We start from the raw sequence: 51,806 nt of genomic DNA, 5'->3' as shown, positions 1-51,806 counted from the left end.
ACCTGCTGCCGACAACCTACCGTCCTCTTGGTTCGCCGTCCCTGATATGCAGTAAAGCGGATCGCCTGCAACGCGAACCGGCCGCGGATTGGTGTCAGTCGTTCGGCAACCACGCCTCTGTGCGAACCCAATAGACGCGCGAGAGCGGCGATTTATGGCGTCTCCTCAGATGGAAAAGACACACCCGTCGCCGGCGCCCTTGCCGCCGGAAGTCTTCCGCCCCTCTTTGCGCGTCTCGATGGCACGAGGCGAAATCTCGTCACAGCGCATTGCGGTTCCCACCGCTAAGCAGATGATCGTTGGCAGCATCTCAGATCCGCTGGCCGATATGACGCGCTGTAACTTGCCATCTGCTGCTCGTCTATCGTAGCGTGGTTCGACCTCAACTTCGATGATCGCCGCGTACAAGCATTGCTTGCTTGTGGTTTGCGTACAAAGCTCGACAGGATTGGAAAGATTCTCTATTCCCCATTCCTTGCGAGCAATGCTGAAAACGTGGGAAAGGACGACCAGTCGCCGCAGTACCGTCGCCAGCTTCAAGAAGGGATTTGCCTGCTTCAGCCAATCATCGCGCAGCTTGGCCACGTCCGCGCTGCGCACCGACGCCATCGATCATTGTGCGATCGGCGTTGCTCTCCCTGCCCTCAGCGGAGAAATTTCTTGTGCTTTCCCCTTCTTCGACGAGGCTATTTGGCGCTCGTACCGATCGGGTGCCTCATAGCGGGTCGTCGACTCCGCTTCTGTTCGACTGACGAAGACCCCGCGATCGATCTCGGATTCGATTTGTCGAGCCCACGCTTGCGCTTCGGCTCGCGTATTGAACGTCTTGATTTGTACAGGGTAGCCCTTACGCCGAACACGCGCCTGCTACTAAAAATCGCCTCGACGGGTGATAGAGGCCATTCACTGCTTCAAGAGTTGCGTCTCAAGCTTCGACAACCCGAGTGGCGCAAAATTGGCGCAATAAATCAAATCGACTAAAGAAAAAGGGCCTAGCCATCGGCTAAACCCTTGATTCTGTTGGTGGAGCGGAGGAGGATCGAACTCCCGACCTTCGCATTGCGAACGCGACGCTCTCCCAGCTGAGCTACCGCCCCACGCGAAGCGATAAGTATAGCAGAAATGTGGGCCTCGAAAGCAAGACGTTCCCCCCTACTTCCTCGGCGCACCCACCAGCACCCAATCCACCAGCACCTTCGCATCAGCCTCACTCAGCCGAGGATGCGACGGCATTGGAATCGGTCCCCACACGCCTGCTCCGCCTTGCACGACCTTCTTGACCAGCCGCGTGGACGCCGTCGCATCTGCCTTGTACCGTTGAGCAATCTGGGCAAAGCTGGGTCCGACGAGTTTGCGCTCGATGGCATGGCAACCAAAGCACGCATTCTGCTTTGCAAGGGCCTGCGCACGCTCGGCATCATACGCCTGCGCGCCGGTGGCCGCCCCCGCCAGCACAACGGCTACGCCCCAACGCAATCCCCCCCACCGAGTCAACCCGAATCCGCCCTGCACCCCCACTCCGTGCCAACGCACCTGACTGACTCCGCTCATCAATTCGGTGCCTTCGGGTTACCCGGCTTGATCGCCGAGTTGGACACAGGCGCGGGCGGCTGTTGATCAAGCGGTTGCTCAGTCACCCCTGCCGGCGGCACTTCGCCCACCGTTGCCCCCGTCGGCTGCTCCGCCGCGGGCGCAAACGCCGCGCTGGCATCGGATGCCGGCGCCACTACCAGTGATTTCGCATCCTCGGGCTTCACGTACTGAAACAGCTTGACGACCTGCTTCACACCGGTCACGCGACTGACAACGTCCGCCCCTCGATTGCCTTCGTCAACCGTCACCAGGCCCATCAAGTAAACAATGCCGCGCTCCGTAGTCCATTTGTAATAGTTCGACGAAATATCCTTGCTGCCGACCAACGCGGCCTGCACCTTGCTACTGATATACGTATCGCTGGTGCGAGAAGAAAACGAACTTGCGGACTGTACGGCCAGTTCATTGGCGATACTGCTCACGTTGGTGATGTCACGCACGATCGACTCGGCCTTTTGCTTCGCAACCTCATCCGGCACCTCACCGGTCAACAGCACGCGACGGTTATAAATCGTCAGATTGACGTGAGCAGTGTCCGGCAATGCACCGCCGATCCGTTTCAATGCCTTGATTTGGATCTCGCGGTCCTCCGTCTGTGCCCCGAGCGTGCGCCGGTCCACGGCCATCAGCGTGCCACCGGCCGCGCCGCCCAGCAGCAGTAAGCCGCAGCCCTGGAGCGATGACGCAAGGCCCACGGCCAACACGGCATGCATAAGCGTTTTACGGACGCGAGTGGCAATCATCGATAAGCTCTCCCTGATTTGGTCAGTCTTCTTCCCCGAGCAACATTGCGTCGATCCCGTCGCATAAGCAATGGATCGTCAGCAGCTGCAGCTCATGAACCCGCGCTTGACGCTGCGCGGGCACGAAAATATGGATGTCGGTATCGAGCAGCGCTTGGGACAGCGACCCGCCGCCAGCCCCGGTCAACGCGACGACGATCATCTCCCGCTCATGCGCAGCATCGACGGCCGCAACCAACGCCGGTGCATCATCGTGCCCGGCGATCGCCAGCAGTATGTCGTCGCTGTGCCCCAGCGACCGCAGCTGACGCGCGAAAACCTCGTCGTACGCCTGCGTGCCGCCGGACGCTCTCATCAAGTCATCATTGGCCAGGGCAAGCGCCGGCAGCCCCGGACGGTCGCGCTCGAAACGACCAACGAGCGCTGCTGCGAAACGCTGCGCATCCAACATGCACGCGCCATCCCCGCACGCCAGGATCTTGCCACCGTTCGCCAGTGTCGCGAACATAGCATCGATCGCCGCGGCAATCGGCACTCCCAGCGCGTCCAATGCAGTCAATTGCAACTCCGCGCTCTCGCGGAACTGCCGCTGAATTCTCTCGATCGACATCAATTGCTCATGCTCGTTTCTCGCCCGCGAGTTTACCGCAGTCGCGGATCTTCGCTGAAGGCATCGACGATCCACGTCAGTTGGCCACCATCGAACGCGACGATGTCAAACCGGCAAGGTGGCACCGTCCGCAGGTGCCCACCTGCCAAACGCGTAGCCAGAAAAGCCCGGGCGGCAGCCATCAGGCGATATTGCTTACGCACATCGACACTGGCGAGTGCTCCACCATAATCGGGGCGATTGCGAGCACGGACCTCGACAAATACGATCGTCCCATCGGTGGTCCGCATAACCAGGTCAATCTCCCCGCGTCGATAACGTACGTTGCGCGCTACCAGTGCCAACCCGTGGCGGTTCAAATGGCGCAGCGCATGCGACTCAAAAACACGACCGACCCGCTTCGACACCGGCCGTTGCAAAAAGTTGTTCAGCGCCCCTTCGGCCTGCGTCGGCCGCGTCGGTTGTGTCGGCTGTGTCGGCTGTGTCGGCTGTGTCGGCTGTGTCGGCTGCATCGCCGGCCGGGCGGTACCAGTCGCTATGCCACGTCGTGGCACAATGGCGGGCGCTTCGTTGCTCATCGCTTCTCCTGAGGTATGCCTTGATCGATCCCCTCGCGCTCGCCGAGAACCAGCACTATCCGGCACCAGCGCTTTATGTGATGGCGACGCCGATCGGCAATGTCGCCGACATCACGCTCCGCGCGTTGCACGTGCTTGCGCTGGTGGACCGCATTGCGGCGGAAGATACGCGCAACACGGCACAACTGCTCGCGCGTTACCAAATTACGCGCCCATTGCTAGCGGTTCACGAACACAACGAACGCGAAGCCGCACAGCGCGTCGTTGATTTCCTACGCGCGGGCGAGCGTATCGCATACGTGTCGGACGCAGGCACGCCTGGCATCTCAGATCCCGGTGCACGGCTAGTTGACGCAGTACGTGACGCAGGACTGGACGTGGTGCCAATACCGGGCGCCAGCGCGGTGACCGCTGCGCTGAGTGTGACCGGCGATTGGGCGGGCACGTTTACCTTCGCCGGCTTCTTGCCGAGCAAGCCGAAGCAGCGGACCACCCGGCTCCAGGCACTGGCGTCGCGTGAAGAAGCGCTTGTTTTCTATGAGGCGCCGCACCGTGCGCTCGAGACCGTACGCGCGTTGGCCGAAACGCTTGGCCCATCGCGTCGAATGTTGATCGCGCGAGAAATCACCAAGCTACACGAGAGTCTGCATCAGTGCAGGCTGGCCGAAGGGCCAGCATGGCTTGCCGCGGATCCGAACCGGCTGCGTGGCGAGTTCGTCCTTGTGGTCGAAGGTGCTGGCGCACCCACGCAAAGTGACGCGCACCAGCACGACACAATACTGACGACATTGCTGGACGAAGTGCCGGTCAGCACCGCGGTCAAACTGGCAGTCGCGCTGACGGGCGCATCACGTAGCGTGCTCTATGCACGTGCGCTGGAACTGAAAAAGGACGGATCGGGAAGATAAAAAAGCCGCGGTTGAACCGCGGCCCGGGACAGAGCATACTGCACAAACCCGCAGTTTCGGTCATCTGACCGACGCGAGTTGCTCGGCCATCGCCACGCGAGCCTCGTCGCGCGACAAGCCTTGCAGCCGGACTCTTGCAGTCCCGGCATGCTGCAGCCCAAGCGCACTCGCCGCCGCCTGCGACAGGTCAATGATCCGTCCACTGTGATACGGCCCCCGATCGTTAATCCGCACCACCACCGTTCTCTTGTTTGCGACGTTGGTCACGCGCACGAATGACGACAGCGGCAAGCGCCGATGCGCAGCGGTCAACGCATTCTTGTCGAAACGCTCGCCGTTCGCAGTACGATGGCCATGGAAACGAGGGCCATACCAAGATGCGCGGCCCTCCTGCTTAAAGTCCGACACGTCAGGCGTATCCGCGACCAGCGGCTCGGCATCGGCAAGCGATGCGACATGACGTGCGACCGTGTCGGCCGACGCATCACCCGGCTTCCCGCGCGCAAGTGCATCCAGAGCTGACTTTGCACGGCTCGACACCGACTGGACGAGCGCCGTACCGCTTGCCCCTGCGCTTGCCATCGTCGGGCTCACCGCCGTTGGCGCTTTGCGACCGCCATCCGTTGCGCAACCGGCCAGCAGAAGGAGGGCACAAACGGTCCCATAACGTCGAGGCCATCGAGCTTTCATAGGTGCATCTTCACTATCATGAGCCGCCACCAATGGCTACGGCTCTGGGCGAACGAGCGGATGCGCCACGACACCACACAGGCAAGCTGCGCACGGTGGGCAACGATCGCGAAACGGCAAGCGCCGTGGTCCGCCAGGTTTAAGGCACGTCTGGCCACCCCTGTAAAGGGCGTCATCCAGACCCGAATCACCGCTGACGACGCTACAACAACTGGCATGGCGCTTGCCAATTAAACGCCATGCCGACCAGCGGTGAAGGCTCCGTACCGGTGCCGGGCTACGCCGGGAATCAGGCGCCCCGCGCCCAACCGGATGGGACGTGTCGCATCGACTTGCGATGCTGGATGCCGCCGCGTTTCGTATGCGGCGTGATTACTGAACGGCGCCCCTTTCTACCCCGCCGTGCGGTGCGAAGGCGTCCGACTTGATTGCACAATTAAGGTGCATGCCGACCATTATATCCGATGGCGCAAAGCGTCATTTTTACGTAATACGCCGCCGTGCCCATGTAAACGCACGGATGCGCGGATCGGGACAGGGCGACTACAATGTTGCCTTCACTTAGCCAGCCGCTCAGTGCGCTTCCAAACCCAATGCAAGTCAAGCTGATTCCCGTTACTGCCTTCATGCAGAACTGCTCGCTGCTCGTGTGCGAGCAGACCCAACGCGCCGCCATTGTCGATCCGGGAGGCGATCTGGAGTTGATTCAAGCGCAGGTGCAAAAGCGCGGCGCGAGCGTGGAAAAAGTGTTGTTGACACACGGACACGTCGACCATTGCGCAGGTGCCCGTGCATTGGCAAGCCACTACGGCGTGCCGATCGAGGGACCGCATCCGGATGAGCAATTCTGGCTGGCATTGCTGCCGCAGCAGAGCACGCGTTTCGGCCTGCCGGCAGCGCAAGCATTCGAGCCGGACCGTTGGCTGCACGATGGCGATACCGTGCAGTTCGGCAATGAGATACTGGAGGCCCTTCACTGCCCAGGACACACGCCGGGACACGTGGTTTTTTTCAGCCGCGAACATCGACTTGCGCTGGTCGGCGACGTATTATTCGCGGGATCGATCGGACGGACAGATTTCCCGCGCGGCAATCATGCGGACCTCATTTCGTCGATCTGTAAGAAACTGTGGCCGCTCGGTGACGACGTACGCTTCGTCCCCGGACACGGTCCGATGTCGAGCTTCGGCGAGGAGCGGCGCACGAATCCATACGTGGCGGACCACGTTACTGCCAGTTGACCGGACACTCAATGGACGAAATCTATGTCAGCACCGATATCGAGGCGGACGGCCCGATTCCCGGCCCGCATTCGATGTTGAGCTTCGCATCCGCGGCCTATACCGCGGACAAACAGTTGATCGCAACGTTCTCCGCCAACTTGGACACGTTGCCTGGCGCGTCCCCGCATCCGATTCAAGACGCGTGGTGGAAAACACAACCCGACGCTTGGGCGGCATGCCGTACGGATACGCGCGCGCCCGAAGAAGCGCTACCCGCCTATGTCGACTGGGTCGAGGCTTTACCCGGCAAGCCCGTCTTCGTGGCCTATCCGGCCGGTTTCGACTTTACGTTCATGTTCTGGTACATGATGCGCTTTGCCGGCCGCTGCCCGTTCTCCTGGTCGGCGCTGGACATCAAGACGCTAGCGTTTGCGATGACCGGGCTGCCTTACCGGAAGGCAATCAAGCCGAAGCTGCCGAAGCACTGGTTCGACGCCCATCCGCACACGCATGTCGCGCTCGACGATGCGATTGAACAGGGCGCGTTGTTTTGTAACATGCTTTCGGAGTTGCGCGTCCGCCAGGCAGCACATGTGGAATGGCTGGCGGCGGCAACGAACGACGGACCCGCGGAAACGACGCCTCTCGACCCGACAGCGGGACCCGCGGAGTCCGAAACGGAACCCGGACAACAGGGCGGCCGTTGAGCCGTTGAGCCGTTGGCCGTTGCGCCACTAAACCGCTCAGTCGTCAAGCTGCCGGCATGTCGGCGATCCTCAATCCAATCCGCCGCATCGCTTCTAAGTAACGCTCAATGACGATCCGTTCGTCGTAGCGCTGCTCGACCATTCGACGCCCGCGCGCGCCCATGGTCGCGCGCGCCTCGGGCCCCATCTCAATGATATGCTGGAGCTTGCGCGCCAGGTCGGCGGCATCCCTGGGCGCGCACAGCAGTCCGGTTTCGCCATCGACCACAACTTCCCGGCACCCGATCACTTTCGTCGCCACTAGCGGCTTAGCCATTGCCGCCCCCTCCAGCAGTGTACGAGGCACGCCTTCGCGATAGGACGGCAGCACGAGGCAGTCAACGCGCGCGATGATATCGCGCACATCTTGTGTCGTGCCGAGGTACTCGATTACGCCTTCGGCGGCCCACGTGCGCATCTGCTCGGCACTGATCGCACTGGGATTGGCAACGTCGGTCGCGCCGAGCAATTGGAACACCGCCTGCGGATACACCGCGCGGACAAGGCGGGCGGCCTCGACGTATTCGCCAACCCCCTTATCCCACAGCATGCGGGCGATCAACAAAAAGCGCACGTTGCCGTCGGACCCGCCCGCTGCACGCGGCGCAAAATAGGCGAGGTCGATACCTTCGCCGGGCAACACCTGCGTCTTGGCCGGATCGACCAGTCGCTGCGCGACGAAGTCCTGCCGGTCGTCACCATTGAGGAACCACACCTCACGCGGGAAACGAAAAGCGAAGCGGTACAGTGCCTTGGCCACGCGCGCGACGAGATGGGTATTCATGAACGCGTAGCCCAGTCCGGTGGTCACAGCGATACACGGCACACCAGCCAACTTGGCCGCGATCGAGCCATAGATATTCGGCTTGATGGTGTAATGGAACACCAAATCAGGTTTCAGCGCACGGTAGCGTGTCATGAGCGTGCGCACCAACCCGAGATCGCGCAGCGGGTTCGTGCCTTTCGCGGACAGCTCCAGCGGGATGACCCGTACGTTCAACTCGCGTGCGCGCGGCAACGTATCGTCAACGGGCGCCATCACGACGACATCAACTCCCATTTTGACCAGCGTGCGCAGCAGGCCTGGACGAAAGATGACAATAGACCACAGCGTATTAGCCACCAGCACGACGCGCATGATGAAAGAGTTTTTGGTTGAAGCCGCGCGCAGTCTAATGGAGCAGCCCGGCTCACACAATTGCCAATCGCAAAAACACCGGCCCGCACGCCGACGCGGTGGATATGAACGTTATGAGTGAAAGTACCGCGCAAGCCTGCCGGACAGAGACCAAGTCACTCACCATAACCGATACGAATTGCGTTTTATTCGCGATTTATCTACCATCCAAGAAATAGAAACGCGCTAAAGGGAGGCACTTTTGGCACTCGATGCGTTTTCGCAAAAGATATTGCGCCTGCTGCAGCTCGATGCGCGCCGCTCGGTACAAGAGATTTCCGATCAAGTCGGTTTATCGAGTACGCCGTGCTGGCGAAGGATCAAAGAAATGGAGCAGTCGGGGGTGATCCAGCGCTACACTGCGTTGCTTGACCGGGAAAAGCTTGGATTACATGTGTGCGCGCTCGCCCATATCCATTTGACGCGCCATACCGAGGGCGGCGTGGAGCAATTCGAGCGGGAAATCGCGACCTGCCCGGAAATTACCGAATGCTATAGCACAACGGGCGAGGCCGATTACATCCTAAAGATCGTTGCAGCCGATATCAAGGCTTACGACACGTTTTTGCACGAGCGCATTTTGACGATTCCAGCCGTCGCGCAAGTCCACACCAGCGTCGTACTGCGGGAAATCAAGTTCGACACGCAATTGCCGCTTTGATACAGTATGCGCTGCGTAGTATGCGTCAGGTCGTCGCATGCACCGCTGCCGAACCGACCATCTGCCGCAGCCGGATTTGGCACACGCCAAGACGTCGGGCGACGGCATCAAGATCGAGCGCCTGAGTGAAGTCACGATCGCCACCGGCTTGCGCGCCGCTACCCGGTGCGAGCAGCAAGTCGAGCTCGACGCCGTGCCGCAGATAATGGATATCGAACGACACGATCTGCACGCCGCGAGGAGAGAGTTCACGCTCCAGATTCTTGCGCAGCCGATCGCGCGGCGGCAACGCTTCCCACGCGGTACGCTCGTCGTCGCTCTCCGGATCGACGTGGATCAACGCATCAAGCACGTGCGGCTCCTTCAGTACACGCAGACGGGCCGTCTCTGCGATATAGTGCCCCTCGGAAACGGTGATACGAGGTTCCACGAGAATATGGGCATCGACTAATGCCGCATCGCCCATCTTGCGCGTTCTGAGTTCATGCACCCCTTGTACGCCAGGCGTCGATAGCAGCATTTCGCGGATCCGACGTGTCGTCTGCTCGTCCAACGCCCGGTCCGACAGGTCCTGGAGCGCATCCCAGCCAAAAATCCAGCCCATCCGGACAATCATGAAGCCGACGACGGCGACCGCAATCGGGTCCAGCCACCGCCAGCCCGCCAGACTGCCGACGATACCGACCGCAACCACGAGCGAGGACGCGGCATCGGATCGGGCATGCCATGCATTGGCCACCAGCATCGCCGAACGCACCCGCTGCGCCTCGCGCAACATGTAACGGAACAGTAATTCTTTGGAAAGCAACACCGCCACGGCGACGACGAGCGCAGACACATGCACGGGCGGAATTCCATCGAGATCGGCGATGCGCTGCGCGCCGCGCCACATCATGCCGATGCCCACGACGATCAGCAGGCTGCCCAGAAAAAGCGAAGCAACGGTTTCGTAGCGGCTATGACCGTAGTTGTGATCGGCGTCCGGGTGGGCCCCGCTGTGCCGATTGACAAACAGCACGACGAAGTCGGACACGAGGTCGGCCAGTGAATGCACCCCGTCGGCAATCAACGCTTGCGAATGGGCCAGCACGCCGACCACAATCTGCGTCACCATCAGCACCGTATTGAGTACGACGCTCACCAATGTGGATTTCTGCGCGACGACTTGGCGCTCGGGCAACGGGGCGGTCATGAAAAACAAATAAGGGCGGTGAAGACCATCGACTGGATGGCTATTTTATCAGTCCAACCCAGGTTGCGCCGCTTTCACGGATTTTTCACAATAAAATCATCACTTTACAATGATGTGACGCATTCTCATTCCACGTCTGCAGCACGCTGCAGTGCTATCGCGCACAATTGTGCAGTTAACCATTAAGGTACAGAGCCGGCATGGTGTTGGGTCCGGCATGGTTTGAGGCCCAGTATAGTTTGCGGCCCCGTATGGTTTGGAGCCAATATGGTTTGCACCCGGCTTGGTTTAGGGTTCAAGCAATAAAAAAAGGCCAGTGGCCCCTGTCGGGCACACGGCCTTCTCTTTTTGGGCAAACCGTGGTTCAGCATGCCCCGCTACAACCGCTTGTGGGACTTCCTTACTTATTGCTGAATCAAATACTGATCCCGATTCTTTCCAGCAATCCACTTCGGCGGCTTGCCACGACCCGACCACGTGTTGCCACTGGCAGGATCGCGGTATTTCGGCGCCACACCTGCACGAGGCCGTCCCGCCTTCGCCAGCTTGCCCCGGCCAAAACCGAGATCAGCCAGAGTAATGCCATAATCGGCCATCTTTTGTTTGATGTCGTTAACAACTTCAGCAAACTCTTTGGCCTTTGCCTCTTCGATTTGCTTTTCCAGCTTTTCACGCTGTGCAAGAAGCTCTTTGTACGATGACATAGGGGTCCTTGGATAGTAGACACGACTCGGTTCTACGCCCGTTAAGTCGCTCCAATAGAAATCACCTCGGATAGTACTGGGTTAATTTAACACAGAATGCGACTGAGACAAATAGCTGATATACAAATTCAGCATTGAAATTCAGCATTGGATTGACGTCATGTTACAAAAGCAAGCTCACGTGACTGCCTATTACAGCAGCGAACGCAGTGCAGAACCACTGGCCAACTATCACCCGTAGGCCGTGGCAATGCGTGCCCAAATGCAATTTTATTCGACAAACCGCTAAGGCGCGAGCCCTTGCATATTGATTACGCCCGTTTTTTCCCGACTACTGGGAAGCGAGGCACTATTCTAACTGTCGACGAATGGTCAGGTTAGTTAATATGCTGGGGTTTAACCTATTCAGCAGAAGAATGCGCACGCGTTCGTGTTGCGAATCATTTCTCGTAGCGAACGCGCCACCGTCCGGGAAGTCAGCCGAGACGACGCAACTCGGCGGCGAGCGCCGCGTGCAACGCCTCCAGATCGTTTCGCGGCTCGTTCAGCGCCACGCGTGCACGGCGGCCGTGCTGCACCCAATCCGCGCCGAAGCGATCGACCCCAAGCAGGCGGAAACCACGTGCTGCCGCGTCGCCCGGCGTCAACGCGTCGATCAACACCTGCTCTTCGTGCTCCGCAAGCGCAGGAAAGACATCCCATTGCGCGGCGTCCAGCCATCCCATTGCGCCCAATCCGCCGATGTAGCGGATGCGCTGCGGCCTGAGCAGGTAAAACACAAAGTCGCCCAGCGCCAGATATCGCTCAGCCTCCGGGTGATAGCGCAAATATCGACGCGCCAGCGTCCCCTCTGCCTCATCGGTCGGCTCAAACCGTCCGACTATCGTCACCCGTTCAGTGTTCGACACGTTGACCGCGGGATCGTAGACGAGAAAGCCCGCGCGCGAATCCGCGACAAGATTGCGCGTATGCTCGGCCAGACGACTGACTAAGACAACCGGACGATGCTGCGCATCCGGCGCGTAGGGCAAGACCGTCGGAAAGGGAAATCCTGCTGGTTGACGGGCATGCGTCGCCAACATTCCCACCGGTTGGGCGTGCAGCAGATGAATCGGAGCGGTTACAGGGATGTTCAAGAATCACCTCGATTAGTCACGCTGCCGTCGCTCACGGGCGACGGGTCCTATTCCTTTCCCACGCGGTTACCTGCGACGGGCGTCTTGCTGTGCCGCGCGTCCCCTGGCATTGTGCCGCTCGGCTCGGCTCGGCTCGGCTCGGCTCGGCACAGCACAGCACAGCACAGCACAGCACAGCACAGCACAGCACAGCACAGCACAGCACAGCACAGCACGTAATGATCTTAACGGCTCACTGGCGACGCGGGTATCAAGCGTTCGCTAAAATGCGTAATCTTGCCGCGTGTTGGACGCGGCCCCGTTCACTTCAGCTTGGCGCAGCTCCATTTGGCAGGCTCGCCGCGGGGTTTATTTGTGCCCAATCCATACTCTTCAAATGTGCCTGACTCAGCCGCCCCGTCACCCGCCTCCTTCACCGCGCGGCGACTGCCGCGCTCAGCGCTATGGCGCGCGCGCGTCGCGACGATGGCAGTCTTCTTCGTGAGCGGCATGCTGTACGGGTCGTGGGGCGTGAACATACCAACGTTACGCGACAAATTTGCACTAGACGCCGCACAGTTGTCCGTCGCGCTGTTCGCAGTGGCCAGCGGTTCGATTGCGGCAATGCTGCGCGTCGGGCCATGGCTTGCCAAGGTAGGTACGCGCCGCGCATACCTGATTGCCGGCCCCGCGATGGGGGTCAGTGCGTCGCTCGTGCTCACCATGCCTTCCTATATCGCGCTGCTGGCCATGCTTGCGCTGTTCGGGGTCACGATGGCCACCGTCGATGTCGCGATGAATGCCGAAGCCAGCGCGATCGAAAACGCCGCCGCCAAGCCGATGATGTCATCGTTGCACGGCATGTGGAGCGTCGGCGGCATGGGCGGGGCTGCTGCCGGTGCGGCGTTGCTTAGCCTAGGTATCGCCCCTGAGCTGCACATGGCTGTGGTGTCATGGATAGCCGTCGCCGTCCTACTCACGGCCCGCGGCCTCATGTTGCCGCATGTCGCCGAGAAACGGCATCCGCCGCAGCCGGGCACGCCACGCAGCGGCTCGCGCGATTTGGTGCTGCTCGGCAGTGTCGCGCTGATCGCGCTGATCGCCGAGGGTGCCATGTACGACTGGACGAGTGTTTATATGCACGACATCGTGCTGACCAGCCCCGCTTTTGCCGGTATTGCGTACGCGTCGTTTTCAGCCGGCATGGCTATCGCACGATTCGCGGGCGACTGGGTTCGCGCCCGTCTCGGCGCACCCCAGCTCGTCCGCCTGAGCGCGTTGCTCGCCTGTGCCGGCATAGTGATCGCGTTGCTGCTGCCTTTCCCGTATATCGTGCTGACCGGCTTCACGTTGATGGGACTCGGAATGGCGAACATGATGCCGGTATTGTTTGCCGCGGCGGCCAACGTCAAAGGCGTGCGCGCCGCGGAGGGTCTAGCGCGCGTTGCGGGAACGGCATATGTGGGACTGCTGGTTGGCCCTGTGCTGATCGGTGGCGTGGCCCAAACCACGACGCTACCGATTGGACTATCGGTTGTCGCGCTGTGCGCAGCGCTGGTCGCCGTCGTCGGGCCGCGGGTCCTGAAACGCGTCGGACTGTGAACCTCTCTCCATATCGCTTGGAATGTCCGACGCGCTCTGATTCGCGTTAAAAATGCAATGAACCCCATTATCCAGCGTCCGATACTCGGCAACTCATCGGCGCCATTGGTCGTCGATGATACGGCGCATCGTGCCCTCTCACTCTGAAGTTGTCGTTGTCCGAGATACCGCCTGAACGTTTGCAGAATCGAGGACGATATAAGTGAAAAAGGCACACGCGCCGCATCGGCGCGTGTTTTTGACAGGCGACGTCACAAGCTGCGTGCCAGGGTAGGCCATTGAATTAATTGAGGGGAATACTTTGAGATCGTGGAAGCAACCCTAATGGCAGACCATTGCTGAATATCAAAAAATACACGCCACGGGTATACGCCACGGGAAAACCCGCTATTTTTACAAGACGTAAGCCAGTCATTCGTGCACGCGTCACCGCCGATCGCGTATTCAATTCCGGTCACAGCTGCAACGTGCCGCACCGGCGAGGCGCGCGCAGGAATTGAAATGGTGGCACACTGGTCAGCCCTTCCCATTCGGTTCTTTTTAGCGACTCGGAGGTCAATGTGACTACGCATTCGACATGGCGCGACATTGCCACCCACGACGGAACGTTCCAAGCGTATCTCGCGCTCCCGCATACCAGCAAAGGTCCCGGGATCGTACTGATCCAAGAAATCTTTGGGGTCAACCAGCATATCCGCGAAGTGGCCAACCAGTACGCGGCGGACGGCTACGTGGTATTGGCGCCAGACATTTTCTGGCGCAGCGAGCCGCGAGTCGAACTCGGGTACGACGATGCGGACCGCAGCCGGGGCATCGCGCTGATGCAGCAGGTCGACTTTGGCAAGACGTTGAAGGACCTCGCCGCGACTGCGCAGGCGCTGCGCGCGCTACCGGAGCAAGATGGCAGGATCGCCGCGATCGGCTACTGCTTCGGCGGGCTGCTCGCCTACCATCTGGCCGCGTACGGCTCGGTGGATGCCGCAGTCGCCTATTATGGCGGCGGCATCCAGAATCAATTGGACCGCGCGGCACAGGTGCATGTGCCGATACTGTTTCACTATGCCGAGCAGGACGCGAATATCCCGCTATCCGCGGTGGATCAGGTCAAGGAGCGCTTTACGGGCCGAGATAATGCCCAATTTCATCTGTACCCAGGCGCACATCACGGTTTCAACTGCCCACATCGCGCAACTTACCACCAACGGGCAGCCGCGTTGGCTCATGGGCGCACGCTGGCTTTCCTGGTCGAACACCTGTAGCCGTCCGGAACATAGGATGGGGTGGTAGGTAGATAGGCACGCACGCGGCAAGGCTTAGGAGGGCGGGCCATGCGGCTCGCCAGACTATCGGGCAGGGGGCGAACGCGTCGGTTGGCTTGCCTTGGTAGAACGTGCAATTCGAGCAATCCTGGCCTGCCGCGTATCTCGCATACTTGGCCTTGTCCACCTTGGCCGCATCGGTCTTATAGCCGAACGCCTGGGCGGTGGAGTCCGTTTCCTGGAGCTTCGGCGCGTCTGCGAGTGCACGGCGTGACAGCGCTGCTGTGCGGTGGCGCTGCACAGCATAGCAAGCTTGGGCGTGGCGGTGACCCGTGAACTCCCCGAGATAGCCACCGGCACGCTACCGTGTACCCTCTCGTATCGCACACTCGACGGCCTGCACGCGCGCCGCATGCACGGCCTCCTTGATGCGGGCCGGCTCGCCGGCCGTGCGTTGCGCAATGGCACCGGCGTCGACGCTGCGAGCGGCCATCAGCGCGACGCGCAGTCGTTCAGCCTGCGGATAAGGATGGGACGCGAAATTCAGGCGCCCGCGCAAGTCCGCCTCGCAGGCCTGCAGCGCTTGCGCAAACCGAGCAGGCTTACGTAGCGCATCGCTGCGCTCGAGCAGGCGTACCAGCGCGGCCGCCCCCATCTCCATCACGCGATGGACATTGCCGTGTTCGCGCGCCACCAACACCGCCAGGTCGCGGCAATCGTTGGGCACCCTGAGACGCTCGCACAGTGGAAGGATGCGCTCAACGCTACGCGCCTCATGTCCAATGTGGCGCGGCAGCACATGGGGTGGCGTGTCGGCCTTGCCCAGATCGTGCGTAAGCGCGGCAAAGCGTACCGGCAGCGCATAGTGCCGCGCCGCCGTGTAGTCGATCACCATCATCACATGCACGCCGGTATCGACCTCCGGATGATAGTCAGCACGCTGCGGCACGCCGAATAGCCTCGCTACTTCGGGCAGCACGCGCTCCAGCGCGCCGCATTGGCGCAACACATCGAACATCCGCGATGGCTCGGGTTCCATCAAGCCGCGCGCGAGTTCCTGCCATACCCGCTCGGGCACCAGCGCATCGGCTTCACCCGCTTCGACCATCTGCCGCATCAACGCTAGCGTCTGCGGCGCAACAGTGAAATCGGTGAAGCGCGCGGCAAAGCGCGCCACCCGCAGCATGCGCACCGGGTCCTCGGCGAACGCGTCACTGACATGGCGAAACACACGCGCCTGCAGATCCGCCTGACCGTTGAACGGATCGATCACGGGCCCGTGCAGCATGCCATCGGGCGACACTGCCCGTGCCATCGCATTAATGGTCAGATCGCGCCGGGCCAGGTCCTGCTCCAGCGTCACGTCCGGCGCATAAAAAAACTGGAAACCGTGATAGCCGGCTGCCGTCTTGCGCTCCGTGCGCGCCAACGCATATTCCTCCTGCGTGCGCGGGTGCAGGAATACCGGAAAATCCTTGCCGACGGGGCGAAAGCCCTGCGCCATCATCTGCTCGGGCGTCGCCCCAACCACCACGTAATCACGATCCTGCACTGGTTTGCCCAGCAACGCGTCGCGGATGGCGCCACCCACTGCGTATATATTCATCAGCCGTTCACCTTTTTCCGGTCATGCGCTTCACGCTGTCGCGCGCCTCGCGCGTCGCACCGGTCAGATATAGCAGCGCCACGCTCTGCACGCTCGCAGGCTCGGGTATGCCCAGTTCCGGTGCGATGCCCGCATGCGCGGCGCAGGCGGCCACGATAAGGCGTGGCAATTCGACATGGGCGCGCGCGAACTCGAACACGACGCTCGTCTGTCGCATGATTCGCCGCTCGGAGTGAACACGACGCGCGATGCCCACGCTCGCGCACCATGATTCGTCACGGCGCGGGCAGGATCACGCCCAGGCGCGCCTTCAGCGACTGCGGCTGGCCCTCGAACAGCGCGCCATAGTAAGTCGTGTTCGACAGCACGTTCTTCACATAATCCCGCGTCTCTGAAAACGGGATGGTTTCCGCGAAGATTGCGCCCTCCACTGGCCGGTTGAGACCCTTTTGCCACTGGCGCGGCCGGCCGGGGCCGGCGTTGTAGCCAGCCGTCGCGAGCACGGCCGAGCCGTCGAACTGATTGTAGATCATCGACAGATAGTTCGTGCCGAGCAGGATGTTCGTGTCGATGTTGTTCATCTGCGCACGCGACAGCCTGCCCAGGCCGATTTTCTTGGCGACCATCTGCGCGGTGGCCGGCATCAGCTGCATCAAGCCGCTCGCGCCGACGCCAGAGCGTGCGTTGATGATGAAGCGCGATTCCTGTCGCATCAACCCATATGCCCATTCGATGTCCAGCCCGGTCTGCTGCGCATCGCGCTCGACCGTCTGGCGAAACGGCGACAAGTAGCGCAGCGTGAAGTCGTGTTGCTGTTGCGTGCGATCCGCGGTATTCACCGCGCGGTCGTACAGTTGGATGCGACGCGCGTACTCGGCGGCGGCGAGCAATTGCTGATCGCTCATCGAGCGCAGCGACCAATTCCATTCGCGGTTGCCTTCCAGACGCAGGTTCAGCGTATAAAAGCGCTGCGCAAGCGCGAAGCCGGGCACCTTGCTCATCGCATCCACTTGCGCATCGGTGACCTCGGTGCGCGGTGGAACCGTCGTCTTGCGACCGAGCTCCTCCGCGGCCAATTGGCCATAGAAGTGGAACTGCGCTGCGATCGATTCATATTCCTGCGCCGCAGCCTCCTTGTCGCCGGCCTGCGCCAGCGCACGGGCATGCCAGTAGACCCACGCGGGCTGCGCGCGCAACGTCGGCGGCATCTGCTCAATGCTCCAGCGCACCATGGCCCAGTCGCCGGCCATCAATGCACTGCGCACCCGCCATTCATAAGACAGCGGGCTCAACAGCGCACCGATCGTCAGGCGGTACCAGTGCGCGGCTGCCGGCAGCCGCTTGATGGCGCCCTGATATGCGATCGTTCCCCAGCCAAGCGCACGCTCTTGGGGCGTGAGCGCTTCGCTGACCGACGCGAAGGTCGTCGCGGCCAGCGCTGGGTCATTGCGCGCCATCGCCGTGATTGCGACCAACGCCAATTGGTGTGCCGCTGTATTCGGCGCAATCCCGCGCGCCAAATACAGCGGCGGAGACGACGTCGCCTGCTCGTACAGCACCGAATCAGGCCGGTCGCTGCCGAGCGCGTCGACAAGCTTGGACGCCAAGCTCGGATAGCCTTGCTCGAGCGCCAGCCGGATCTGCGCCCATACGTCATCGGCGCTGAACTGGTCGCGCTGCGCCAAATCGGTGATCAGGTCGATGCAGCCGTCGCCATACCATTTGGGCTCGACGAGCAGCGCACGCGCCGCGTCGGCGACATCCTGGCGCCGCGCCGCCTTGGACGCGAGCGCGTAGCATTTGACCTGCGTATCGTCGTCGAGCACGAACCGCACATATTGTGCGTCGAAATTGCGCCAATCATGGCGCGCGCCGAGCACTGCAAGGTAATCGTTGCGCATCCGGTCCGCAATCGCCTGGCCATCGTAGCGCGACAGGAAATCGAGCACCGGTGCGTCATTCGCATCGACACGCGCGTGGCCCTGGTCATCGAACAGTGTGGGCTTGATCTGGAAGTACGTTAGATACGACGCAGCGGGATAATCGGGAATTAATGCCGCCAGCCGCGCGGCGCCGGCCGCGTCGTTCCTGCGTGCCGCCTCGCGAAGCTGCACGAATATCTGGTCCGGATCGGACGGCACGACGCCGGGTAGCAGCGGTACCGCGCAAGCGCTGCCGCACACGATAAAAAGCGCCGCCGTCAACGCGACCGCGACCGCGCGATATACTCGGTGAACACGCACGGATATCTTCTTTTTCACGTTCAAACAAGGACTCTGCCAGTGGTCAAAAGCATAGCACGCGAGCCGGGGCTGCCGAGTGCAGAAAACGCAACGCGATCGTCGCTGAAGACGGCTTTGCGCGCCAGGCTGCTAGCCGAACGCGAGCGCTTCGCCGACACGCCGCAGCGTACGCAGGCCGATGTTGAATTGGCGGCGCGTCTGGCCGATGTGTTGCGGCAGTATTCGCCGCGGTGCGTAGGCCTATTCTGGCCGGTTGCCGCAGAGTTCGACGCGCGACGCGTGGTCGCGTACTGGCTGAGTGGCGACGCCGTGCGGCGGGCGGCATTACCGGCTATCGTCGCGCCGCACGCGCCGATGGCCTACCACATGTGGACACCCGGCTCGCCGATGAAGGAAGGGCGCTATCGGATTCCCGTGCCGGCGCACGAAGACAGCATCGTGCCGGACTTGCTGCTCGCGCCATGTGTCGGCTTCGACGCATCACGGTACCGGCTCGGCTACGGCGGCGGCTATTTCGACCGGACGCTGGCCGCCTGGCCAGCACACGCGGGCTCGCCGGTCACGGTGGGAGTTGCATATGAATGCTCGCGGGCGAACTCGCTGCCGCACGAAGCACACGACTTACCGCTAGATATCGTCGTCACGGAAGCGACCTGCTATTGATCGCCGCCCAATACGCTCAGAGCGACGTCGCAGCGCGCGCGGCTGTATCGTAGAGGCCTGACGCGGTGCGCAGCAACTGCGCGGCGTCGCCAATCTGCCCGTTGTCCAAGCCGGCCTCGGCCAGCGTCGCCATCAAGCAACCCTCGCGCACCTCGCGATACTTCAGACAAAGCTTGCGGCCGGTCTCGGTCGCCGAAAAAAACACCTCCTTGCCGGATTTCTCGCTGGCTACGTAGCCGCGCGCGACCAGCTTTTTCAGCGCGTACGTCGCCACGTGCGTATCCTCGATGTTCAGCACGAAGCAGATATCCGCCAGTTTCTTCTTGCGCTCGCGGTGTGTCACATGATGCAGCAGCGACACCTCGATTGCCGTCATGTCCTTGGCGCCCGCCGCGGACATGCAGCGCACCATCCAGCGATCGAACGCGTGGCTAGCCAAGATCAACCCATACTCGAACTCAGACAGCTCTGCACTGGTTTCAGATATGAGGTGTTCTGACGAGACAATCTTCGTTGGCGTGCGGATCATGCCAGATGACCGTGATTCGTTGCAGGGCCTTCAGTATAACGGCGGACAAGCGCTCAGCGATGTCTCGTGAAAACACTTATTGATAATTTCTCTATATTTTATTGACAATACGATATAAAAGTATGCCTGAGGCACGCGCGGATCCGCGTCCCCTTCACCAGAACACATGGCTATGGAGGCGAATCAATGATGACTGCACCAAGAATTTTTCCGCTGGGCGATCAGGCACTCGTGTGCGAACTGCCACCGCCGGCCACGCTCGCGTACCAGCAGCGCGTGTGGCATGTGGCCCGGATGGCACGCGACTGGCCGCATGTGCTGGACGTGGTGCCGGGCATGAACAACGTCACCCTGGTGTTTGACCCGATACATGCCGATCCAGACGGATTGGCGATACAGTTGCGCGGCGCTTGGGCGCGGGCCCCGGTCGAGGAGACAGCATGCCGCGTCGTCGAGATCCCGGTGCGCTACGGCGGTGAAGCCGGACCAGATCTGGAAAGCGTGGCGCGGCACACCGGCTACTCGCCTCGCGAAGTGGTTGAGCGGCACGCCGCCGGTGAATACGTTGTGTTCTTTCTTGGTTTCCAGCCCGGGTTCGCCTACATGGGCGGACTCGACGCAAGCCTGGCCACGCCGCGGCGGCACGAGCCGCGATTCGCGGTGCCGGCCGGATCAGTGGGCATCGGCGGCGAGCAGACCGGCATCTACCCGGCCACGTCGCCGGGCGGCTGGCAATTGATTGGGCGCTCGGACATGGTGCTATTCGATCCGGCCAGGACCCCGAGCACGGCACTGCTGCCAGGCGATAAAGTCCGCTTCATCATCGCAGAGGTGCTGGCATGAAAGACGCATGGGCTTGCACTGCGGCGCTGCAGGCGTACCATGATTGGGCAGGGAGGCGCGCATGATCGAGGTCATCCGCGCGGGGACGCTGACGACCATCCAAGACCTGGGACGCACCGGCCATCGCCAGTATGGCGTCTGCACCGCCGGCGCGCTCGACACCGTGGCGCTGCAGGTGGCCAACCGGCTAGTGGGCAACGTCCCGGGGGCGGCAGGGCTCGAATTGACCCTGGGGCCGGTGGTGTTGCGGTTCCCGCGTGCCGCACGCATCGCGCTGACCGGCGCCGACTTTCACGCCATGCTGGATGACCAGCCTGTCTACGCATGGCGCAGCCTGCCGGTGCAAGCAGGACAAACCTTGACGCTGCGCGCGCCGTCGATCGGCATGCGCGGCTACTTGGCGATTGCCGGTGGCATCGATGTGATGCCGATGCTCGGCTCGCGCTCGACGGATCTGGGCTCGCATTTCGGTGGTCTCGCGGGGCGGACATTAAAAGACGGCGATCGCTTGCCGGTCGCGCCACTGCCCGCGAGCGCGCGCGACCGAGTATTTAGCCCGGAAGCGCCGGCGTTTGGAGTCAAGCCACCATCGTGGTGTCCCCTGGCGCATCTTGGAGAGCGCACCGGTCAACGGCTCGGCGCCATCGCGACGCGCGTGCGGGTCATACCCGGCCCCGAATATGCCAGCTTTTCAACGCAGGCCCACGCCGCGTTCTGGAACGAGGACTGGTCGATCACGCCGAACAGCAACCGGATGGGCTTCCGGCTGGCCGGCCCAATGCTGGAACGGCAAAGCCCGATCGATCTGCTGTCGCACGGCGTACTGCCGGGCACCATCCAGGTGCCACCGAATGGACAGCCGATCGTGCTGATGAGCGACGCTCAGACCACCGGCGGCTACCCGCGGTTCGGCAGCGTGATCGCCGCGGACCTGTGGCTGCTCGCACAGGCCCGCTTGAACCAGCGGGTTCGTTTTATCCAATGTTCGTTGGAACAGGCGCGCAACGCACTGGTAGAACTCAACAAATATCTGCGCCATATCGAGCTGGCCATTGCACTACAGCAGGAGCGCTGTAAGGCTGCGGCATGAATTGAAGGCAGGGACATGGAAGTCGATCTGAACGCCGATCTCGGCGAGGGGTGTGGCAACGATGAAGCGCTGCTCGAACTAGTCAGTTCGGCGAACATCGCGTGCGGCTGGCATGCGGGCGGCCCCGGCATCATGCGTCAGAGTGTTCGCTGGGCCATCGAGAAAGGCGTGGCGATCGGCGCGCACCCCAGCTTCAACGATCCGGATAATTTCGGACGTGCCGAGATGGCGCTACCGCCTTCCGATGTCTATTCCGGCATGCTGTACCAGCTCGGCGCCCTTGCCGCGATCGCGCATGCCGAAGGCGGCAAGGTGGCTCACGTGAAGCCTCATGGCGCCCTGTACAACATGGCCGCACGCGATATCACGCTGGCCAATGCGATCGTTGCCGCGGTGCGCGACTTTGACCCGTCGTTGGCCGTGTTCGGTCTGGCGAACAGCCGTCTGATCGAAGCGGCCCGGCGTGCCGGGCTGCTCGCGATCGAAGAAGTGTTCGCCGATCGCGGCTACCTGTCCGATGGCTCGCTGGTGCCGCGCAAGCTGCCCGGCGCGCTGCTCGAGGACGAGGACACGGTGTTGGAGCGCACGCTGGCGATGATCCGGGACAAGCGCGTGAGGTCCGTGGACGGGCAGTGGGTGATGCTGAACACCCAGACGATCTGCTTGCACGGAGACGGGCCGCACGCACTCGAATTTGCCCGCCGCATCCGCGCGCGGCTGGCAAATGAAGGCATCCGGGTGCACGCAGCCCGCCACGTCGCGATGACGGCGGGCTGTGCACCCGATGCTTAACAACACAGCCCGGTCCATGAAGCCGGGTTTTTCATGCTTGTTCACCACCGCTGGACTTGCCAATCGGAGATCTTATGCAAACCACCATCAATCTTTGGCCACTGCTCGGAGTGGCCGTCATCATTGCCGGCTTCGTGCTGCGCTTCAATCCGATGCTCGTGGTCGCGGCCGCCGCGATCGTGACAGCCACCGCCGCTCATTATCCGCCGGCCAAAATCCTCGCGGAAATCGGTATCGGCTTTGTTAAGACGCGTAACCTTCCGCTGATTATCCTGCTACCGCTCGCAGTCATCGGCTTGCTGGAGCGTCACGGGCTACGCGAGCGGGCTCACCAGTGGATCGCCGGCATCAAGTCCGCCACCGTGGGACGCTTGCTGATCGTCTATCTGTTCGTGCGGGAAGTAACCGCCGCGGTGGGCCTGACCGGCCTGGGTGGTCATCCGCAGATGGTCCGTCCGTTGATCGCGCCGATGGCCGAAGGCGCCGCGCAAACGCGCTATGGTGCGCTTGCCGATGCGGTGCGGTATAAGCTGCGGGCGTTCTGCGCGGCCACCGACAACGTCGGCTTGTTCTTTGGTGAGGACGTGTTCGTGGCATTCGGCGCGATCGTGCTGATGACCACGTTCCTGCATGAAGCAGGCATCGACGTCATGCCGTTGCACGTCGCGCTGTGGGGTATCCCGACCGCAATCTGCGCCTTTCTGATCCATGGCACGCGGCTGTACCTGCTCGACCGGTCGCTGGATCGAGAACTGCTGAGCCAACCGCGCGGCGCCGGCGCCCCCTCCAACCAATCAAGCGGAGAGCAAGCGTAATGCTGTCAATCAACTACCTTTACTGGCTGGTGGGCATCCTGCTGGCAATCGTCGCGGGCATGATCATCACTGACACCACGCATCCGAAGCGCTGGCTGTCTGGCACATTCTGGGCCCTGGCGGCCATCATCTTCCTAATCGGCGAGCGTCTGCCGGCTGAACTGGTCGGCGCCTTCGTCATCGTGATGGCGCTGATCGCCGGATTCGGCGGCGTGACCGGCGGCAAGGCGAAAATGCTAACGGCGGAGTTGCGCACGGCGAGCGCGAAGCGACTCGGCAACAAGCTGTTCCTTCCAGCGCTGACGATCCCGGCCATCACCGTCGTGCTCACGCTGGCCGCGCCGCACCTGAAGGTCGGTGGCACGCCGTTGCTGGACCCGAAGAACGTCACGCTCGTGGCATTCGGCATCGGCTGCCTTGTCGCCGTGGCGTTCGCGTGCCGGCTCACGCGTGACACACTTGCGCAGTCGACCCGGGAAACACGGCGCCTGGTCGATGCGCTGTCGTGGGCGGTGCTGCTGCCGCAGATGTTGGGCATGCTGGGACTCGTGTTTTCGGACGCAGGCGTAGGCAAAGCGGTGGCCCACTTGACCACGGCCTACATCAACATGGACCTGCGGGTGATCGCGGTCGCGGTGTACTGCATCGGCATGGCGCTCTTTACGGTGATCATGGGCAACGGCTTTGCCGCGTTCCCGGTGATGACCGGCGGCGTCGGCGTGCCGGTGCTAGTCGGGATGTTCCACGCTGACCCGGCCGTGATGGCCGCGATCGGCATGTTCTCCGGCTATTGTGGCACGCTGCTTACGCCGATGGCCGCGAACTTCAACATCGTGCCGGCGGCGCTGCTGGAGTTACCCGACAAGAACGCGGTGATCAAGGCGCAAGTGCCGACTGCGCTGGCCATCCTCGTGGCCAATATCGTGCTGATGAACGTGCTGGCGTTTCGCGCGTAGCATTGGGCTGGGAGAAGCCAGCCTGCGTGGCAAAGCTGGCTCTCGTGTCAGCACTGGCGCTGACAGCGGCGGGCGTGGCAGCGGCAACTGTGGCACTAGCAGCGGCGGCCTTGGCACTAGCAGCGGCTGCCGCGGCAGCAGCAGCCTTGGCACCGACAGCGGTGGCCGTGGCGTTGCCAGCTTCGCTCAGTGCCGCCCGCTGCATGGCGGTGCGCTTTGCTGGATGCAGCTCGCCTTGGCTGGCCATCCGTTGCTCCCATGCGTGCCCAATGCGCGTCGATTGGAGTTCCGTCTCGACCAGCTTACCGCGCAGGTCCTTGTAGCGTACCGGCGCTTCCTTCATCAGGTACGTCGCCAAGCGCTCGTGGCTGGCTTCCAGGTCCGGCAGCGGCCTATCCGCATCCGGCAGCCTGCCCTGTTGCGTGCTAATGAACTGTTCGATTACGCAAGCAAGCAACTGCCGGCTGCCCGGGGACCCCGCGTGCCGGCTCGCCAGCGCGCTCAGTGCATCACGCACGAGCACAGCCTGGCGATATAGGCATTCGTCATTTTCAAGGTCGCGGCTTAATCCCAGCACAAGCCGCTGTACCTCGGATGCGGCCACGTCCGGCGTCGACGCGGCGGCAGGGGTTGGCACGCCCGCCACACCGCGACGATGCGCTGGCATCGCGCGTATATCGGCATTGAGCCCGCGCTCGATATGGCAATACGCGCGGTGCTTGGTTTCAAGCTTGCGCTCCAGATAAATCAGTTGTATCTCGATCATTTGCTTGAGCACGCGCGCCTGCTCGGCATGATTCGCTGGATCGGCAAGCCACGCTTTCAGGCTCGTGCGTGTCAAATGGCGCCGCGACTCATTCCATGCATTGCGTGCCGCACCGGACGCATTGCGCCACGCGCTGCGCGCGGCCTGCGAGACCCGTGTCTGCGCATCCGGACGGACCGTACGAGCAAACGCCGAGGCAGCCTTGGCCCGGCCCACTACCGCCTCCCCGGTACGCCGCGCGAGTTGCGTCAATTGCTGCTTACCATTAGGTTTGGGGCCCCGCCGGCGAATCACCTCGTCGTCGTCGGCTGTGTAGGTATATTGATCGTCAAACCGCTTCGCACATTGTGCGGCCACATCGGCAAGGAAGGCCTGGCGCTGGTCCTCGCGTGCCGCCGCTTGGTAATAGAAGAGCTTACGCAGATCAAAACCTGCCCCTGGTCGATCGTCCGCGCATAGCAGATCGACACTCGCCAAGAAATGCCGATCGAGTTCGGGGTCATCATCGTGATAATAGCGCTGGTAACGCTGAAGCTTGCCGTGACCCTTCAAGTACTGCATTGAGAAAAAGATCATCGCGGCACTGGCTAGACCTGTCCCGGCCATCAGCACGACCGGCGCGGCTGGCGTCGCGAGCGCGGTGCCGCCCGCCGCGACAATGCCAGCCAGCGCCAGCTTGGAGACCGTGCAAGCGGTATAGAGACCGCTACCGGCAACAAACCCTTTATTCCAGTCTGTATAGTGTGTGAAGAACGCATCGTGCTGCTGGGTCTTTTCGCGAAGAAAGCGCGCATAGCGCTCGCTAAGCGTATGCTCGTCATACGGCGGATCCATTGACGCACCGCCCCGGCAATCCGCTTCAGCTCGTTTCAGCCAGGCAGCTATTCTCGAATCCGTGCCTTGCTTTTCTGCACGGAACGCGTCGCGCTTTTTACGTGACTTGTGCAGCATGTAGCCGCCGAGCGCCAGCGAACCAGCCGCAGCCATCGGACCCAGTGCGGCCGCACCGACTATGCCTGCAGCGCCGGCGGCGGTTGTTGCAGCGGCGCTACCCTGCTGTCCAATATAGACGCCCTTTAACGTGGTATCGACAATGCATTTGGTCGCAATGGCGCTACCAGAGACGAATGAGCTGGCACCAATTACCTTGTCCGCATCGTTCTGCTTGCGCAGAAAGCGCAACGCGGCACGCCGCTCCTGCTTGATGGTCGTGAGCTTGGGCAGCGGCTGATCGCTTACAGGCGTCGCATGCGTGCCCGTACCCTCATTGCACTGCTCTGCCGTGCCAACCACGTTGTGACGTCGCGCCTCAAGCAAGGCAGAGAGCGCCTGCAGCACGACTATTTCCTCGTTCACTTGATCGAGCGCCTGCGCTAGCCCCTTGTCCATCTTGCGCGCGCGGCGCCATTCAGCAAGACCCTCCTTGATCGCCAGCCCCGCCAGCGCCAGCAGCGGCCCAGTCATGCCGGCGGTCACCGCCACATCCGCGATGCCATGCGGAATGCCCGCATCCTTGAGCCATCCCACCGGGTCATGCGCAAGCAATTCTGATGCTTGCCTGAATGCTGCTTCAACGCCAGCGCCGTCACCCTTTGACACTTGGATCAGCGTCACGACCATCACGTACAGGCAATGCACGAACTCGTCTGCATCGATCGCCAGCGCGCCGCAGCGGTCTGAGTGCTCGCCGAGCCGCTGCTCCACCAGTCGCTTCACTTGGGCATAAAGCTCGCTAGGACACGCTAGTTCCAGCATCGTGGCCGGAGCCGTGCCGCGACGCCATGCTTTCAATTTTTCGAGGGTTGCAGCATGCTGATTGATGAAAGAGCGGGACGTTGTACCCAATCGAAGACTTTTTGGCGACGCCTTCCGGCATGAGCGCGTGCCGTCGCTGATGGCGTTTAATTCCTCCAGCAGTCCTGAACAGTCGGCAACGGACGCGATCTCCGCCTCGATCCTCGGCGGACCGGAATGGACATCGGCTTTGTCTTGGTGAACACGCTTTTTCGTCCGCGAGGCGCCTGCCAGGGGCAAGTCGATTGAGAAGGTAGGAAAGCTTAGCATGGGCTGCAGTCAAACAATGGACGCAATCCATATTAACGATAATAATTATCATTTACGATTTTAATCCGAAGCGAGACGCTTTCGCGCGCACGACGCCGTTATGCGAATTGAATGGCTTTTGCCCATGCCGCCGGGCATCCTATCATTTCGGTCGTGCGCCGCCTTGCTACGTCGCCATCGAGAGTCACTTCATTCAGGAAAATCGAACGATGCACACCGTACTGCTAACCGGTTTTGAGCCATTCGACAATGAACCGATCAATCCATCATGGGAGGCCGTGCACGCACTCGACGGCGCGCGGATCGCGACCCCGTCTGGCGACGCCATCGTACACGCGCGGATGATGCCAGTGCGCTTTCGTACGCTCGACCAGGCGCTGCTAGACGCGCTCGATGCAACGCGTCCGTCGCTGGCAATCTGTGTCGGCCAAGCCGGCGGGCGTCCCGACTTGTCCGTCGAGCGCGTCGCCATCAACGTGGACGATGCCCGCATCCCGGACAATGACGGTTACCAGCCAATCGACGCTCCGATCGTCACCGACGGGCCGGCGGCTTACTTCTCCACGCTGCCGATCAAGGCGCTCGTCCATGCGCTGCGCGAAGCCGGCATCCCTGCGTCGGTGTCGCAAACGGCCGGCACTTTCACGTGCAACCACCTCTTCTACATCCTGTCGCACTACATCGCGACACGCGCACCGCAATTACGCGGTGGCTTCGTGCATATACCCTATACGCCGCGACAGGCCGCGCGCCACCCAGGCCAGCCCAGCCTGTCGAGCGTGTCCGTCATTGAAGGGTTGAAGGTCATCGTGCGGACTGCCTTGTCAGTGCGCATGGATTTGCCAGAAACGGGCGGCGCGTTGCACTAAACGGTCCACGCTGGCCTGCCGCCTCAGCACGGCCCGGCCGCATCCGCACTAGCCTGTCACCCCGGCACGGCACGACCGCATCCGCACGATCCGCCGCCTCGGCATAGCCCGGCCGCATCCGTGCTAGCCTGCCACCCCGGCACGGCACGACCACATCCGCACGATCCTATCGCCTCGCCGCCAGCGCCGTGATGGCGACGCGAGCAGCCCAGCCCACGTCAGCGCGGCACGACGTCAAAACCACGATCTCGCAATAGCGCGAGCACGCCCTTCGGCCCACCAAGATGCAGTGCGCCGATCGCGACGAAGATCGGCCTATTGGGCTCGGCAAGCAGCAGCATACGCGCAACGAAACGCTCACTGCGCTGGTACACGATCCGATCGTCAATGCGCCGCGACAACGTCGGCGAGCACGCCAGTTTCGCCGATTGCCGCGCCTGCCAGTTTGCCATCGCATCCGCATCACCGGCCCGCCATAGCGCATGCAGGATGCGCACGTCGGACACGTTGTCGGCCGGCGTCTGCCGCAAGTCCTGTGCGAGCATCTCGCGTTGCTCGGCGAGCGTCAGTCCGGTAAAGGCGGCGATTTGCTCATCGCGCGTCTCAAGACCGTCGATACGCCCCACGTACAGGTTTTCGAGCTGGGGCTCGGAGCCGTATTCGGCCTGCAACCCGGCCGACAACGAGTCGTAGGTCTCGATCAGCATCGCCGCCAACCATGGGCGTGTCTTGCGGATCGCCGCAAGCCCGGCTGGATTGCCGCGCATGCGACGCACGATCTTCGCCCACATATCGGCCGGCAACAACCGTGGCAGACACGCATACGAGCACATGCCATAACGCGTCACATCGCCCTGCGACACCACCAGGTCGTCGGGGGAAAGCTCAAACGCCACGCGCGACGCTGTGCGCAACGCGTCAATAATCGGTTGCCGGAACGGCTGTTCGGCGGGATAGTCAGCCGAGTCGCCAACGTGCAGCGTGCCGAACAGGTACAGGGTTAGGGCGCCTTTGGTCGCGACATAGAACGGCATGTGTGCAGGCCGCGGCACCCTCGCCTGGGCGGTGCCGGGCTCGCTAGGCGCCGATCCGTCGTCAGCTTGCGGCGCCGGCTGACCGTGCTGGCGCAGCGGCGTGGCCGCCTCGGTCTGGCTGGCAGAGCGCGGCACGGTTGACGGCCCCAGTGAGGCCTGCATCATGGACGCGCCGGACAACGCGTGCGCGGAGGATGCGATACCGGCCCACAATGCCAAAGCGAGCCGCCACGCGAGCAGCTTGGCCAGACCGGTATTGTGTCGCGCGCGGCGGCCGCGCCGCCACTCAAGCATTCATCTCCTCCGCACGATGGCAAGCCACTTGGCGGCCATCGACGTCGCGCAACCTCGGCTCCTCGGTCACGCACCGCTCGATCCGATACGGACAGCGCTGATGGAATGTGCAGCCGCGAGGGGGATTCAACGGCGACGGCAGCTCCCCCTCCAGCTTGATCTTGATGCGACGCTCGGATTCAAAAATAGCCGGGGTGGCCGACATCAACGCGCGCGTGTACGGATGCCGCGGCCGCGCGAAGATCGTTGCTTTGCTCCCCCGTTCCGCGATGCCGCCGAAGTACATCACCATCACATCGTCGGCGACGTGCTCGACCACCGCGAGGTTGTGTGAAATGAACACGTAGCTGGTGCCGAACTTATCCTGCAGATCCATGAATAAGTTCAAAATCTGCGCCTGGATCGACACGTCCAGCGCCGACACCGGCTCGTCGGCCACGACGATGCGCGGCGTCAGGATCATCGCGCGCGCAATTGCCACACGCTGCCGCTGCCCGCCGGAGAACATGTGCGGATATCGCTTCGCGTGCTCGGGTCGCAGGCCGACCGTGCGCATCATCTCGGCGATGCGCGATGCTCGCTCGCCGGCGCTCATCTCGGTATTAATCGCAAGCGGCTCGGCCAGCGTCTGCTCGACTGTCTTGCGCGGGTTCAACGACGCAAACGGATTCTGGAACACCATCTGGGTGCGTTTGCGCAACACGGCTAGCTGTTCATGCGTGGCGGTCGCCACATCGGCACCATCGATCAACAGGCGGCCGGACGTCGGGCTCTCGACCATCGTCAATTGCCGCGCGAGCGTTGACTTACCACATCCCGACTCGCCGACGACCGCCAGCGTGCGGCCACGGGCGAGCGCAAACGACACACCGTTGAGCGCCTTCACGGTGGCCGTGCCGAACATGCCGCGGCGCACCTCGTAGTGCTTGGTCAGTCGGTCCGCAACTAGCACGGCATCCTCGGCCGCCGCCGTGTCGGGGGCATGCGCCACCGCGCTCATCGTTCACCTCCGTTCTCGTGCGCGCCGCGCCCATGCGGATCATGCCGGTCGGCCACGCCGCCGGCGGGCGGCACGATCGGCGCCACGACGCCCTCGCCTGCGTCGTCCCCCGGCGTCGCGCCGGCCAGCGCGATGCGCCCCGCATCGAATATCGGCACCGCGACCTTGTCCACATTCAGCACCCGGATGCATCGGGCGCGCATCGCGTCGTCCTGCGCATCAAGTTGCGCGAGCGCGGGCCGCCCCTTCCCACAATCGTCGACCACATACTTGCAGCGCGGCGCGAACAGGCAGCCACTGGGGCGGTCGCCGCGGCCTGGTACCATGCCGGAGAGCGCCGTGAGTCGCCGCGCGCCTCGGTTATGCTCCGGGATGGCCGCCAGCAGCGCCTCCGTGTACGGATGGTGCGGCGCCGAGAAAATGTCCGGCACGCGGTTCATTTCGATGATCTCACCCGCATACATCACCGCGACCCGCTGCGCGACCTCGGATACTACGGCCAAGTCGTGCGAGATCAGCACGAGCGCCATACCTCGCTCCTTCTGCAACCGTACCAACAGATCCATGATCTGCGCCTGGATCGTCACGTCCAGCGCGGTAGTCGGCTCGTCGGCGATCAGCAGCTTCGGGTTGCACGCCACGGCCATCGCAATCATCACGCGCTGGTTCATCCCACCCGACATCTGGTGGGGAAATGCGTTGATGCGGCTGCGCGCGTCCGGGATGCCAACCTGCTCGAGCAAGTCCAGCGCGCGGCGCTCCAGGGCCGCGCCGCGCAACCCTTCGTGCAACCGCAATACTTCCTTGATCTGGTAGCCGACCGTATAGCTGGGATTTAGACTCGTGAGCGCGTCCTGGAACACCATCGCGATGTCCTTGCCGATGATGCGCCGGCGCTTGGCCGGCGACGCGCGCAACAGGTCAACGCCGTCAAAGCACAACTCATCGGCGCGGACACGCCCCGGCGGGTCGATCAGCCCCATCAAGGCCATCGACGTGACGCTCTTACCCGAACCGGATTCGCCGACAATGCCAAGCACCTCACCGGCGGCCACCGACAGATTCACGCGATCGACCGCGACTAGTCCGTCGAAGTCGACATGCAGGTTGCGGATCGTCAGCAACGGCGTGCCTGCATCGCACGGTGCATTCGAATTCGATCTCATGACAGCCTCTTCAATTTTGGATCGAGTGCATCGCGCAACCCGTCACCGAGCAGGTTGATGGCCAGCACGGTGACCAAAATCGACAAGCCCGGCATCGTGACGATCCACCACGCATTGTCGATGTAGTCACGTGCGGAAGCCAGCATCGCACCCCATTCGGCTGACGGCGGCTGCACGCCCAGCCCAAGAAAGCCAAGCGCGGCGGCATCGAGGATCGCGGTCGAGAAGCCCAGCGTGGCCTGCACGATCAACGGCGCGGTACAGTTGGGCAGCACCTGAGAGAACATCAGGCGCAGCGTGCTAGCGCCCGCCACGCGCGAGGCGGTCACATACTCCCTGTGCAGCTCACCGAGCGCAGACGCGCGCGTGAGCCGCACATAGGCGGGCAGCGAGACGATTGCAATGGCCAGCATCGTGTTGGTCAGTCCGGGACCGATCACGGCCACGACCGCCACCGCAAGCAACAACGACGGCAGCGCGAGCAGCATATCCATCAGCCGCATGATCGGCGCGTCGCCCCAGCGCGGGAAGAAGGCGGCGGCCAGGCCCAGTACGATGCCCGGTAACAGCGCCAAGACGACCGACACCAGGCCGATGAAGAACGACAGCCGCGCGCCGTACATCAGCCGTGACAGGATGTCGCGCCCAGCTTCGTCAGTGCCCAGCACGAACTGCCAGTCGCCGCCGGCGAGCCACGCCGGCGGCAACTTGACGAACTCCCGGTACTGCTCGATCGGGCTATGCGGCGCCAGCAGCGGCGCGAACAGCGCGACCACAACCAATATCGCGACCACCCCGAGCGCGCCGACAGCGCCACGGTTGCGCGAGAACTGGGTCCAGAATTCGCGCGCCGCCAGCACGCGTCCGGACGGCGGCGGCGTCACCGCCTGCTGCGATGACAGGGGTTGGGTTGGCAAGTCTGCCATCGTTACCTCGTGTGGCGAATGCGCGGATTAAGCACGCCGTACAGCAAATCGACGAGCAGGTTGACCAGGATGACCAGCGTCGCGATCATCAGGATGCCGCCTTGCACGACCGGATAGTCGCGGCGCGAGATTGCGTCGATCAGCCACTTACCGATTCCAGGCCACGAAAACAGGGTTTCGGTTAACACCGCGCCTGCAAGCAACGTGCCGACCTGTAGCCCGATCACCGTGACAACGGGAATCAGCGCATTGCGCAGCGCGTGCACGAGGACGACCCGCGCCGGCGATAAGCCCTTGGCACGTGCAGTGCGGATATAGTCCTCGCGCAGCACCTCGAGCATCGACGAGCGCGTCATCCGCGCCACCACTGCCAGCGGAATCGTGCCCAGCACCACCGCCGGCAGGATCAGATGCGTTACGGCGGACTGGAACGCGCCCTCATCAGTGGACAACAGCGAATCAATCAGCATGAAGCCGGTCGTATAGGGGATGTCGTATTCCACCGCGATGCGCCCGGACACCGGCGTCCAACCGAGCGTGACCGAGAACAGCATGATCAGCAGCAGCCCCCACCAAAAAATCGGCATCGAATAGCCGGTCAGCGCGGTCCCCATCACCGTGTGATCCAGCCACGAACCGCGCTTGAGCGCCGCGGCGACGCCCGCCGGCAGGCCGAGCAGCAGCGCGAACGCCATCGCGCAGACCGACAGCTCCAGCGTCGCCGGAAAGCGCGCGAGGAACTCGTCCATCACGCTGGTATTGGTGATCAACGATGTGCCAAGATCGCCATGCAGCGCGCGGCCCACATAGTGCAGATACTGCCACGGCAGCGGCTCATCGAGCCCCAGGCGATGCAGCGCCTCAGCATGCATCTGCGGATCGACGCCACGCTCGCCCATCATCACTTCGATGGGATCGCCGGGTATCAAATGAATCAGCGCGAACGCGAGAATGGTGATGCCGATGAACGTCGGTATGACCATGCCCAGGCGGCGCAAGACAAAACGGATCATGAACACTCCCGTTTGTGGGTGCCAGTGCGTGAGCGGCGGCGCGGGCTCACGCCCGGGCCGCCGCAGTCCGTGCTCAACGCTTAAGCGGCGTAGGGCCGCCAGCGTAACGCAGGACGATGTCGAAACGCTTACTTCAGGCTCACACCGTCAAAGCGGGTGTAACCCAGCGGGTCGATCTTGAAATCGACGACGCTCTTCGCAATCGGCTGGTACGTCGTCGAATGCGCGAGTGGCGAGAACGGCAGCTCTTTGGCGAAGATCTTCTGCGCCTCGATGTACAGCTTCGTGCGCTGCGCCTGCTCGGTGGTCTCGCGGCCCTTGACGACCCGATCATCGAAGGGCTTGTAGCACCATCTGTCAAAGTTGTTGCCATTGACCGCGTCACAGCCGAGCAGCGTGCCGAGCCAGTTGTCGGGATCGCCATTGTCGCCGGTCCAGCCAATCAGCATCGCGTCGTGCTCGCCCGCATGGGCGCGCTTGATGTACTCGCCCCATTCATACGTGACAATCTTCGCCTTCACGCCCACCTTGGCCCAGTCGGCCTGAATCATCTCGGCCATCAGCTTGCCATTCGGGTTGTACGAGCGTTGCACCGGCATGGCCCACAACGTAACCTCAGTGCCTTCCCTGACGCCCGCCTTGCGCAACAACGCCTTGGCTTGCTGCGGATCATACGGCAACGCCTGGATCGATGCGTCGTACGACCATTGCGTCGGCGGCATCGGGTTGGTCGCGAGCTGGCCCGCGCCCTGGTACACCGACTCGATGATGGCTTGCTTGTTGATCGCCATGTCCAGCGCGCGGCGCACTTGCGCGTTGTCAAACGGCTTGTGCTCGACGTTGTACGCCAGATAGCCGAGGTTGAAGCCCGGCTTGGACGGCAATTGCACGTTCGGGTCACGCTTGAGCGAGTCGATGTCGGCCGGCCGCGGATAGACCGTGATCTGGCATTCGCCGCGCTTAAGCTTCTGAATCCGCACACCCGGATCGACGGTGATCGAAAAGATCAGCTTGCCGACCTTCACCGCGCCCGGCTTCCAATAATCGGGATTGCCGTCGAAGCGGATCGTCGCATCCTTCGTGTAGCGCTTGAAAATAAACGGTCCGGTGCCAATCGGCTTCTGGTTCAAGTCCGGCGCGCGATTGGCCTTGAGCAACGCATCCGCGTATTCAGCCGACTGGATTGATGCAAACTCCATCGCCAGATTCTGCAGAAACGGCGCGTTGACCTCCTTCAGCGTGAACCGCACGGTGTACGGATCGATCTTTTCGAGCTTTGCGATTAGCTTGTCCAGCCCCAGGTCAGTGAAGTATGGGAACTGGACCCTGTACGCTTTGTTGAACGGCAGAGTCGGGTCGAGCATCCGATGGAACGTGAACAGCACGTCATCGGCATTGAAATCACGCGTCGGCTTGAAGATGTCATTCGAGTGAAACTTTACGCCACGACGCAAATGGAAGGTGTATCGCAGACCATCCGGCGACACCTCCCACTTTTCGGCCAGGCCAGGCTCGATTCTCGTGCCACCCCGCTCGAACTCGACCAGACGATTGAAGACGGTAAACGTGTTGGCGGTGAAGTCGGTGCCGGTGGTGTACTGCGCCGGATCGAAGCCCGCGGGGCTGCCCTCGGAGCAATAGACTAATGTCTTGTTGGGCAGCGACGCGGCTTGCGCGAGTCCGGCGCCGCCCAGTGCCAGCGCGGTCACCACGGCGAGCACGGCATTGTAGGCCGCGCGGCAGGTTTCGGATAACGGACGGTTATGTGGCATGCTTGCTCCGAATTGTCGTCCCGGGATCTCCGGTGTAGGCGCGAGTGTACTGGATTTCGCCAAACCGGCAAGATGGAAAAAAAACGTACGTTCGACACATTCCCAACGGCCGACGCGCGCCACGCCGTCATTGCGATGACGCTCAGGCGCGTAGACGCTCGCAAATTGCCTTGCTGGCCGCCGCGCCGTTCAGCGTGTAGAAATGCAATCCCGGCGCGCCGTTCACGACCAGCCGCTCGCACATCGCGGTCACGACATCCAGCCCAAATGCCCGAATGGCCTCACGGTCGTCACCAAAGCTCTCCAGTCGCCACGCAATCCACTTCGGGACCTCTGCGCCGCACATTTCGGAAAACCGCATCAGTTGCGCATAGTTTGTGATCGGCATGATGCCGGGCACGATCGGCACGTCGACACCGAGCTTGCGCACGTCGTCGACGAAGCGGAAATAGGCGTCCGCATTATAGAAGTACTGGGTAATCGCCGAGTTTGCGCCCGCCTTCACCTTGCGTGCAAAATTTTCCAGATCCGCGCGCGGCGACCTTGCCTGCGGATGGTATTCGGGATACGCGGCCACTTCGATATGAAACCAGTCGCCGTGCTCAGCGCGCACGAACGCAACCAGGTCGCACGCATAGCGCAACTCGCCGACCTCTCCCATGCCGGAGGGTAGGTCGCCACGCAACGCGACGATGTGCCGGATGCCGTGCGCGCGGTACAGTGCCAGAATGCCGCGTAAGCTCTCCTTCGACGCACCGATGCACGACAGGTGCGGCGCGGCCTCGAAGCCCTCACCCGCCATTTCGAGCACGGTATCGAGCGTGCCCTGCTGCGTCGAGCCGCCGGCGCCAAACGTCACCGACATGAACTTTGGCTTGAATGGCGCCAGCTGCGCACGCGTTGCGCGCAATTTGTCGATCCCTTCCGCCGTCTTCGGCGGAAAAAACTCAAACGAGATTTCGGGCAGGGACATAGAAGTATTGGAAAGAGAGACGTGCCGCCACCGGCGTGCGTCAGTACCAGCGCTCGACGGTAAAGCGATGGCCAAGGATCAGCGCGCTCAGCAGATACGACACGATGCTGTACAGGATCGAGCCAAAAAACGCCGACCAAAAGCCGGAGACCTCGAACCCCTTGAGCAGCGTCGCACCCAACCAGAAGCACAGCGCATTGACCACCAGGATGAACAATCCCAGCGTGAGCACCGTCAGCGGCAGCGTGAATAGGATCAGGACCGGCCGGATAATCGCGTTGATTAACCCGAGCACGAGCGCGACGATCAACGCGGTGCCGAAGCTCTTGATTTGAATCGACGGCACAATATACGTGATGATCAGCAGCGCAAGCGCATTGATCAACCAGGTCAGCAATACAGTCATCGCGGGCTCCCTGTGATGCGGCCGGTGCGCGCCGGGGCACGTTGTCGATCGTGCCCCGGCGCGCGTGCAGCCGCGGTTAGTAACGGTAATGGTCCGGCTTGAACGGACCGTACTTGTCCACGCCAATATACCGTGCCTGCGCGTCGCTTAGCTCGGTCAGTGTTGCGCCGATGCGCGCCAGATGCAGCCGCGCGACCTTTTCATCTAGGTGCTTAGGCAGCACGTAGACCTTGTTCTGATACTGGTCGCCACGCGAAAACAACTCGATCTGCGCGAGCGTCTGGTTCGTAAACGAATTGGACATCACAAACGATGGGTGGCCGGTCGCGCACCCCAGGTTCACGAGCCGCCCCTCGGCCAGCAGAATCACCCGCTTACCATCCGGGAAGATGATGTGGTCCACTTGCGGCTTGATGTTCTCCCACTGGTACTGGCGCGTGGACGCCACGTCAATTTCGGAATCGAAGTGGCCGATATTGCAGACGATCGCGTTGTGGCGCATTGCCTTCATGTGGTCGTGGTTGATCACATGATAGTTGCCGGTAGCCGTCACGAAGATGTCGGCCTTGTCCGCCGCGTACTCCATTGTGACGACGCGATAGCCTTCCATGGCCGCCTGCAACGCGCAGATTGGATCGATCTCGGTCACCCACACGGTCGCGCCGAGCCCGCGCAGCGATTGTGCGCAACCCTTGCCGACATCACCGTAGCCGGCCACCACGGCAATCTTGCCGGCGATCATCACGTCCGTGGCGCGCTTGATGCCGTCCACCAGCGATTCGCGGCAACCGTACAGGTTGTCGAACTTGGACTTGGTCACCGAATCGTTCACGTTGATGGCCGGAAACGGCAGTCGGCCCTCACGCTCCATCTGGTACAACCGATGCACGCCGGTCGTAGTTTCCTCGGTCACACCGCGAATGTGCGCGAGGCGCGTCGAGTACCAGCTCGGGTCCACATCAAGGCGGCGGGCAATCGCGTTGTACAACGCAACCTCTTCCTCGTTGAGCGGCTTGGAGATCACCGAGCGGTCCTGCTCGGCCTTCGCGCCGAGGATCAGCAGCAGCGTAGCGTCGCCGCCGTCATCGAGGATCATGTTGGCGAACTGGCCGTTCGGCCATTCGAAGATCCGGTGCGCGAACGCCCAGTATTCGTCGAGCGATTCGCCCTTGTACGCGAACACCGGCGTGCCGGTTTCGGCGATCGCCGCCGCTGCGTGGTCCTGCGTCGAGAAGACGTTGCACGAGGCCCAGCGCACGTCGGCGCCCAACGCTTTCAACGTCTCAATCAGCACGCCGGTCTGGATCGTCATGTGCAGCGAGCCGGCGATGCGAGCACCCTTGAGCGGCTGCTCGGCCCGATACTCATCGCGCATCTGCACCAAGCCCGGCATTTCGGTCTCGGCAATGTTCAGTTCCTTACGGCCCCACGCGGCGAGCGACGGGTCGGCGATAACACAATCCTGGGATAGGCTTTTTTCGTAGACTACGGCGTTCATCACGCCTCCTTTTCTGTCAAAAGAAATAAAAGACGTGAGCGCCGTTGTAGCAGCGACCGCATGCGTTGAACGCGCAAGACGGAACCGCCGATCGAAGCGTTTCGAGCCTGGCGGCCGTCAGCCGTCGCAACGCTCCTCGAAACGAACCGTGATTGTAGCAAAACGATGGATATCGCTCAATTGAGCCAGACGGCAAGCAGCGGGGCCAGCAGCACCATCACTACACCACAGATCATCATCGTCAGGCTAGCGACGACACCCTCCTGGCTGCCCAGCTCGCGCGCCTTGGCGGCTCCAGCCCCATGCGCCGCTGCGCCGAGCAGCGCGCCGCGCGCCAACCGGCTTCTGAGCGGCAGGATTGCCAGCACCAGTTCGCCGACCAGCATGCCGACCACGCCCGTCGCGATCACGAACAACGCGGTCAGATCGCGCGGCGCATGCAGCCGGTCGGACACCGCCAACGCGAACGGCGTGGACACCGAGCGCGTGAGCAGGCTGTGCTGCAGGTCGGCGGACAAATCCAACCACCGCGCCAACGCGAGCGAGCCGGCGGCACCGGACAGCACGCCCACGGCCACACCGACCGACAACGACAGCCAATGGCGCCGGATCAACTGTCGGTATTCATAGATCCGTGGCCGGGCCTAGCAGCCACATCAGCCAGCGAGTATCGCGGAAATAAACCGGGTACGGAATGCGCGCGAGCCACACAATCGCACCGAGCGCAACCGGCACGACAAGTAACGGCGTCAGCCAAGGCCAACGAAAACGGGCATAAAGCGCCTTCGAGCCGATGTAGAGCACAATGGTCAGCGCGAAGCACGCCGCCGCGATCCACGACGCGGCACGCTCCGATGCAATCAGCGCGGGCAACGATGACATGATGCTCCCCACTACACGGCATGCACGCGTGCGCGTCGCAACGCAAGACGCCGCTCGAACTTCGCGGTCTGCTCGACTGCGACCGCAACCGCCACCATCGCCAAGAGCGTGCCACCCACGACCACCAGCGCGAGGCGCCAACCTTGCGCCTTAAGTACGTCACCGTACTGGACGGCGGCAACCGCGGCCGGAATGAAGAACAACAGCATCTCGGACAGCAGCCAGTGCGCGCCGGCCTTGACCCAGCGTGGTGCCACGCGGCCGGAGAACAGTAGGACGAGCAACAGGCCAAGCCCCAGCACGCCGCCGTTCACCGGCAAGCGCATCCTCTGTGCCAACGCATCGGCCGCTAACCACAGTAGCGCCAGCAGCGTGCTTTGTGCCGCTACGATTGCGCCTCTTTTGAGTGCACCCGCCACCCGGCCCGCCGGCGGTACGACAGGTTTGGCGTATGAGCAATGGACGTTCATCATGCACTCCGTGGATTCGAGGGGGCCGCCCGTCGCGCGACGGCAACGGCCTACCATTCATGAAAAATCAGTATAGGTTGCGCTGAACCATAAATATAATGAATTACTATCATAATTTCGATTCCCAAACGGAATAACAACCCATGGAATTGCGCGCGCTGAAGTACTTTGTTGAGGTCGTCCGACAACAGAGCTTCACGGCGGCGGCGGAGCGGATGTGCGTCACGCAGCCCACGATCAGCAAAATGGTCAAGGCGCTCGAGGACGAGATCGGCTCACCGCTGCTGCTACGCGACGGCCGTCAAATGGTGCTCACCGACGCCGGCCGGATCGTGTACCAGCGCGGCCAGGATGTGCTGAGCGCGCACGCGCAATTGCAAGCCGAGTTGGACGATTTGGGCACGCTGGGCCGTGGCCAACTCACGCTGGGCATCCCGCCAATGGGCGGCGCGTTGTTTACCCGCGTAATCGCCGTGTTCCGGCAGCGCTACCCGGGCATCGACCTAAAGTTGTTCGAACAGGGCTCGCGCGCGATCGAGACCGCGCTGCTGGCTGGGGAGCTGGAATTGGGTGCGTTGCTGCAGCCGGTGAACACCGATGTGTTCGACGTACTGCCGGTCAGCCGCCACCCGCTATGGTTGATTGCCCCGCAATCGTCGCGCTGGCGCGACGCCGCGCGGGTCGAACTAACCGAGCTGTCCCATGAGCCCTTCGTGCTCTACGGCGAAAGCCTGGCGCTGAACAATATCGTGCTGGAGGCGTGCCGCAGGGCCGGGTTTTCGCCCGCTATCGCAGGGCGTAGCGGGCACTGGGACTTCATCACCGCACTGGTGGCCGCTGGCGTGGGCGTTGCACTGCTGCCCCGCCCGTACTGCGAGCGGCTGGATCCGGCGCGCTTCGCGCGGGTGCCCGTTGAACCAGAGATCCCTTGGGACATGGCGCTGAGTTGGCGTCGCAAGGGCTACCTGTCGCATGCGGCGCGCGCGTGGCTCGCCGTTGCGCGAGAGCTACTGCCCAACCAGGACGGCGCCGATTTCACCGGGCCACCGGCCGACATCTGACGCTTTGCCGCATTAAGCCGCATCGAAATAGCCAACCTGACACGGCTCGATTGCGTGATCGGCAGCGCGACACTGCTGCGTGTTGCGCACGATGCTGTTCGAGCATCGCAACGCGGTCGCCGACGCCGTGATGCAACGCACGGTCTGCGCCGCCGTGGTCATACCCTACCGCATACCACCATCGCGACCAGCGACACGGCGAAGATCGCGACGCCGATCGTCTTGCGCCGGTTTAGCTCGGTCCACAGCAATACGCCGGTCAACGACAGCAGCACCAGGCTGCCGGCGATTGTATCGACGAGCAAGATCCAACCGATACCCATGCCGCCACCACGGTGCATGTTGTTCAACATGGCGAGCAACGTCCCCTCGGTGCGCTTGACCGACACCGTTGAATTGCCGGCCCAGTATTCGATCATGATCGACGTCCTCGGACCGGTCAGCATCACGCTCCAGTGCTCCGGCTGCATCACGCTGCGATCGCCCCACGCGACCTTGTGTGCCGGCTCGCGCTGCGTGCGTCCGATACGGCCATCAAAGCGCAGTTCACGGCCGACCCACGCGGCAAGGGCTGGCGGCGAATCCGGAGCGGGATCGGGCAACGGCAGCCGCATTTGCGACACTTGCGGCTCACCCGGCGAGATTTTCATCGGCCCGCCGCGGTGATTCAGTAGGAAGCCGGTCACGCCGAACATCAATCCTAGCACCGCTCCCCACAGGCCGATCCAGCCATGCACGTTGCGCAGCCATTTGAGGAGCGTCGAGCGGCGCGAGCGAGACTTGGCTGACGCCGCGCGCGACGCGGATCCGCCGTTCGCCGTCGCCGGCAAGCCCACGCGCACCCGCACCGCCGGCTGCGTAGCGGCGTCGGCAGACGCGACCACGTCGTTCAACGGGCAATGTGTCACGTCTCACCCCACATGCGCAGAAGTCTGGTTGCGCAGCTTCAGTCCATCACTGAACCGGTGTTCGATGCGCGCCGACAACGTCTGCACGTCCTGCACCGTGCGATCGCCGGTGTAGCCATAAAAGCGCTCGCGGCCCACCGGCGCGGGGCGTCCATTGACCGCCGGCACGCCATAGTCCGGCATGTCGCAGTTGTGCTGGATCAGCGCCGACAGGGTGATCTCGGTTGGTGTGCCGATACCTAGTCGCGCGTCTTGTGAATGGGAATCGGGCGGCGCGGACTGCGCAAGTGCCGGCATCGGCACGGTAAAAGCAGCCACCAGCGCCGTGGCGAGCGGCGTCATCTTCGTCATTGTCGGTATGTCCTGCGGAAAGGCGACGCTCGCGCCCTCGCGCTCGCATGGCGTCGCCCGCACGGCAAAACGCCCTGCGGCATGTCTTGATTGTCGGCTGGCTCACGCCGCCCCCTTACCGTTGTCACGGCACAGGGAGCGCGGTTAGCTGGCGGCTCGTGTTCGCGTATCCCGCATCACGCTGGAATGCGAATCGTTATCATTACATGCATCGCGTCTTTTTTCAACTGATGGATGGCGGACACTCGATATCGGCAGCCCACCTCACACAGGCCATAGCGGCGGCTCCTGTAACGCACCGACCTGCTCGCGCAATTCTAGGATACGGTCCTCCCAGTACCGGTGCGTGTTGAACCACGGAAAGGCGGCAGGAAACGCCGGATCGTCCCACCGACGCGCAAGCCATGCCGCATAGTGGATCAAGCGCAACGTACGGAACGCTTCGATTAAGTGAAGCTCGCGTGAATCGAACTCGCAAAAGTCCTCGTAGCCCGCCAACATGTGACCCAGCGCACGGCTCGCCTGCGCACGCTCGCCCGGCAGCAGCAACCAGAGGTCTTGGATCGCCGGTGCCATCCGACTGTCATCGAAGTCGACGAAATGGGGGCCAGCATCGGTCCACAGCACGTTGCCTTGATGGCAGTCGCCGTGCACACGCAACGCTCGTACATCGCCGGCGCGCTCGAACGAGGCTTGCACCGCGTCCAGCGCCAGTTGGCTGATCGTCTCGTAGGCCTGTCGCAACTCGACCGGCACGAAGCCGCTGGCGAGCAGGTACGCAAGCGGCTCACGGCCGAACGTGTCGATATCCAGCGGCCCGCGGACGACGTAGTCGCGCTGTCGGCCGATCGCGTGGATGCGGCCGATGAAGCGCCCCAGCCACTGCAGCGTAGCGCTGTCCTCCAATTCCGGTGCCCGGCCGCCACGCCGCTCGAACAATGCGAAGCGAAAACCGTCGATCTCATGCAGCGTATGGCCGTCGAGCATGATCGCCGGCACGGCCGGGATCTCATGCTCGGCCAGCTGTGCGACGAACGCGTGCTCCTCCAGGATCGCCTCATCGCTCCAACGCCCGGGCCGGTAGAACTTCGCCACCAACGGCGCGGTGTCTTCGATGCCGACTTGATAGACGCGGTTTTCGTAACTGTTCAGCGCAAGCAACCGTCCGTCGGTGCGACGGCCGCCGCGCGCCAGCACAGCATCGAGGGCATCAAGCACGCGCTCGGGCGTTAGGTCCGTGTAGGGAGCCAGGGCACCGGCATCGGCGCGCGGCGGATGGTTGAAGTTGTGATCATTGGGTTCCATCCTGCCATTGTGCCTGAGCGGTGCGCGGCCCGAGCATCGCCGCACGCGCACGGGGACAAGATGCAGTCCTGCCCGTGACAGTATCCGCAGCAGCCCTTTGCCAGCACCCGTGCCAGCGCGCGAGGCGGACCCTTCGCCAGCGTCCCCGTTGTCAACGCCCGCGGCAGATCACCGCCTGCTCCGTGCCAACGCCCGCGACAGCGCATCAAGGTCACATTAGTGCAGCGGCGCGCCCGCCGGACGCACCACCTCGCCGGTTTCAATCAAATCCGCCAAGAAGAACGGCTCGGTGTTAAGCGGCTTGGATTGCCCCGGCTCACCCTCGAACCACGTCACCATCGCCATGTCGCCCAGGATGCGCAATACGATGCCGCGCGCATCGTGCGGCACCGCAATATGGCTGGAGCGCACAATTGAACCCACCTTCATCATTTTCCCCTTCTGATATTCGCCCGTCCGACAGGCATTATGTCGGCAATGTGCGTCCTACCCAGCCCGAAATGAAGGCATAGAACAGTTCAATTGCGACTGATCCGCCATATGTATGCGACGATACGCGTCGCGGCGACCCGCCATCGTCCCTGGTCCCACCGGCGCCTGCTGCCATTGTGCCGAATTTGACGCGCCGGGGCGCGCTGCCCGCTGGCACGCCCCGGCTGCCTCATCGCGCCACGCAACATGCGACCCATCAGCGCAATCCTGGCCCGATCGATTTCATTAGTCAGCTAGAATAGCCGATTTTACCGAACTCGGTTGCGCCGCTCCCCGGCTGCCGAATACTGCCTTATGTCATTGTTTCGAAAGAAAGATATTGGTAATATGCTGGCCCGCCGCCATGCCGACGACAGCTTGCACAGGGCACTGGGCCCACTGGATCTCACGCTTCTGGGCATCGGAGCGATCATCGGTACCGGCATCTTCGTGCTGACAGGAACCGGCGCGGTGATCGCCGGCCCCGCCCTGACGTTGTCTTTCGTCATTGCGGCGATCGCGTGCTGCTTCGCGGCGCTCGCCTACGCCGAATTCTCATCGACCATTCCGGTCGCCGGCTCGATCTACACTTATTCGTATGCGACGCTCGGCGAGCTTGCCGCTTGGATCATCGGCTGGGATCTGATGCTCGAATACGGGCTCGCGACGTCAGCGGTGTCGGTTGGGTGGTCCGGTTACCTGCAATCGTTACTGTCCGGCTTCGGCATCACGCTGCCACAAGTACTGACTGCGGCGCCCGGCACCGTGCCCGGCCACACGACGTGGTTCAACCTACCAGCGTTCCTCGTGATGATGGCCATCACATTCCTGTTATCGATCGGCGTGCGCGAATCCACTCGGATCAACAATGTAATGGTCGCGATTAAGGTAGCCGTCGTGCTGCTGGTGATTGCAGTCGGCGCGTTCCATGTCCGGCCCGCGAACTGGCACCCGTTCATGCCGATGGGCTGGTCCGGCGTGTTCGGGGCCGCCGCGGTGATGTTTTTTGCCTTCATCGGATTCGACTCAGTGTCATCCGCGGCGGAAGAGGTCAAGAACCCGAAACGCGACTTGCCGATCGGCATCATTGCGTCGCTCGCCGTCTGCGCGGCGCTCTATGTGACGGTCGCCGCCGTGGTCACCAGCATCGTGCCGTACGGTGAGTTCGCGAACGTGTCGCATCCGGTATCCTACGTGCTGCAGAAGATCGGCGCGGACTGGGTCGCGGGCTTCGTCGATCTGGGCGCGGTGCTCGGCATGCTGACGGTGATCCTGGTGATGATGTACGGTCAGACACGCATCATCTTTGCAATGTCCCGGGACGGCTTGCTACCCGCCGCGCTCTCGCGCATCCATCCGCGCTTCCAGACGCCACTGATCACCACCTGGCTGGTCGGCATCTTTTTCGGATTGATCGGCGCGCTGGTGCCGCTGGACGTATTGGCGGAATTAATTAATATTGGCACGCTCGCCGCCTTTTCGATGGTCTCTATCGCCGTGCTGATTCTACGCCGCACGCACCCGACGCTGCCGCGCGCATTCCGCTGCCCAGGCGTGCCGCTCGTGCCGATGCTCGCGGTCGCATCCTGCGTGTTCCTGATGGCCCACTTGCAGGCGATGACGTGGGTCGCATTCGTGGCATGGCTGGCACTGGGACTGGCCGTGTACTTCGGTTATTCACGGCGGTATGCGAAGCTCGCATTGAATCCCGAGCACGGATAGCGCTCGCGGCAGACCGGATTAGGCCTGCATGCACCCTGTTTCGTGTGCGCCAGCCAGGCATCCGGTTATGATGCCGACCGCATCCGGCGATACGGCGGCGCGCAGGCCGCCTGCGACGGATGCCCTACAGGATTTCGCGAGGAGGGCCCCATGGACGACGACACGCTGAACCATCCGCTCGCCCCAGGCGGCTCGGCGCCAGCCGTCGAGACGTTAAATCTAGACGGACGCACGGTCACAGCGGCAGAAGGCTTACATTGGATCACAGACGCATGGACGCTGTTCAAGCGCCGCCCGCTGCAGTGGATCGGCCTGGCCCTGTTGTACATGGTGATCGAGTGCGCACTGTCATTCGCGCCGGTGTTCAACCTGCTGTCGATGTTGGTCACGCCAATACTGCTGGGTGGGTTGATGTTCACGTGCGAGCAGTTCCGTGCCGACGGCAACGTGCGCATCGGCGGCCTGTTCGCCGGGTTCACGCGCAAGCTGGGCCCGCTGGCGTTGGTCGGCGCGCTCACGCTCGCGATCGTGATCATCGGTATCGTGGTGCTCGCGTCGATCATCGGCTTCGGCACATTGGCTCAGCTGGTCTCGTACCAGCCAGGCAATCCACCCGAATTGGGAGCATCGAGCCTCGTCGGGCTGCTGATCTATATCGCGATCGCTGCGGTAGCTGTAGCCGCTGCATGGTTCGCGCCCGCGCTGGTGATACTGCATAACGTAGCGCCCATTCGCGCGATGCGGGCAAGCTTCAACGGCGTGATGCGAAACTGGTTGGCTGGCCTTGTCTATGCACTGTTGCTGCTCGTGATGCTAGTGGTCGGTGCACTCCCGTTCCTGCTCGGCTGGCTGGTCGTCATACCTTTAATATTCCTGTCAATCTACGTCGGCTATCGGAACGTGTTCATCACGCGCTGAGCGCTGCCTGCGCCCCACATCAAGCGGGGATGAGCCCAGTCTCCAACCACAAAAAACCCCCAGCTAGGCCGGGGGTTTTTGTGGTGTGCTGTGGCTCCGGCACGTGGCGGAGCCATGCCTGTGCGTCAGGCGACGGCGGCAATCGGCTCGACGCCGGCCGCCTCGGCCAACACCATCGCCTTGTCGGTTGCTTCCCACGAGAATTCCGGCTCCTCGCGACCAAAGTGGCCATATGCGGCGGTCTTTTCGTAAATCGGCCGCAGCAGGTCCAGCATCTGAATGATGCCCTTCGGGCGCAGGTCGAAGTGCTGCTGGACGAGATCCGTAATCACTGAGTCGTGCACCCGGCCGGTCCCGAAAGTGTTGACCATCACCGACGTCGGGCGCGCGACCCCGATTGCGTACGAAACCTGGATCAAGCAGCGCGACGCAAGTCCCGCGGCGACGATGTTCTTCGCGACGTAGCGACCGGCATACGCGGCGGAACGGTCCACCTTGGACGGATCCTTGCCCGAGAACGCCCCGCCGCCGTGCGGCGCGGCCCCACCGTACGTGTCGACAATGATTTTGCGGCCGGTCAGCCCACAGTCGCCCTGAGGACCGCCGATCACGAACCGCCCGGTCGGATTGACGAGGAACTTGAGGTCGCCCTTGATCAGCTCGTTCGGCAGCACCGGCTTGATGACCTCCTCAATCACCGCCTCGCGCAACACGGACAGATCGATATCCGGCGCATGCTGCGTGGAGAGCACGATCGTGTCGATCGAATCAGGACGACCGTCAACATAGCGCACCGTCACTTGCGACTTTGCATCCGGACGCAGCCACGGAAGACGACCGTCGCGCCGCAGGTCGGCTTGCCGCTCGACGAGTCGGTGCGACAAATAGATCGGTAGCGGCATCAACTCGGGCGTTTCATCGCACGCATAACCAAACATCAAGCCCTGGTCACCCGCGCCCTGATCCAGGTTGTCGTCGTGCGCATTGTTGACGCCCTGCGCGATATCCGGCGACTGCTTGTCGTAAGCGACCAGCACCGCACAGCCGCGGTAGTCAATACCAAAATCGGAGTTGTCGTAGCCAATACGCCGGATCGTGTCGCGCGCGATTTGGATATAGTCGACGTTGGCATGCGTCGTGATTTCGCCAGCCAGCACCACCAGGCCGGTGTTGCATAACGTCTCGGCCGCCACGCGCGAATGCCGATCCTGCGTCAGGATTGCATCGAGGATCGCGTCGGAGATTTGGTCAGCCACCTTGTCCGGATGGCCTTCAGAGACAGATTCGGAAGTAAAGAGATAGTTATTCGCCACTTCGTTAGCTCCAGTGAGTGAAGACGGTCGCGTTTTCACGTTGCCGGCTTCGGATCGAAGCGGCGACGCTTTAGCGGATTACCTTGTCCGGGCGCTGCTTCGCTAGATGCCGCGCCCGCCATCGCCCCGCAAGTTGTCCCATTAACTCGGCGATGCCCGTATTATAACGACTTCTGTCATATTTCATAGAGTAGAGGCTAAATTGCCGTTTGCTTCATCCCGCCAGCCGCGGCGAACATCGCGAGATCCACGATGCTAGGCCGAGCCGGAACCCGCCTCGCCATCCTGCTGCTCAAGCTGCTCGCGCGATTGCCCTATGGTTGGATTGCCCGCTTCGGCGATGCGATGGGCTGGTTGCTGTATCGGATTCCGAACAGTCGCCGTCGCGTGGTCCACACCAACTTGAGGCTCTGCTTCCCGCAGTGGTGCGAGGCGCGGCGCGAGCAGGTCGCCGAGCAGCACTTCCGCCATGCCATTCGCAGCTACGTCGAGCGCAGCGTGCAGTGGTTCGGCTCGGCACGCAAATTAGAGAAGCTGATCCAGCTCGACAGCGCGATCGACCTGCGCGACCCGAACCTGCCGCCGACACTGTTCCTTGGCGCGCATTTTGTCGGCATTGAGGCCGGCTCGATTTTTCTAAACTACCAGTTGCGCCGGCAATGCGGCGCGCTGTACCAGCCGATATCCAATCCGCTGCTGGACAAGGTCGCAGTCGCCGCGCGTGCGCGCTTCGGCGCGGACATGGCCAGTCGTGCCGACAGTGCGCGTATCGTGTTGCGCTGGCTGCGCGAGCGCAAGCCGGTGATGCTCGGCGCGGACATGGACTACGGCATGCGTAACTCGGCGTTCGTGCCGTTCTTCGGCGTGCCGGCGTGCACACTGACCGCGGTGGGCCGGCTCGCGAAGGCAGGACGTGCCCAGTTGGCGCCGTTCATCTGCGAGGTACTGCCCAATTACAAGGGTTATCGACTCAAGATCTTCGCGCCGTGGCACGACTATCCGAGCGGCGACGACATGGCGGACGCGCGCCGCATGAATGCGTGGCTGGAGCAGGAGATTCCGCGCGTCCCGGAGCAATACTACTGGGTGCACAAGCGCTTCAAAACGCGCCCACCGGGCGAAGCGGGCTTTTACTGACGCTCGACTACAATACAGTGCCATGAAGCTCAAATTTACCAAGATGCAGGGCGCCGGCAATGACTTCGTGGTCCTGGATGGCGTGCGCAACATGATTTCGCCCACGCCCGCGCTGGTGCGCTACCTCGCCGACCGCCACTTCGGCGTCGGCGCGGACCAGTTGCTGCTGGTCGAGCGGCCCACGCTCGATGGCGTCGATTTCAAATACCGGATCTTCAACTGCGACGGCAAAGAAGTCGAGCACTGCGGCAATGGCGCGCGCTGCTTCGTGAAATTCGTGCGCGACACCGGCCTGAGCCAGGCGCGCACGATTCGCGTGCAGGTGCAGCACGGCGTGATCACGCTGAGCGTGCAGGACAACGGCGAAGTGCTCGTTGACATGGGTGCGCCGGTGCTGGCCGCGCCACACGTGCCGTTCGACGCGTCGGGACTGACACCCGCGCGCGATGGTGACGACCTGCTATGGCCGCTGGACGTGCATAGCTCGACGCAATGGATCTCGGTGATCTCGATGGGCAATCCCCACGCGGTGCAGATCGTCGATGACGCCGACGCCGCGCCGGTGCGCAAGGACGGGCCGGTCATCGAGTCGCACGCGCGCTTCCCCAATCGCGTGAACGCGGGATTCATGCAAATCGTCTCGCGGCACGACATCAAGCTACGTGTCTATGAGCGCGGCGCCGGCGAGACGCTCGCGTGCGGCTCCGGCGCTTGCGCAGCGGTCGTGGCCGGCATCCGCCGGGGGGTACTGGATTCGCCAGTGCGCGTGCGCACGCGCGGTGGCACGCTGACCATTTCGTGGGACGGCCGGCGCGACAGCGGCGCCCCGGTCATGATGGCCGGTCCGGCAACCACCGTGTTTGAAGGCGAAATCGACGTGCCCGACGACTTGCCCGCCTGAGCACAATCGCCGCCCTAGGCCGTCCAGCCGATTGACCCCGATGCGGCGCAGCCTTTACTGTGTGGTATCCGCGGTGCCGGCCCTCCCGACTGGCCTGTCCGACACGCACCGCCCTCTTGAGCTGAAGCTGAAAACAATCATGAATGATCGCGAAGTCGCCGATTACTTACTGGCCAACCCGCAGTTCTTCGACCGCCACGCCGAGCTACTTGCTTCAGTGCGGCTGTCCAATCCGCACGGCAAAGCGGCGGTGTCGCTGCAGGAGCGACAAATGGAGTTGCTGCGCGACAAGTACAAGCAGCTTGAGCGCAGGCTGGCGGAACTGCTGCGCCATGGCCAGGAGAATGACAGCCTGACCGCGAAGCTCCAGCGCTGGACACTGCGCGTGATCGCCGAACGCGATCCGCATGCGATACCCGCCACGATCACCTCGGGCCTGCGCGAGATCTTCGACGTGCCGCAGGCAGCACTGCGCGTCTGGGATGTCACGACCGCCTATGCGCAAGCGCAGTTTGCCCGCAGCGTTGGCGAGGAAGTCCGCATTTTTGCCAGCAGTCTCGTCGCGCCTTACTGCGGCGCGAACGCCGGATTCGAAGCCGCACAGTGGCTCAGCGACGCCCCCTCCCCGCAAGGGGAAGCAGCAACGGGCCTGTCGCTCGCCATCACGGCGCCGGATAAGACGAGCGGTGCCACGGCCGCGCCGTGTGCTGATGCGCAGTCAAGCAGCGCGGCCGGGAACGACACTAGAGGATCGCAGCAGACCGCGTCGATTGCGCTGGTCCCGCTGCGCGACGCGCAGCAAACCGATGCGGAAAACGTATTCGGCTTGCTGGTGCTGGGCTCGCCAGACCCGCGCCGCTTCCACGACGGCATGGCCACCGACTTCCTATCGCAGATCGGTGCGCTCGCCAGCGCCGCGCTGAGCCGGCTGCGCGCGCACTAGCGCGCAAGTTGTCACCGCAGCCTGTCCGATGTCGCCCTGCACTGACCCGATCGCGCGCTACCTAGCCAGCCTCGCCCACGAGCGCCGACTCTCGGCGCACACGCTGCGCGGCTATGCGCACGAGTTAGACATGCTGCGCCAGCTGGCTGGCACCCGCGAGCTGACGCAATTGACGCCCGTCGACGTGCGAGGCGCAGTGTCACGGGCTCATTCGGGTGGACTCTCGCCCCGCTCGATCGCACATCGTTTGTCGGTGTGGCGCAGCTTCTATCGCTGGCTCGCGCTGCATCAACCTTTGACCATGAATCCGGTTGCTGGCGTGCGCGCGCCGAAGCGGGCAAAAACGCTGCCCAAGGCGCTGTCGGTTGACGACGCTGTCACGCTGATGGAAGCGCCGTGCATTGAGACACCTGACGCGTTGCGCGACCGGGCGATGCTGGAGCTGTTTTACTCGTGCGGGCTGCGCTTGGCCGAGTTGATCGGCTTGGACATCGCCTTTATCAACACCGCGCAATATCGCTCGGCGGGCTGGATCGACCTGGGCACAGCCGACGTCACCGTGCTCGGCAAAGGGGGCAAGCGGCGCACGGTGCCGATCGGCAGCAAGGCGCTCGACGCGTTGCATCGCTGGCTTGCCGTGCGCGATCAACTGCTCAAGCACGATCCGCATCCGCTGTTCTTGTCGGCGCGCGGCATGCGCATGTCCGCCGGCGTCGTGCGCGAGCGGGTCAGGCGGGCCGCGCTCGCAGCGGGCGTTCCATCCCACGTGCATCCACACGTGCTTCGGCATTCGTTCGCGACGCATCTGCTGCAATCGAGCGGCGACTTGCGCGCAGTCCAGGAATTGCTCGGCCACGCGAGCGTCGCTGCTACGCAGGTCTATACCTCATTGGACTTCCAGCATCTTGCGCACATCTACGATCAGGCGCATCCGCGCGCGAAAAAGCGCGATCCAGGACGGCAATAGCCGTCCGGCACGCCGGTATTAGCGAATCGCCGTGCTGCCCAGACGCGCCCACCCCTATACTGACCATTGCAATGAACACTGTCACGCTGAAACCTGGCAAGGAAAAACTGCTGCTGCGCCGCCACCCTTGGATCTATGCGAACGCGATCGAGCGCGTTGACGGCCGGCCCGCATCCGGCGCAACGGTCGTGGTGCGTGCGGCCGACGGGCGGTTTCTCGCGCGTGCCGCCTACAGCCCGCACTCGGCGATTCGCCTGCGGATGTGGAGCTTCGACGAAACCGAGCCGATCGACCACGCGTTCTTCAAGCGGCGCATCCAGAACGCGCTTGCGTATCGT

At 62.7% G+C, this 51,806-nt stretch carries 50 protein-coding genes, 1 tRNA gene, 4 pseudogenes and 1 riboswitch; of the genes and pseudogenes, 22 read left to right on the top strand and 33 right to left on the bottom strand.

Annotated features, from left to right (window positions below; translation table 11 throughout):
- Positions 1-165: 165 nt before the first annotated feature.
- The 6 genes from IHE30_RS14680 to IHE30_RS14655 form a co-directional block, all read right to left on the bottom strand.
- Positions 166-600, bottom strand: a complete 435-nt coding sequence (locus IHE30_RS14680) for a hypothetical protein (protein WP_337691685.1) — start codon at positions 598-600, stop codon at positions 166-168.
- A gap of 421 nt (positions 601-1,021) precedes the next feature.
- A tRNA-Ala gene (locus tag IHE30_RS14675) sits at positions 1,022-1,097 on the bottom strand.
- Between the two features lie 55 nt (positions 1,098-1,152).
- Entirely contained in the window at positions 1,153-1,551 is a 399-nt protein-coding gene (locus IHE30_RS14670) for a c-type cytochrome (protein ID WP_337691683.1), read from the bottom strand.
- Entirely contained in the window at positions 1,551-2,336 is a 786-nt protein-coding gene (locus IHE30_RS14665) for a BON domain-containing protein (RefSeq protein ID WP_337691682.1), read from the bottom strand. Before IHE30_RS14665 ends, IHE30_RS14670 begins: the two co-directional genes overlap by 1 nt.
- Positions 2,337-2,358: 22 nt before the next feature.
- Positions 2,359-2,946 carry an SIS domain-containing protein gene (locus IHE30_RS14660; protein ID WP_337691681.1) on the bottom strand — a complete coding sequence of 196 codons (588 nt, stop codon included), beginning with the start codon at positions 2,944-2,946 and terminating at the stop codon, positions 2,359-2,361.
- Between the two features lie 32 nt (positions 2,947-2,978).
- Positions 2,979-3,524, bottom strand: a complete 546-nt coding sequence (locus tag IHE30_RS14655; RefSeq protein WP_337691680.1) for a YraN family protein — start codon at positions 3,522-3,524, stop codon at positions 2,979-2,981.
- An 80-nt stretch (positions 3,525-3,604) separates the two neighbouring features.
- Here IHE30_RS14655 and rsmI point away from each other — a divergent pair, with 80 nt between their 5' ends.
- Complete coding sequence (rsmI, locus tag IHE30_RS14650; protein WP_443193689.1) at positions 3,605-4,432, top strand: 16S rRNA (cytidine(1402)-2'-O)-methyltransferase; 828 nt, start codon at positions 3,605-3,607, stop codon at positions 4,430-4,432.
- 60 nt (positions 4,433-4,492) lie between these two features.
- On the opposite strand, the gene IHE30_RS14645 is transcribed toward rsmI, so the two are convergent.
- A complete protein-coding gene (locus IHE30_RS14645) occupies positions 4,493-5,122 on the bottom strand; it encodes a septal ring lytic transglycosylase RlpA family protein (RefSeq protein WP_337691677.1) in 630 nt (209 codons plus the stop codon).
- A gap of 593 nt (positions 5,123-5,715) precedes the next feature.
- Between IHE30_RS14645 and IHE30_RS14640 the strand changes: the two genes are divergently transcribed.
- Both IHE30_RS14640 and IHE30_RS14635 read left to right on the top strand, forming a co-directional pair.
- On the top strand, positions 5,716-6,363 hold the full coding sequence (locus IHE30_RS14640) for an MBL fold metallo-hydrolase (RefSeq protein WP_337691694.1): 648 nt from the start codon (positions 5,716-5,718) through the stop codon (positions 6,361-6,363).
- Between the two features lie 11 nt (positions 6,364-6,374).
- On the top strand, positions 6,375-7,052 hold the full coding sequence (locus IHE30_RS14635; RefSeq protein ID WP_443193688.1) for an exonuclease: 678 nt from the start codon (positions 6,375-6,377) through the stop codon (positions 7,050-7,052).
- Between the two features lie 43 nt (positions 7,053-7,095).
- Here the strand turns inward: IHE30_RS14635 and IHE30_RS14630 are convergent, their stop codons facing one another.
- A complete protein-coding gene (locus IHE30_RS14630) occupies positions 7,096-8,229 on the bottom strand; it encodes a glycosyltransferase family 4 protein (protein WP_337691673.1) in 1,134 nt (377 codons plus the stop codon).
- A 241-nt stretch (positions 8,230-8,470) separates the two neighbouring features.
- Here IHE30_RS14630 and IHE30_RS14625 point away from each other — a divergent pair, with 241 nt between their 5' ends.
- Entirely contained in the window at positions 8,471-8,929 is a 459-nt protein-coding gene (locus IHE30_RS14625; protein ID WP_337691672.1) for an Lrp/AsnC family transcriptional regulator, read from the top strand.
- Between the two features lie 25 nt (positions 8,930-8,954).
- Here the strand turns inward: IHE30_RS14625 and IHE30_RS14620 are convergent, their stop codons facing one another.
- The 3 genes from IHE30_RS14620 to IHE30_RS14610 form a co-directional block, all read right to left on the bottom strand.
- Positions 8,955-10,121: a cation diffusion facilitator family transporter gene (locus IHE30_RS14620; protein ID WP_337691670.1), complete on the bottom strand. Its 1,167-nt coding sequence runs from the start codon at positions 10,119-10,121 to the stop codon at positions 8,955-8,957.
- A 404-nt stretch (positions 10,122-10,525) separates the two neighbouring features.
- Positions 10,526-10,825: an H-NS histone family protein gene (locus tag IHE30_RS14615; RefSeq protein ID WP_323073102.1), complete on the bottom strand. Its 300-nt coding sequence runs from the start codon at positions 10,823-10,825 to the stop codon at positions 10,526-10,528.
- Between the two features lie 476 nt (positions 10,826-11,301).
- On the bottom strand, positions 11,302-11,961 hold the full coding sequence (locus IHE30_RS14610; RefSeq protein WP_337691668.1) for a HugZ family pyridoxamine 5'-phosphate oxidase: 660 nt from the start codon (positions 11,959-11,961) through the stop codon (positions 11,302-11,304).
- Positions 11,962-12,339: 378 nt separating this feature from the next.
- On the opposite strand from IHE30_RS14610, the gene IHE30_RS14605 reads away from it, so the two are divergent.
- Positions 12,340-13,542: an MFS transporter gene (locus IHE30_RS14605; RefSeq protein ID WP_443193686.1), complete on the top strand. Its 1,203-nt coding sequence runs from the start codon at positions 12,340-12,342 to the stop codon at positions 13,540-13,542.
- Between the two features lie 560 nt (positions 13,543-14,102).
- Positions 14,103-14,801: a dienelactone hydrolase family protein gene (locus IHE30_RS14600; RefSeq protein WP_337691667.1), complete on the top strand. Its 699-nt coding sequence runs from the start codon at positions 14,103-14,105 to the stop codon at positions 14,799-14,801.
- A gap of 85 nt (positions 14,802-14,886) precedes the next feature.
- Here the strand turns inward: IHE30_RS14600 and IHE30_RS14595 are convergent.
- The 4 genes and pseudogenes from IHE30_RS14595 to IHE30_RS14580 form a co-directional block, all read right to left on the bottom strand.
- Positions 14,887-15,102, bottom strand: a pseudogene (locus IHE30_RS14595) (high-potential iron-sulfur protein); the annotation flags it as partial.
- Positions 15,103-15,162: 60 nt separating this feature from the next.
- The gene (locus IHE30_RS14590; protein ID WP_337691665.1) at positions 15,163-16,407 is read right to left on the bottom strand and encodes a multifunctional CCA addition/repair protein; all 1,245 of its coding nucleotides are present in this window, start codon (positions 16,405-16,407) and stop codon (positions 15,163-15,165) included.
- Between the two features lie 7 nt (positions 16,408-16,414).
- Positions 16,415-16,624, bottom strand: coding sequence for a hypothetical protein (locus IHE30_RS14585; protein ID WP_337691664.1), 210 nt, complete (start codon positions 16,622-16,624; stop codon positions 16,415-16,417).
- Positions 16,625-16,682: 58 nt separating this feature from the next.
- Positions 16,683-18,656 carry a lytic transglycosylase domain-containing protein gene (locus IHE30_RS14580; protein ID WP_337691690.1) on the bottom strand — a complete coding sequence of 658 codons (1,974 nt, stop codon included), beginning with the start codon at positions 18,654-18,656 and terminating at the stop codon, positions 16,683-16,685.
- A gap of 33 nt (positions 18,657-18,689) precedes the next feature.
- Between IHE30_RS14580 and IHE30_RS14575 the strand changes: the two genes are divergently transcribed.
- The gene (locus IHE30_RS14575; protein WP_337691663.1) at positions 18,690-19,313 is read left to right on the top strand and encodes a 5-formyltetrahydrofolate cyclo-ligase; all 624 of its coding nucleotides are present in this window, start codon (positions 18,690-18,692) and stop codon (positions 19,311-19,313) included.
- A 16-nt stretch (positions 19,314-19,329) separates the two neighbouring features.
- Here the strand turns inward: IHE30_RS14575 and IHE30_RS14570 are convergent, their stop codons facing one another.
- The gene (locus IHE30_RS14570; protein ID WP_337691662.1) at positions 19,330-19,842 is read right to left on the bottom strand and encodes a winged helix DNA-binding protein; all 513 of its coding nucleotides are present in this window, start codon (positions 19,840-19,842) and stop codon (positions 19,330-19,332) included.
- Between the two features lie 189 nt (positions 19,843-20,031).
- On the opposite strand from IHE30_RS14570, the gene pxpB reads away from it, so the two are divergent.
- From pxpB to IHE30_RS14545, 5 genes are all read left to right on the top strand, one after another.
- A complete protein-coding gene (gene pxpB, locus IHE30_RS14565; protein WP_337691688.1) occupies positions 20,032-20,685 on the top strand; it encodes a 5-oxoprolinase subunit PxpB in 654 nt (217 codons plus the stop codon).
- A 61-nt stretch (positions 20,686-20,746) separates the two neighbouring features.
- On the top strand, positions 20,747-21,775 hold the full coding sequence (locus IHE30_RS14560; protein WP_337691661.1) for a biotin-dependent carboxyltransferase family protein: 1,029 nt from the start codon (positions 20,747-20,749) through the stop codon (positions 21,773-21,775).
- A gap of 15 nt (positions 21,776-21,790) precedes the next feature.
- Positions 21,791-22,567, top strand: coding sequence for a 5-oxoprolinase subunit PxpA (gene pxpA / locus IHE30_RS14555; protein WP_337691659.1), 777 nt, complete (start codon positions 21,791-21,793; stop codon positions 22,565-22,567).
- A gap of 74 nt (positions 22,568-22,641) precedes the next feature.
- Complete coding sequence (locus IHE30_RS14550) at positions 22,642-23,382, top strand: DUF969 domain-containing protein (RefSeq protein WP_337691657.1); 741 nt, start codon at positions 22,642-22,644, stop codon at positions 23,380-23,382.
- Complete coding sequence (locus IHE30_RS14545) at positions 23,382-24,338, top strand: DUF979 domain-containing protein (protein ID WP_337691656.1); 957 nt, start codon at positions 23,382-23,384, stop codon at positions 24,336-24,338. The genes IHE30_RS14550 and IHE30_RS14545 overlap by 1 nt, the downstream gene beginning before the upstream one ends.
- Here the strand turns inward: IHE30_RS14545 and IHE30_RS14540 are convergent.
- Positions 24,259-26,859: a hypothetical protein gene (locus IHE30_RS14540; RefSeq protein ID WP_337691655.1), complete on the bottom strand. Its 2,601-nt coding sequence runs from the start codon at positions 26,857-26,859 to the stop codon at positions 24,259-24,261. The two genes, IHE30_RS14545 and IHE30_RS14540, sit on opposite strands and share 80 nt — an antisense overlap.
- Before the next feature lie 64 nt (positions 26,860-26,923).
- On the opposite strand from IHE30_RS14540, the gene IHE30_RS14535 reads away from it, so the two are divergent.
- Together IHE30_RS14535 and pcp are read left to right on the top strand one after the other, a co-directional pair.
- Positions 26,924-27,100 carry a hypothetical protein gene (locus IHE30_RS14535; RefSeq protein WP_337691654.1) on the top strand — a complete coding sequence of 59 codons (177 nt, stop codon included), beginning with the start codon at positions 26,924-26,926 and terminating at the stop codon, positions 27,098-27,100.
- Between the two features lie 277 nt (positions 27,101-27,377).
- Entirely contained in the window at positions 27,378-28,037 is a 660-nt protein-coding gene (pcp, locus tag IHE30_RS14530; RefSeq protein WP_337691653.1) for a pyroglutamyl-peptidase I, read from the top strand.
- A 218-nt stretch (positions 28,038-28,255) separates the two neighbouring features.
- Here pcp and IHE30_RS14525 read toward each other — a convergent pair whose 3' ends face one another.
- From IHE30_RS14525 to IHE30_RS14475, 11 genes and pseudogenes are all read right to left on the bottom strand, one after another.
- Positions 28,256-29,365, bottom strand: coding sequence for a TraB/GumN family protein (locus IHE30_RS14525; RefSeq protein ID WP_337691652.1), 1,110 nt, complete (start codon positions 29,363-29,365; stop codon positions 28,256-28,258).
- Positions 29,358-30,365 (bottom strand): peptide ABC transporter ATP-binding protein, encoded by a 1,008-nt coding sequence (locus IHE30_RS14520; RefSeq protein WP_337691650.1) that lies wholly within the window; start codon positions 30,363-30,365, stop codon positions 29,358-29,360. The genes IHE30_RS14525 and IHE30_RS14520 overlap by 8 nt, the downstream gene beginning before the upstream one ends.
- Positions 30,362-31,531 carry an ABC transporter ATP-binding protein gene (locus IHE30_RS14515; RefSeq protein ID WP_337691648.1) on the bottom strand — a complete coding sequence of 390 codons (1,170 nt, stop codon included), beginning with the start codon at positions 31,529-31,531 and terminating at the stop codon, positions 30,362-30,364. Before IHE30_RS14515 ends, IHE30_RS14520 begins: the two co-directional genes overlap by 4 nt.
- Positions 31,528-32,457 carry an ABC transporter permease subunit gene (locus IHE30_RS14510; protein ID WP_337691646.1) on the bottom strand — a complete coding sequence of 310 codons (930 nt, stop codon included), beginning with the start codon at positions 32,455-32,457 and terminating at the stop codon, positions 31,528-31,530. Before IHE30_RS14510 ends, IHE30_RS14515 begins: the two co-directional genes overlap by 4 nt.
- 2 nt (positions 32,458-32,459) lie before the next feature.
- Positions 32,460-33,470 carry an ABC transporter permease subunit gene (locus IHE30_RS14505; RefSeq protein ID WP_337691645.1) on the bottom strand — a complete coding sequence of 337 codons (1,011 nt, stop codon included), beginning with the start codon at positions 33,468-33,470 and terminating at the stop codon, positions 32,460-32,462.
- A 128-nt stretch (positions 33,471-33,598) separates the two neighbouring features.
- Positions 33,599-35,242 (bottom strand): ABC transporter substrate-binding protein, encoded by a 1,644-nt coding sequence (locus IHE30_RS14500; protein WP_337691644.1) that lies wholly within the window; start codon positions 35,240-35,242, stop codon positions 33,599-33,601.
- Between the two features lie 142 nt (positions 35,243-35,384).
- Positions 35,385-36,215, bottom strand: coding sequence for a methylenetetrahydrofolate reductase [NAD(P)H] (metF, locus tag IHE30_RS14495; protein ID WP_337691643.1), 831 nt, complete (start codon positions 36,213-36,215; stop codon positions 35,385-35,387).
- A gap of 40 nt (positions 36,216-36,255) precedes the next feature.
- The gene (locus IHE30_RS14490; RefSeq protein WP_337691642.1) at positions 36,256-36,621 is read right to left on the bottom strand and encodes a phage holin family protein; all 366 of its coding nucleotides are present in this window, start codon (positions 36,619-36,621) and stop codon (positions 36,256-36,258) included.
- Positions 36,622-36,697: 76 nt separating this feature from the next.
- Positions 36,698-38,119, bottom strand: a complete 1,422-nt coding sequence (gene ahcY, locus IHE30_RS14485; protein WP_337691640.1) for an adenosylhomocysteinase — start codon at positions 38,117-38,119, stop codon at positions 36,698-36,700.
- Between the two features lie 29 nt (positions 38,120-38,148).
- Positions 38,149-38,263: riboswitch (S-adenosyl-L-homocysteine riboswitch) on the bottom strand.
- A 32-nt stretch (positions 38,264-38,295) separates the two neighbouring features.
- Positions 38,296-39,001: pseudogene (locus IHE30_RS14480) on the bottom strand (LrgB family protein).
- An 11-nt stretch (positions 39,002-39,012) separates the two neighbouring features.
- Positions 39,013-39,474 (bottom strand): CidA/LrgA family protein, encoded by a 462-nt coding sequence (locus tag IHE30_RS14475; protein WP_337691638.1) that lies wholly within the window; start codon positions 39,472-39,474, stop codon positions 39,013-39,015.
- Between the two features lie 140 nt (positions 39,475-39,614).
- Here IHE30_RS14475 and IHE30_RS14470 point away from each other — a divergent pair, with 140 nt between their 5' ends.
- Positions 39,615-40,532, top strand: coding sequence for a LysR family transcriptional regulator (locus IHE30_RS14470; RefSeq protein WP_337691637.1), 918 nt, complete (start codon positions 39,615-39,617; stop codon positions 40,530-40,532).
- A gap of 158 nt (positions 40,533-40,690) precedes the next feature.
- On the opposite strand, the gene IHE30_RS14465 is transcribed toward IHE30_RS14470, so the two are convergent.
- The 4 genes and pseudogenes from IHE30_RS14465 to IHE30_RS14450 all read right to left on the bottom strand — a co-directional run bounded on the left by IHE30_RS14465 (position 40,691) and on the right by IHE30_RS14450 (position 43,525).
- Positions 40,691-41,380 (bottom strand): PepSY-associated TM helix domain-containing protein, encoded by a 690-nt coding sequence (locus IHE30_RS14465; RefSeq protein WP_337691686.1) that lies wholly within the window; start codon positions 41,378-41,380, stop codon positions 40,691-40,693.
- Positions 41,381-41,461: 81 nt separating this feature from the next.
- Positions 41,462-41,854 (bottom strand): annotated as a pseudogene (locus IHE30_RS14460) (hypothetical protein); the annotation flags it as partial.
- A 201-nt stretch (positions 41,855-42,055) separates the two neighbouring features.
- Positions 42,056-43,096 carry a serine/threonine protein kinase gene (locus IHE30_RS14455; protein WP_337691636.1) on the bottom strand — a complete coding sequence of 347 codons (1,041 nt, stop codon included), beginning with the start codon at positions 43,094-43,096 and terminating at the stop codon, positions 42,056-42,058.
- Positions 43,097-43,312: 216 nt separating this feature from the next.
- Positions 43,313-43,525, bottom strand: coding sequence for a hypothetical protein (locus tag IHE30_RS14450; protein WP_337691634.1), 213 nt, complete (start codon positions 43,523-43,525; stop codon positions 43,313-43,315).
- Between the two features lie 357 nt (positions 43,526-43,882).
- Between IHE30_RS14450 and IHE30_RS14445 the strand changes: the two genes are divergently transcribed.
- Both IHE30_RS14445 and IHE30_RS14440 read left to right on the top strand, forming a co-directional pair.
- On the top strand, positions 43,883-45,289 hold the full coding sequence (locus tag IHE30_RS14445; protein ID WP_337691632.1) for an amino acid permease: 1,407 nt from the start codon (positions 43,883-43,885) through the stop codon (positions 45,287-45,289).
- 150 nt (positions 45,290-45,439) lie between these two features.
- Complete coding sequence (locus IHE30_RS14440) at positions 45,440-46,207, top strand: BPSS1780 family membrane protein (protein ID WP_337691631.1); 768 nt, start codon at positions 45,440-45,442, stop codon at positions 46,205-46,207.
- A 125-nt stretch (positions 46,208-46,332) separates the two neighbouring features.
- Here the strand turns inward: IHE30_RS14440 and metK are convergent, their stop codons facing one another.
- Positions 46,333-47,520 (bottom strand): methionine adenosyltransferase, encoded by a 1,188-nt coding sequence (metK, locus tag IHE30_RS14435; protein ID WP_337691630.1) that lies wholly within the window; start codon positions 47,518-47,520, stop codon positions 46,333-46,335.
- A 252-nt stretch (positions 47,521-47,772) separates the two neighbouring features.
- Between metK and IHE30_RS14430 the strand changes: the two genes are divergently transcribed.
- The 5 genes and pseudogenes from IHE30_RS14430 to IHE30_RS14410 form a co-directional block, all read left to right on the top strand.
- Complete coding sequence (locus IHE30_RS14430; protein ID WP_337691628.1) at positions 47,773-48,657, top strand: lipid A biosynthesis lauroyl acyltransferase; 885 nt, start codon at positions 47,773-47,775, stop codon at positions 48,655-48,657.
- 22 nt (positions 48,658-48,679) lie between these two features.
- The gene (gene dapF / locus IHE30_RS14425) at positions 48,680-49,558 is read left to right on the top strand and encodes a diaminopimelate epimerase (RefSeq protein ID WP_337691626.1); all 879 of its coding nucleotides are present in this window, start codon (positions 48,680-48,682) and stop codon (positions 49,556-49,558) included.
- A 139-nt stretch (positions 49,559-49,697) separates the two neighbouring features.
- Positions 49,698-50,501: a DUF484 family protein gene (locus tag IHE30_RS14420; RefSeq protein ID WP_337691624.1), complete on the top strand. Its 804-nt coding sequence runs from the start codon at positions 49,698-49,700 to the stop codon at positions 50,499-50,501.
- 28 nt (positions 50,502-50,529) lie between these two features.
- Positions 50,530-51,468, top strand: a complete 939-nt coding sequence (xerC, locus tag IHE30_RS14415; RefSeq protein WP_337691622.1) for a tyrosine recombinase XerC — start codon at positions 50,530-50,532, stop codon at positions 51,466-51,468.
- Positions 51,469-51,539: 71 nt separating this feature from the next.
- Positions 51,540-51,806 (top strand): annotated as a pseudogene (locus tag IHE30_RS14410) (23S rRNA (cytosine(1962)-C(5))-methyltransferase RlmI); the annotation flags it as partial.

It is taken from the genome of Mycetohabitans sp. B46, from assembly GCF_037389205.1.
Lineage (GTDB): Bacteria > Pseudomonadota > Gammaproteobacteria > Burkholderiales > Burkholderiaceae > Mycetohabitans.
This window is presented reverse-complemented; position numbering and strand designations above follow the sequence as displayed.

Coding starts and splice junctions, on each gene's coding strand:
- IHE30_RS14670 (WP_337691683.1), bottom strand. CDS start 1,551: ATGAGCGGAGTCAGTCAGGTGCGTTGGCACGGAGTGGGGGTGCAGGGC.
- IHE30_RS14665 (WP_337691682.1), bottom strand. CDS start 2,336: ATGATTGCCACTCGCGTCCGTAAAACGCTTATGCATGCCGTGTTGGCC.
- IHE30_RS14660 (WP_337691681.1), bottom strand. CDS start 2,946: ATGTCGATCGAGAGAATTCAGCGGCAGTTCCGCGAGAGCGCGGAGTTG.
- IHE30_RS14655 (WP_337691680.1), bottom strand. CDS start 3,524: ATGAGCAACGAAGCGCCCGCCATTGTGCCACGACGTGGCATAGCGACT.
- rsmI (WP_443193689.1), top strand. CDS start 3,605: ATGGCGACGCCGATCGGCAATGTCGCCGACATCACGCTCCGCGCGTTG.
- IHE30_RS14645 (WP_337691677.1), bottom strand. CDS start 5,122: ATGAAAGCTCGATGGCCTCGACGTTATGGGACCGTTTGTGCCCTCCTT.
- IHE30_RS14640 (WP_337691694.1), top strand. CDS start 5,716: ATGCAAGTCAAGCTGATTCCCGTTACTGCCTTCATGCAGAACTGCTCG.
- IHE30_RS14635 (WP_443193688.1), top strand. CDS start 6,375: ATGGACGAAATCTATGTCAGCACCGATATCGAGGCGGACGGCCCGATT.
- IHE30_RS14630 (WP_337691673.1), bottom strand. CDS start 8,229: ATGCGCGTCGTGCTGGTGGCTAATACGCTGTGGTCTATTGTCATCTTT.
- IHE30_RS14620 (WP_337691670.1), bottom strand. CDS start 10,121: ATGACCGCCCCGTTGCCCGAGCGCCAAGTCGTCGCGCAGAAATCCACA.
- IHE30_RS14615 (WP_323073102.1), bottom strand. CDS start 10,825: ATGTCATCGTACAAAGAGCTTCTTGCACAGCGTGAAAAGCTGGAAAAG.
- IHE30_RS14590 (WP_337691665.1), bottom strand. CDS start 16,407: ATGAATATATACGCAGTGGGTGGCGCCATCCGCGACGCGTTGCTGGGC.
- IHE30_RS14585 (WP_337691664.1), bottom strand. CDS start 16,624: ATGCGACAGACGAGCGTCGTGTTCGAGTTCGCGCGCGCCCATGTCGAA.
- IHE30_RS14570 (WP_337691662.1), bottom strand. CDS start 19,842: ATGATCCGCACGCCAACGAAGATTGTCTCGTCAGAACACCTCATATCT.
- pxpB (WP_337691688.1), top strand. CDS start 20,032: ATGACTGCACCAAGAATTTTTCCGCTGGGCGATCAGGCACTCGTGTGC.
- IHE30_RS14560 (WP_337691661.1), top strand. CDS start 20,747: ATGATCGAGGTCATCCGCGCGGGGACGCTGACGACCATCCAAGACCTG.
- pxpA (WP_337691659.1), top strand. CDS start 21,791: ATGGAAGTCGATCTGAACGCCGATCTCGGCGAGGGGTGTGGCAACGAT.
- IHE30_RS14550 (WP_337691657.1), top strand. CDS start 22,642: ATGCAAACCACCATCAATCTTTGGCCACTGCTCGGAGTGGCCGTCATC.
- IHE30_RS14545 (WP_337691656.1), top strand. CDS start 23,382: ATGCTGTCAATCAACTACCTTTACTGGCTGGTGGGCATCCTGCTGGCA.
- IHE30_RS14540 (WP_337691655.1), bottom strand. CDS start 26,859: ATGCTGGAACTAGCGTGTCCTAGCGAGCTTTATGCCCAAGTGAAGCGA.
- IHE30_RS14535 (WP_337691654.1), top strand. CDS start 26,924: ATGAAAGAGCGGGACGTTGTACCCAATCGAAGACTTTTTGGCGACGCC.
- pcp (WP_337691653.1), top strand. CDS start 27,378: ATGCACACCGTACTGCTAACCGGTTTTGAGCCATTCGACAATGAACCG.
- IHE30_RS14525 (WP_337691652.1), bottom strand. CDS start 29,365: ATGCTTGAGTGGCGGCGCGGCCGCCGCGCGCGACACAATACCGGTCTG.
- IHE30_RS14520 (WP_337691650.1), bottom strand. CDS start 30,365: ATGAGCGCGGTGGCGCATGCCCCCGACACGGCGGCGGCCGAGGATGCC.
- IHE30_RS14515 (WP_337691648.1), bottom strand. CDS start 31,531: ATGAGATCGAATTCGAATGCACCGTGCGATGCAGGCACGCCGTTGCTG.
- IHE30_RS14510 (WP_337691646.1), bottom strand. CDS start 32,457: ATGGCAGACTTGCCAACCCAACCCCTGTCATCGCAGCAGGCGGTGACG.
- IHE30_RS14505 (WP_337691645.1), bottom strand. CDS start 33,470: ATGATCCGTTTTGTCTTGCGCCGCCTGGGCATGGTCATACCGACGTTC.
- IHE30_RS14500 (WP_337691644.1), bottom strand. CDS start 35,242: ATGCCACATAACCGTCCGTTATCCGAAACCTGCCGCGCGGCCTACAAT.
- metF (WP_337691643.1), bottom strand. CDS start 36,215: ATGTCCCTGCCCGAAATCTCGTTTGAGTTTTTTCCGCCGAAGACGGCG.
- IHE30_RS14490 (WP_337691642.1), bottom strand. CDS start 36,621: ATGACTGTATTGCTGACCTGGTTGATCAATGCGCTTGCGCTGCTGATC.
- ahcY (WP_337691640.1), bottom strand. CDS start 38,119: ATGAACGCCGTAGTCTACGAAAAAAGCCTATCCCAGGATTGTGTTATC.
- IHE30_RS14475 (WP_337691638.1), bottom strand. CDS start 39,474: ATGATGAACGTCCATTGCTCATACGCCAAACCTGTCGTACCGCCGGCG.
- IHE30_RS14470 (WP_337691637.1), top strand. CDS start 39,615: ATGGAATTGCGCGCGCTGAAGTACTTTGTTGAGGTCGTCCGACAACAG.
- IHE30_RS14455 (WP_337691636.1), bottom strand. CDS start 43,096: ATGGAACCCAATGATCACAACTTCAACCATCCGCCGCGCGCCGATGCC.
- IHE30_RS14450 (WP_337691634.1), bottom strand. CDS start 43,525: ATGAAGGTGGGTTCAATTGTGCGCTCCAGCCATATTGCGGTGCCGCAC.
- IHE30_RS14445 (WP_337691632.1), top strand. CDS start 43,883: ATGTCATTGTTTCGAAAGAAAGATATTGGTAATATGCTGGCCCGCCGC.
- IHE30_RS14440 (WP_337691631.1), top strand. CDS start 45,440: ATGGACGACGACACGCTGAACCATCCGCTCGCCCCAGGCGGCTCGGCG.
- IHE30_RS14430 (WP_337691628.1), top strand. CDS start 47,773: ATGCTAGGCCGAGCCGGAACCCGCCTCGCCATCCTGCTGCTCAAGCTG.
- dapF (WP_337691626.1), top strand. CDS start 48,680: ATGAAGCTCAAATTTACCAAGATGCAGGGCGCCGGCAATGACTTCGTG.
- IHE30_RS14420 (WP_337691624.1), top strand. CDS start 49,698: ATGAATGATCGCGAAGTCGCCGATTACTTACTGGCCAACCCGCAGTTC.
- xerC (WP_337691622.1), top strand. CDS start 50,530: ATGTCGCCCTGCACTGACCCGATCGCGCGCTACCTAGCCAGCCTCGCC.